General features: G+C 29.2%; 64 protein-coding genes (2 of these 64 cut by a window edge). 42 read left to right on the forward strand and 22 right to left on the reverse strand.

Annotation, left to right across the window (positions count from 1 at the left end):
- The 6 genes from ACTTA0_RS03845 to ACTTA0_RS03870 form a co-directional block, all read left to right on the forward strand.
- Positions 1-693 carry the end of an ABC transporter permease gene (locus ACTTA0_RS03845; RefSeq protein WP_440676156.1) on the forward strand. Its footprint begins 903 nt before the window's first position, so only the last 693 of its 1,596 coding nucleotides appear in the window; its start codon lies beyond the left edge, outside the window; its stop codon occupies positions 691-693.
- On the forward strand, positions 693-1,472 hold the full coding sequence (locus tag ACTTA0_RS03850) for an ATP-binding cassette domain-containing protein (RefSeq protein ID WP_440676157.1): 780 nt from the start codon (positions 693-695) through the stop codon (positions 1,470-1,472). Before ACTTA0_RS03845 ends, ACTTA0_RS03850 begins: the two co-directional genes overlap by 1 nt.
- A gap of 42 nt (positions 1,473-1,514) precedes the next feature.
- Entirely contained in the window at positions 1,515-2,363 is an 849-nt protein-coding gene (locus ACTTA0_RS03855) for a phytanoyl-CoA dioxygenase family protein (RefSeq protein WP_440676158.1), read from the forward strand.
- A gap of 129 nt (positions 2,364-2,492) precedes the next feature.
- Positions 2,493-3,254, forward strand: a complete 762-nt coding sequence (locus ACTTA0_RS03860; RefSeq protein ID WP_262589446.1) for an SDR family NAD(P)-dependent oxidoreductase — start codon at positions 2,493-2,495, stop codon at positions 3,252-3,254.
- A gap of 8 nt (positions 3,255-3,262) precedes the next feature.
- A complete protein-coding gene (locus ACTTA0_RS03865) occupies positions 3,263-4,246 on the forward strand; it encodes an aldose epimerase family protein (protein ID WP_440676159.1) in 984 nt (327 codons plus the stop codon).
- Position 4,247: 1 nt separating this feature from the next.
- A complete protein-coding gene (locus tag ACTTA0_RS03870) occupies positions 4,248-5,285 on the forward strand; it encodes a Gfo/Idh/MocA family protein (RefSeq protein ID WP_440676160.1) in 1,038 nt (345 codons plus the stop codon).
- Here the strand turns inward: ACTTA0_RS03870 and ACTTA0_RS03875 are convergent.
- From ACTTA0_RS03875 to ACTTA0_RS03885, 3 genes are read right to left on the reverse strand one after another with little or no spacing between them, the layout of a single operon-like run.
- Complete coding sequence (locus tag ACTTA0_RS03875) at positions 5,282-6,346, reverse strand: tartrate dehydrogenase (protein ID WP_440676161.1); 1,065 nt, start codon at positions 6,344-6,346, stop codon at positions 5,282-5,284. The genes ACTTA0_RS03870 and ACTTA0_RS03875 overlap by 4 nt on opposite strands.
- A gap of 10 nt (positions 6,347-6,356) precedes the next feature.
- Positions 6,357-7,280 carry an alpha-E domain-containing protein gene (locus ACTTA0_RS03880; protein ID WP_440676162.1) on the reverse strand — a complete coding sequence of 308 codons (924 nt, stop codon included), beginning with the start codon at positions 7,278-7,280 and terminating at the stop codon, positions 6,357-6,359.
- Between the two features lie 3 nt (positions 7,281-7,283).
- On the reverse strand, positions 7,284-8,723 hold the full coding sequence (locus ACTTA0_RS03885; protein WP_440676163.1) for a circularly permuted type 2 ATP-grasp protein: 1,440 nt from the start codon (positions 8,721-8,723) through the stop codon (positions 7,284-7,286).
- A gap of 103 nt (positions 8,724-8,826) precedes the next feature.
- Here ACTTA0_RS03885 and ACTTA0_RS03890 point away from each other — a divergent pair, with 103 nt between their 5' ends.
- The 3 genes from ACTTA0_RS03890 (at position 8,827) to ACTTA0_RS03900 (ending at position 10,435) form a co-directional block, all read left to right on the forward strand.
- Positions 8,827-9,555 (forward strand): 20S proteasome subunit A/B, encoded by a 729-nt coding sequence (locus ACTTA0_RS03890; protein ID WP_440676164.1) that lies wholly within the window; start codon positions 8,827-8,829, stop codon positions 9,553-9,555.
- Between the two features lie 70 nt (positions 9,556-9,625).
- On the forward strand, positions 9,626-10,138 hold the full coding sequence (locus tag ACTTA0_RS03895; protein WP_440656460.1) for a pentapeptide repeat-containing protein: 513 nt from the start codon (positions 9,626-9,628) through the stop codon (positions 10,136-10,138).
- Between the two features lie 3 nt (positions 10,139-10,141).
- On the forward strand, positions 10,142-10,435 hold the full coding sequence (locus ACTTA0_RS03900; RefSeq protein WP_262589440.1) for a hypothetical protein: 294 nt from the start codon (positions 10,142-10,144) through the stop codon (positions 10,433-10,435).
- A gap of 85 nt (positions 10,436-10,520) precedes the next feature.
- On the opposite strand, the gene mgrA is transcribed toward ACTTA0_RS03900, so the two are convergent.
- On the reverse strand, positions 10,521-11,549 hold the full coding sequence (gene mgrA / locus ACTTA0_RS03905; RefSeq protein WP_440676165.1) for an L-glyceraldehyde 3-phosphate reductase: 1,029 nt from the start codon (positions 11,547-11,549) through the stop codon (positions 10,521-10,523).
- A 128-nt stretch (positions 11,550-11,677) separates the two neighbouring features.
- Here mgrA and ACTTA0_RS03910 point away from each other — a divergent pair, with 128 nt between their 5' ends.
- Positions 11,678-13,117, forward strand: coding sequence for a sodium:solute symporter family transporter (locus ACTTA0_RS03910; protein WP_440676166.1), 1,440 nt, complete (start codon positions 11,678-11,680; stop codon positions 13,115-13,117).
- A gap of 1 nt (position 13,118) precedes the next feature.
- On the opposite strand, the gene ACTTA0_RS03915 is transcribed toward ACTTA0_RS03910, so the two are convergent.
- On the reverse strand, positions 13,119-13,487 hold the full coding sequence (locus tag ACTTA0_RS03915; RefSeq protein ID WP_440676167.1) for a thioredoxin family protein: 369 nt from the start codon (positions 13,485-13,487) through the stop codon (positions 13,119-13,121).
- Positions 13,488-13,556: 69 nt separating this feature from the next.
- Here ACTTA0_RS03915 and ACTTA0_RS03920 point away from each other — a divergent pair, with 69 nt between their 5' ends.
- Positions 13,557-14,489: an ABC transporter ATP-binding protein gene (locus ACTTA0_RS03920; protein WP_440676168.1), complete on the forward strand. Its 933-nt coding sequence runs from the start codon at positions 13,557-13,559 to the stop codon at positions 14,487-14,489.
- A complete protein-coding gene (locus tag ACTTA0_RS03925; RefSeq protein ID WP_440676169.1) occupies positions 14,479-15,246 on the forward strand; it encodes an ABC transporter permease in 768 nt (255 codons plus the stop codon). Before ACTTA0_RS03920 ends, ACTTA0_RS03925 begins: the two co-directional genes overlap by 11 nt.
- On the opposite strand, the gene ACTTA0_RS03930 is transcribed toward ACTTA0_RS03925, so the two are convergent.
- From ACTTA0_RS03930 to ACTTA0_RS03940, 3 genes are all read right to left on the reverse strand, one after another.
- Positions 15,243-16,382: a glycine cleavage T C-terminal barrel domain-containing protein gene (locus tag ACTTA0_RS03930; protein WP_440676170.1), complete on the reverse strand. Its 1,140-nt coding sequence runs from the start codon at positions 16,380-16,382 to the stop codon at positions 15,243-15,245. The genes ACTTA0_RS03925 and ACTTA0_RS03930 overlap by 4 nt on opposite strands.
- Before the next feature lie 101 nt (positions 16,383-16,483).
- Positions 16,484-17,758, reverse strand: coding sequence for an isocitrate lyase (gene aceA, locus ACTTA0_RS03935; RefSeq protein ID WP_440676171.1), 1,275 nt, complete (start codon positions 17,756-17,758; stop codon positions 16,484-16,486).
- Between the two features lie 41 nt (positions 17,759-17,799).
- The gene (locus tag ACTTA0_RS03940) at positions 17,800-17,961 is read right to left on the reverse strand and encodes a hypothetical protein (protein WP_262589431.1); all 162 of its coding nucleotides are present in this window, start codon (positions 17,959-17,961) and stop codon (positions 17,800-17,802) included.
- Between the two features lie 111 nt (positions 17,962-18,072).
- Between ACTTA0_RS03940 and ACTTA0_RS03945 the strand changes: the two genes are divergently transcribed.
- The 6 genes from ACTTA0_RS03945 (at position 18,073) to ACTTA0_RS03970 (ending at position 22,219) form a co-directional block, all read left to right on the forward strand.
- On the forward strand, positions 18,073-19,506 hold the full coding sequence (locus ACTTA0_RS03945; protein WP_440676172.1) for a helix-turn-helix domain-containing protein: 1,434 nt from the start codon (positions 18,073-18,075) through the stop codon (positions 19,504-19,506).
- A 173-nt stretch (positions 19,507-19,679) separates the two neighbouring features.
- A complete protein-coding gene (locus tag ACTTA0_RS03950; RefSeq protein WP_440618585.1) occupies positions 19,680-19,949 on the forward strand; it encodes a GNAT family N-acetyltransferase in 270 nt (89 codons plus the stop codon).
- On the forward strand, positions 19,940-20,686 hold the full coding sequence (locus ACTTA0_RS03955) for a sulfite exporter TauE/SafE family protein (RefSeq protein ID WP_440618584.1): 747 nt from the start codon (positions 19,940-19,942) through the stop codon (positions 20,684-20,686). Before ACTTA0_RS03950 ends, ACTTA0_RS03955 begins: the two co-directional genes overlap by 10 nt.
- Complete coding sequence (locus tag ACTTA0_RS03960; protein ID WP_440676173.1) at positions 20,683-21,237, forward strand: hypothetical protein; 555 nt, start codon at positions 20,683-20,685, stop codon at positions 21,235-21,237. Before ACTTA0_RS03955 ends, ACTTA0_RS03960 begins: the two co-directional genes overlap by 4 nt.
- A gap of 68 nt (positions 21,238-21,305) precedes the next feature.
- On the forward strand, positions 21,306-21,809 hold the full coding sequence (locus ACTTA0_RS03965) for an SOUL family heme-binding protein (protein ID WP_440676174.1): 504 nt from the start codon (positions 21,306-21,308) through the stop codon (positions 21,807-21,809).
- Positions 21,806-22,219, forward strand: a complete 414-nt coding sequence (locus ACTTA0_RS03970) for a carbonic anhydrase (protein WP_440614538.1) — start codon at positions 21,806-21,808, stop codon at positions 22,217-22,219. Before ACTTA0_RS03965 ends, ACTTA0_RS03970 begins: the two co-directional genes overlap by 4 nt.
- Here ACTTA0_RS03970 and ACTTA0_RS03975 read toward each other — a convergent pair whose 3' ends face one another.
- Positions 22,220-24,754: an ABC transporter permease gene (locus tag ACTTA0_RS03975; RefSeq protein ID WP_440676175.1), complete on the reverse strand. Its 2,535-nt coding sequence runs from the start codon at positions 24,752-24,754 to the stop codon at positions 22,220-22,222.
- Positions 24,738-25,403 (reverse strand): ABC transporter ATP-binding protein, encoded by a 666-nt coding sequence (locus tag ACTTA0_RS03980; protein ID WP_440618580.1) that lies wholly within the window; start codon positions 25,401-25,403, stop codon positions 24,738-24,740. The genes ACTTA0_RS03975 and ACTTA0_RS03980 overlap by 17 nt, the downstream gene beginning before the upstream one ends.
- On the opposite strand from ACTTA0_RS03980, the gene ACTTA0_RS03985 reads away from it, so the two are divergent.
- From ACTTA0_RS03985 to ACTTA0_RS03995, 3 genes are read left to right on the forward strand one after another with little or no spacing between them, the layout of a single operon-like run.
- Positions 25,402-26,013: an arylesterase gene (locus ACTTA0_RS03985; RefSeq protein ID WP_440676176.1), complete on the forward strand. Its 612-nt coding sequence runs from the start codon at positions 25,402-25,404 to the stop codon at positions 26,011-26,013. The two genes, ACTTA0_RS03980 and ACTTA0_RS03985, sit on opposite strands and share 2 nt — an antisense overlap.
- Complete coding sequence (locus ACTTA0_RS03990; RefSeq protein WP_440651219.1) at positions 26,014-26,703, forward strand: ion transporter; 690 nt, start codon at positions 26,014-26,016, stop codon at positions 26,701-26,703. It abuts the gene before it with no gap.
- A 9-nt stretch (positions 26,704-26,712) separates the two neighbouring features.
- Complete coding sequence (locus ACTTA0_RS03995; protein WP_440676177.1) at positions 26,713-27,171, forward strand: hypothetical protein; 459 nt, start codon at positions 26,713-26,715, stop codon at positions 27,169-27,171.
- Positions 27,172-27,176: 5 nt separating this feature from the next.
- On the opposite strand, the gene ACTTA0_RS04000 is transcribed toward ACTTA0_RS03995, so the two are convergent.
- Positions 27,177-27,572 (reverse strand): hypothetical protein, encoded by a 396-nt coding sequence (locus ACTTA0_RS04000; protein ID WP_440618578.1) that lies wholly within the window; start codon positions 27,570-27,572, stop codon positions 27,177-27,179.
- A 130-nt stretch (positions 27,573-27,702) separates the two neighbouring features.
- Between ACTTA0_RS04000 and ACTTA0_RS04005 the strand changes: the two genes are divergently transcribed.
- The 3 genes from ACTTA0_RS04005 to ACTTA0_RS04015 all read left to right on the forward strand — a co-directional run bounded on the left by ACTTA0_RS04005 (position 27,703) and on the right by ACTTA0_RS04015 (position 29,238).
- Positions 27,703-27,960, forward strand: a complete 258-nt coding sequence (locus ACTTA0_RS04005) for a hypothetical protein (protein ID WP_262589412.1) — start codon at positions 27,703-27,705, stop codon at positions 27,958-27,960.
- A 107-nt stretch (positions 27,961-28,067) separates the two neighbouring features.
- Complete coding sequence (locus ACTTA0_RS04010) at positions 28,068-28,616, forward strand: tetratricopeptide repeat protein (protein ID WP_440647658.1); 549 nt, start codon at positions 28,068-28,070, stop codon at positions 28,614-28,616.
- Position 28,617: 1 nt separating this feature from the next.
- Entirely contained in the window at positions 28,618-29,238 is a 621-nt protein-coding gene (locus ACTTA0_RS04015; protein ID WP_440676178.1) for an SOS response-associated peptidase, read from the forward strand.
- A gap of 2 nt (positions 29,239-29,240) precedes the next feature.
- On the opposite strand, the gene ACTTA0_RS04020 is transcribed toward ACTTA0_RS04015, so the two are convergent.
- Complete coding sequence (locus ACTTA0_RS04020) at positions 29,241-30,536, reverse strand: DEAD/DEAH box helicase (RefSeq protein WP_440676179.1); 1,296 nt, start codon at positions 30,534-30,536, stop codon at positions 29,241-29,243.
- 84 nt (positions 30,537-30,620) lie between these two features.
- A complete protein-coding gene (locus tag ACTTA0_RS04025; RefSeq protein WP_262589405.1) occupies positions 30,621-31,106 on the reverse strand; it encodes a YajQ family cyclic di-GMP-binding protein in 486 nt (161 codons plus the stop codon).
- A gap of 61 nt (positions 31,107-31,167) precedes the next feature.
- Between ACTTA0_RS04025 and ACTTA0_RS04030 the strand changes: the two genes are divergently transcribed.
- Positions 31,168-32,187 carry a D-2-hydroxyacid dehydrogenase gene (locus tag ACTTA0_RS04030; RefSeq protein ID WP_440676180.1) on the forward strand — a complete coding sequence of 340 codons (1,020 nt, stop codon included), beginning with the start codon at positions 31,168-31,170 and terminating at the stop codon, positions 32,185-32,187.
- 18 nt (positions 32,188-32,205) lie between these two features.
- Here the strand turns inward: ACTTA0_RS04030 and ACTTA0_RS04035 are convergent, their stop codons facing one another.
- From ACTTA0_RS04035 to ACTTA0_RS04050, 4 genes are read right to left on the reverse strand one after another with little or no spacing between them, the layout of a single operon-like run.
- The gene (locus tag ACTTA0_RS04035; protein ID WP_440676181.1) at positions 32,206-33,156 is read right to left on the reverse strand and encodes an oligopeptide/dipeptide ABC transporter ATP-binding protein; all 951 of its coding nucleotides are present in this window, start codon (positions 33,154-33,156) and stop codon (positions 32,206-32,208) included.
- A 4-nt stretch (positions 33,157-33,160) separates the two neighbouring features.
- Positions 33,161-35,023: a dipeptide/oligopeptide/nickel ABC transporter permease/ATP-binding protein gene (locus ACTTA0_RS04040; protein ID WP_440676182.1), complete on the reverse strand. Its 1,863-nt coding sequence runs from the start codon at positions 35,021-35,023 to the stop codon at positions 33,161-33,163.
- Positions 35,020-35,961 (reverse strand): ABC transporter permease, encoded by a 942-nt coding sequence (locus ACTTA0_RS04045; RefSeq protein ID WP_440614524.1) that lies wholly within the window; start codon positions 35,959-35,961, stop codon positions 35,020-35,022. The genes ACTTA0_RS04040 and ACTTA0_RS04045 overlap by 4 nt, the downstream gene beginning before the upstream one ends.
- Positions 35,962-36,017: 56 nt before the next feature.
- Entirely contained in the window at positions 36,018-37,574 is a 1,557-nt protein-coding gene (locus ACTTA0_RS04050) for an ABC transporter substrate-binding protein (RefSeq protein ID WP_440676183.1), read from the reverse strand.
- A 142-nt stretch (positions 37,575-37,716) separates the two neighbouring features.
- Between ACTTA0_RS04050 and ACTTA0_RS04055 the strand changes: the two genes are divergently transcribed.
- From ACTTA0_RS04055 to ACTTA0_RS04085, 7 genes are all read left to right on the forward strand, one after another.
- Entirely contained in the window at positions 37,717-38,352 is a 636-nt protein-coding gene (locus tag ACTTA0_RS04055) for a DUF1028 domain-containing protein (protein ID WP_440676184.1), read from the forward strand.
- Positions 38,352-39,557, forward strand: coding sequence for a M20 family metallo-hydrolase (locus tag ACTTA0_RS04060; protein ID WP_440676185.1), 1,206 nt, complete (start codon positions 38,352-38,354; stop codon positions 39,555-39,557). Before ACTTA0_RS04055 ends, ACTTA0_RS04060 begins: the two co-directional genes overlap by 1 nt.
- A 17-nt stretch (positions 39,558-39,574) precedes the next feature.
- Positions 39,575-40,024, forward strand: a complete 450-nt coding sequence (locus ACTTA0_RS04065) for a YtoQ family protein (protein ID WP_440634015.1) — start codon at positions 39,575-39,577, stop codon at positions 40,022-40,024.
- A gap of 16 nt (positions 40,025-40,040) precedes the next feature.
- On the forward strand, positions 40,041-41,156 hold the full coding sequence (locus tag ACTTA0_RS04070) for a dienelactone hydrolase family protein (RefSeq protein ID WP_440676186.1): 1,116 nt from the start codon (positions 40,041-40,043) through the stop codon (positions 41,154-41,156).
- Between the two features lie 90 nt (positions 41,157-41,246).
- A complete protein-coding gene (locus ACTTA0_RS04075; protein WP_440676187.1) occupies positions 41,247-42,452 on the forward strand; it encodes a hypothetical protein in 1,206 nt (401 codons plus the stop codon).
- Entirely contained in the window at positions 42,452-43,030 is a 579-nt protein-coding gene (locus tag ACTTA0_RS04080) for a hypothetical protein (RefSeq protein WP_440676188.1), read from the forward strand. Before ACTTA0_RS04075 ends, ACTTA0_RS04080 begins: the two co-directional genes overlap by 1 nt.
- A 97-nt stretch (positions 43,031-43,127) precedes the next feature.
- A complete protein-coding gene (locus tag ACTTA0_RS04085; RefSeq protein WP_440676189.1) occupies positions 43,128-43,517 on the forward strand; it encodes a DUF2306 domain-containing protein in 390 nt (129 codons plus the stop codon).
- A 23-nt stretch (positions 43,518-43,540) separates the two neighbouring features.
- On the opposite strand, the gene ACTTA0_RS04090 is transcribed toward ACTTA0_RS04085, so the two are convergent.
- Positions 43,541-44,515, reverse strand: coding sequence for a dihydrodipicolinate synthase family protein (locus ACTTA0_RS04090; RefSeq protein ID WP_440676190.1), 975 nt, complete (start codon positions 44,513-44,515; stop codon positions 43,541-43,543).
- A 117-nt stretch (positions 44,516-44,632) separates the two neighbouring features.
- Here ACTTA0_RS04090 and ACTTA0_RS04095 point away from each other — a divergent pair, with 117 nt between their 5' ends.
- The 9 genes from ACTTA0_RS04095 (at position 44,633) to ACTTA0_RS04135 (ending at position 53,052) form a co-directional block, all read left to right on the forward strand.
- Positions 44,633-45,085 carry an Lrp/AsnC family transcriptional regulator gene (locus tag ACTTA0_RS04095; RefSeq protein ID WP_428080313.1) on the forward strand — a complete coding sequence of 151 codons (453 nt, stop codon included), beginning with the start codon at positions 44,633-44,635 and terminating at the stop codon, positions 45,083-45,085.
- A 241-nt stretch (positions 45,086-45,326) separates the two neighbouring features.
- Positions 45,327-45,884, forward strand: a complete 558-nt coding sequence (locus ACTTA0_RS04100; RefSeq protein WP_440676191.1) for a hypothetical protein — start codon at positions 45,327-45,329, stop codon at positions 45,882-45,884.
- 25 nt (positions 45,885-45,909) lie between these two features.
- Entirely contained in the window at positions 45,910-46,509 is a 600-nt protein-coding gene (locus ACTTA0_RS04105) for a LysE family translocator (RefSeq protein WP_440676192.1), read from the forward strand.
- 11 nt (positions 46,510-46,520) lie between these two features.
- Positions 46,521-46,940 (forward strand): hypothetical protein, encoded by a 420-nt coding sequence (locus tag ACTTA0_RS04110; RefSeq protein ID WP_440676193.1) that lies wholly within the window; start codon positions 46,521-46,523, stop codon positions 46,938-46,940.
- Positions 46,941-46,986: 46 nt separating this feature from the next.
- Positions 46,987-48,333 carry an NAD(P)/FAD-dependent oxidoreductase gene (locus tag ACTTA0_RS04115; protein WP_440676194.1) on the forward strand — a complete coding sequence of 449 codons (1,347 nt, stop codon included), beginning with the start codon at positions 46,987-46,989 and terminating at the stop codon, positions 48,331-48,333.
- Positions 48,334-48,536: 203 nt separating this feature from the next.
- A complete protein-coding gene (gene rseP, locus ACTTA0_RS04120; protein ID WP_440676195.1) occupies positions 48,537-49,649 on the forward strand; it encodes an RIP metalloprotease RseP in 1,113 nt (370 codons plus the stop codon).
- 157 nt (positions 49,650-49,806) lie between these two features.
- A complete protein-coding gene (locus ACTTA0_RS04125; RefSeq protein ID WP_075506581.1) occupies positions 49,807-50,082 on the forward strand; it encodes an HU family DNA-binding protein in 276 nt (91 codons plus the stop codon).
- Positions 50,083-50,230: 148 nt separating this feature from the next.
- Positions 50,231-51,532: an ammonium transporter gene (locus tag ACTTA0_RS04130; protein ID WP_440676196.1), complete on the forward strand. Its 1,302-nt coding sequence runs from the start codon at positions 50,231-50,233 to the stop codon at positions 51,530-51,532.
- A gap of 227 nt (positions 51,533-51,759) precedes the next feature.
- Positions 51,760-53,052 carry an ammonium transporter gene (locus tag ACTTA0_RS04135; protein ID WP_034390405.1) on the forward strand — a complete coding sequence of 431 codons (1,293 nt, stop codon included), beginning with the start codon at positions 51,760-51,762 and terminating at the stop codon, positions 53,050-53,052.
- Positions 53,053-53,107: 55 nt separating this feature from the next.
- On the opposite strand, the gene bcp is transcribed toward ACTTA0_RS04135, so the two are convergent.
- Both bcp and ACTTA0_RS04145 read right to left on the reverse strand, forming a co-directional pair.
- On the reverse strand, positions 53,108-53,578 hold the full coding sequence (gene bcp / locus ACTTA0_RS04140; protein WP_440676197.1) for a thioredoxin-dependent thiol peroxidase: 471 nt from the start codon (positions 53,576-53,578) through the stop codon (positions 53,108-53,110).
- Positions 53,575-54,588, reverse strand: a complete 1,014-nt coding sequence (locus ACTTA0_RS04145; protein WP_440676198.1) for a rhamnosyl transferase — start codon at positions 54,586-54,588, stop codon at positions 53,575-53,577. Before ACTTA0_RS04145 ends, bcp begins: the two co-directional genes overlap by 4 nt.
- 86 nt (positions 54,589-54,674) lie before the next feature.
- On the opposite strand from ACTTA0_RS04145, the gene ACTTA0_RS04150 reads away from it, so the two are divergent.
- Positions 54,675-55,019 (forward strand): rhodanese-like domain-containing protein, encoded by a 345-nt coding sequence (locus ACTTA0_RS04150; protein WP_440676199.1) that lies wholly within the window; start codon positions 54,675-54,677, stop codon positions 55,017-55,019.
- Here ACTTA0_RS04150 and ACTTA0_RS04155 read toward each other — a convergent pair.
- Together ACTTA0_RS04155 and ACTTA0_RS04160 are read right to left on the reverse strand one after the other, a co-directional pair.
- Positions 55,016-55,594: a 2-hydroxychromene-2-carboxylate isomerase gene (locus ACTTA0_RS04155; RefSeq protein ID WP_440676200.1), complete on the reverse strand. Its 579-nt coding sequence runs from the start codon at positions 55,592-55,594 to the stop codon at positions 55,016-55,018. The genes ACTTA0_RS04150 and ACTTA0_RS04155 overlap by 4 nt on opposite strands.
- Positions 55,587-55,968, reverse strand: the 3' portion of a protein-coding gene (locus tag ACTTA0_RS04160; protein ID WP_440676201.1) for an ABA4-like family protein. It continues 92 nt past the right edge of the window; the window shows 382 of its 474 coding nt (coding positions 93-474); the start codon falls outside the window, past its right edge; its stop codon occupies positions 55,587-55,589. The genes ACTTA0_RS04155 and ACTTA0_RS04160 overlap by 8 nt, the downstream gene beginning before the upstream one ends.

Consider the following 55,968-nt stretch of genomic DNA (forward strand, 5'->3'; position numbering starts at 1 on the left):
TTAACAAAGAAAATAGAAGCTGGAGTTAATGTTCCTGATGTTGCGGCAAAAGCAGTTACTGATATTGATATAGCAAAAGCTTACATCGACACCATAGTTACAGCAAGACCGGTTGCTAATTTCTTTGGTGGAGATATTATGGAGCCTGTATTTAACTGGCTATATTATACAGTAGATTGGAACGTAAATAACTTCGGAAATATTTTTGCTAAAGGAATGTATTCTTGTTTAATGATCTGGGGACTGATTGCGTTTATTTGCTATTTAATTTTAAGTAAAACTCAAGCAGGGAACTGGATTTATTCAACTGGTGGAAATCTTAGTGCTGCAAAAGCTAACGGTGTGCCAACGAATAAAGTTAAGATTTCATTATTTATGTTCACAGCATTTTGCGCAACTATGTTTGCAGCATGTCAGGTATTTGAAGTTAATACTGCAGATACAGCTAAAGGTAATTTAAAAGAGTTAGAAGCAATTGCTGCAGCAGTTATTGGTGGTGTTGTGTTAACTGGAGGATTTGGAACTATAGGTGGAATAATCCTAGGTACAATTATCTTTGGAATTGCAAAAGAAGCATTCTTCTATATTCCTGGAATTGATGGGTCATTCTACAGAGTATTCCTTGGAGCAGTTCTTGTTACTGCTGCCTTAACAAATGAGAATATTAGAAAACGAATTATGGGAAATATCTAATGGATAAAAAACCATTAATTGAGATAAAGAATTTAGTAAAAAAATTTGGAACATTTACTGCTTTAAATGGTGTTTCCTTAGATGTTTATCCTGGTGAAGTTCACGCATTGTTAGGTGACAATGGTGCTGGAAAGTCAACTTTGATCAAAGTGCTATCTGGTGTTCATCCAATGACAAGTGGAGAAATAAAAGTAGATGGAGAAACTGTTAACTTCACTACACCACGTCAAGCATCTGATGCAGGTATTGGAACAGTTTATCAAGATTTAGCACTCAACGCTCTAACATCAGTAACAAGAAATTTTTTTCTCGGACGTGAATTAATAAAAGGACCAAGCGGATTTGGTTTAATGCAAATGGATGAGATGGACAGAATAACAACAGAAGAAATGTCTAAAATTGGAATTAATATTGCAAACCCTAATCAGCCAGTTGGAACAATGTCAGGTGGACAAAGACAAACATTAGCTATTGCAAGGGCAATTTACTTTGGTGCAAAGATATTAATATTAGACGAACCTACGTCAGCGTTAGGTCAAAAGCAGCAAATGGAAGTTTTAAAGACAATTAAAAAAGTTCAAAATTTAGGAAATATTGCAATTATACTTATTACACACAATGAAATTCATGCTCGTCTTATAGCCGATCGATTTACTTTTTTAAGTTTAGGAGAAGTAATTGGTTCAGGACTTTCTTCAGAACTAGGTAATGAAGATGTGAAAAGATTGATGGCAGGTGGTGCTAAAATTGGCGATCTAGCTAAAGAATTAGAGTTATAATTTTTTATTTTTTTTTAATTTTTTTTCACTTAAAATTTATCTATGCGTAAATTCTCTAGAGATAGTTTTGATACTAAGGAAGCGATAAATGAATTAATGCATGAGTCTGGAGTTATCGCGATTGAAAATGCATATAATTTAAACGATATCAAAGAAGCAAGAGAGATTGTTAATCATTTTGCTGACACACAAGAGCAAAAAGAAACCCACTTTAATGCGGAAGCTGAAGCATCTGATAAAATTAAACTTCAACAAAGGATATGGAACTTATTTGGTAAAGGGGAGGTTTTCAGCAAATTAATAACAAATGACATTATTTTTAGCTTAATGTCTAAACTTTTAGGCTCAGAGTTTTTTTGTGGATCATACTGTGCAAGTAGATTGTTACCAGGATCTATAGGTCAAGAATTACATATCGATTATCCGTATTGGGATTTTTATAATAGTGAGACATTTCCCATGGGTCTAAACAGTTCATTTGCACAAAACTGCCAGGCTACTATACCTCTAGATATCTGTTCAGAGCAATCAGGAGCAACTGCATACATACCAGGATCACAAAAGAAACTACACTATCCAAATGAAAATGATGACTTTTCAAATAAACAACAAATGATTGCTAATCCCGGAGATTTAGTTTTTTTTAATGGTAACTGCTGGCATGGAGCATCACCAAATAAATCAGATCACCAAAGAGCTGCATTATTGATAGAGTTTCTTCCAAAGTATATAAAACCAGTTGAAGATTTAGTTACTTATTTATCGGAAGACTTCAAAAATAATTCAAATCCAAAAGTACGACAGCTTTTAGGATTAAATTATGAATATCCAAAAATTATGGATGCAAGTAAAAAAATAAATAATATCGGTTTAGGTTATAAAGCTAAATAAAATATATATTTTTAATTTAAATACTCTATAAATAGTAAAAATAATAAAAACAGCATTAAGAAAATTAATCAAATAAAAATTATAAATAATGTTGATAGAGATTTTTGTAACTAGTGGAGGATTAAGAAAATGAAAGTAAAATATTATGATTTAGAAAATAAAAGAGTATTTGTTACAGGGGGTGGATCAGGAATTGGAGCTTCAATTGTTGAACATTTTTGTGAACAAGGTTCAGAAGTTTATTTTATAGATATTAATGTATCAGAATCCGAAAAATTAATTGAAAGTATAAAAAATAAAAAATATTCAATACCAACTTTTATTGAATGTGATTTGTTAAATATAAAACAACTTCAAAAAACTATTGCAGATATTATTGATCAGAAAGGTCCAATTGATATTTTAATTAATAATGCTGCTAATGATACGAGACATAAAATAGACGATGTCACAGAGGAATATTGGAATGAGAGAATAAACGTAAATTTAAGACATTATTTTTTCACAGTTCAATCAGTTAAAAAATCAATGATTGAAAACAAAGGTGGTGTAATTGTTAATATGGGATCCGCTTCTTGGATGGTCGGACAAGGTGGTATGGCAGCTTATACAGCTGCAAAATCTGGAGTAGTTGGTTTGACAAGATCCTTTGCTAGAGATTTAGGGGAATTTAACATTAGGGTTAACTCAGTAGTACCTGGGTGGGTCTTAACACAAAGACAAATTGATATGTGGTTAAACGAAGAGTCTGAAAAAGATTTGATGAAAAACCAATGTTTAAAAGAGAAATTAATGCCTCATGAACTTGCTCAAACTGTATTGTTTTTTTCATCAGAACAGTCTTCTGGTTGTACAAATCAATCTTACATCGTTGATAAAGGTTGGCTATAAGAGACTTTGTGAAAGTACAAAGTTCAACGATAGAAAACAAATATTTAAGAGTTAAATCAATTAATATTGGTGCTTGCTTATATGAGGTTTATGACAAGCAAAAGAAAATAAATCTAATCTTAAATCTTGGTCCTACAAAAAATTATGGCAGTAAAAATTTTTATGTAGGGGCTACTTGTGGACGGTACGCAGGTAGAATTTCAAATTCAAGATTTAAGATTAAAAATAAGATTTATAAACTTGAAGGCAACGAAGGAAGAAATACATTGCATGGAGGAAAAATAGGATTTGATAGATTAGAATGGAAAATAAAACATCATTCAAAAAATAAAATTATCTATCAATTGTTATCTAAAAATTTAGACCAAGGTTTTCCAGGAGATCTAAATTCAGAGTGTATTTTTGAAATCAAAAATAAAAGCTTGTTTATAAAATATCAATATAAATCAAGCGAATTAACTCATGTGAGTTTAACCAATCATAGTTATTGGAACTTGAATAAGAGTAAAAAAGAGACAATTTTCAATCATGATTTAAAAATTAACTCTGAAAAATATCTTGAAGTAACTAATAAATTAATCCCAACTGGTAAAATTAAAAAAGTTAAAAATACTATTAATGATTTTAATAAGTTTCAAAATATTGGAAAAAAAATAGACATTATTAAAAACAAAAAAATAAAGAGAGTATCTAATACAATCAATCAATTGGGATTTGATTTAACATATTGTATTAAAAAAAATTCTAAAAATTATTTAGCCTCTCTAAAAAATAAAAAAACTAATATTCAATTAGACTTTTATTCAAATCTTCCTGGTGTACAGCTCTATACCAGTCAAGGTTTGAGGTATAAAAATAAACTTGCTCCTTACCAGGGGGTTTGTTTAGAAACACAACACTACCCAGATGCACCAAACAATAAAAATTTCCCAAGTTCTTTAATTAAACCTAATAAACTTTATAAGTACTTTACAAAAATAAATATTTCATAAAATGAATAAAAAAATCAACATATCCATTGTTGGAACTGGCTTAATGGGATTGCAACACATAAAGGCAATTTCAAAATCTAAAAAAGCCAATCTTCATTCAATAGTTGATATTAGTAACAATGCAAAAAATTTATCAAAAAAATATAAAATCCCATTGTATTCAAATGTAGACGAACTTTTAAACTCAAAAAATTTAGATGCTGTAATTGTAGCTACTCCAAATCAACTTCATGAAAAGCATACAGTTAGTTTTTTAAAGAAAAAAATTCCAGTATTATTAGAAAAACCTATTTCAGATAATATTAATTCAGCTAAAAAAATTATTAGTAGTGCTAACAAAAATAAAACACCGTTATTGATCGGTTATCACAGAAGACACAACTCAATAGTATCAAAGGTAAAAGAGTTAATTGATAAAGGAAAATTAGGAAATATTGTTTCAGCAAATGTCTTATGTTGGCTTTATAAACACAAAGCTTATTACAAAGAAAAATGGAGAATTAGTAAAGGAGGCGGACCTTTAGGAATTAATTTAGTTCATGATATCGATATGATTTGCTACTTACTTGGATCTATTAAATACGTTCAAGCATTTACAACCAACAAAACTAGGAAATTTGCAGTCGAAGATACAGCAACTATTAGCTTAATTTTTAATTCAGGTGCGCTATGTACATTAAATTTGTCAGATACTATTGTTGCTCCATGGAGTTATGAGTTAACTGCAGGAGAAAATCCAGCTTATCCTATAACTAATCAATCTGCATATATAATCGGTGGAACTAAGGGTTCATTGCAATTTCCTAATTTAAAATATTGGTTCTATAAAAATGAACGTAGTTGGTGGAATAAGATTTTTGTTAATGAAGATAAAAACAAAAAAGACGATAGTACTTTAGTAAACCAAATTGATCATTTTGCAGATGTAGTATCAAAAAAAGTTAAGCCAAAAGTAAATGGTAATGATGGTTTGATCTCTCTTAAGATTTTTGCTGCAATAACAAAAAGTGCAAAAACTGGTAAGAAGGTTAAGATTTAAAGATTAGCCAATATTGAATTAGAACATTTTAAGGTATCAGCATCTCCACCTAAGTCTTTAGTTCTATTTTCTTTTTCACTTAAAGATTTTTCAATAGCTTCAACTATTGAATTGGAAGCTTCTTTTTCTCCTAAATAATCTAACATCATTGCACCAGACCAAATTTGTCCTACAGGATTAGCAATACCTTTTCCTGCAATATCAGGCGCTGAACCATGAACTGGTTCAAATAAAGATGGAAATTTATTTTCAGGATTAATATTTCCAGATGGAGCAATTCCAATAGTTCCAGTGCAAGCTGGTCCTAAATCTGAAAGGATGTCTCCAAATAAATTAGATGCAACAACAACATCAAACCATTCAGGATTAAGTACAAATCTAGCAACCAAAATATCTATATGATATTGATCGGTTTCAATATCTGGATAATTTTTTTTCATTTCATTAAAACGCTCATCCCAAAACGGCATTGTAATTGAAATACCATTTGATTTTGTTGCATTGGTTAATTTTTTTCTTTTTCTTTGTTTTGCTAATTCAAAAGCAAATTTTTGAACTCTATCTACTCCATGCGCAGACATGATAGTTTCCTGAATAGCTATTTCTCTATCAGTATTTTTAAACATCCTTCCACCAACAGAAGAGTATTCACCTTCAGTATTTTCTCTAACAATCAGCATATCAATGTCACCTGGTTTTTTATTTGCTAAAGGAGGATTTATTCCAGGAAATAATTTTACTGGTCTAAGATTGATATATTGATCAAATTCTCTTCTAAACTGAAGTAAGGATCCCCATAAAGATATATGATCTGGAACTTGATCTGGCATTCCAACTGCACCAAAGAATATCGCATCATGTTTTCCTAATTTTTCTTTCCAATCATCTGGAAGCATTTTTCCATGTTTTTCATAATAATCACATGAAGCAAAATCATATTCTGTAAAATTTATTTTGAATTGATGTTTTTCAGCAGCGTCTTTTAATACTTTTAAGCCTTCAGGAACTACTTCTTTTCCTATTCCATCTCCTGCTATTGATGCAATGTTATATTCTTTCATTTTTTTATTTTTAATTTAAAGAAAAATATTTTTTTTCTACGTTATAGCTTAGCTCACTGATTTCTTTTAGTATTTTTTCTAAAAATAAAAGCAAACTGTCTATATCATCATTCTTTATATTGAATTTTTCTACTTTTTTATTCAAATATTTGATTTTTTTAATCAAATCATTTTTTTTTGATATTCTATATAAGGCTCTTTCAATTTGATTTAAATTCCAGCTAATTGATCTTGGAAAAATATCTGCTTTAAGAAAAAAATTAATGATATCAGAAACTGTTATATCTTGTTTTGAATATTGTCTGTAGGCTTGTAAAGCAGAAATAGATTTTAGAATATTTATCCATTCTAATGTTAAATATTCATATCCTTTTTTATGTTGTTTAGATCTTAAAGATTGTGATTGAAGTATCCTTATCATCATGTCAGTTCTTTCGATAAATCTTCCAAGACGTAAAAATTGATATTCAATGTTTCTTTGCATTTCCATATCAGTAGAGTACATGAAGCTTTGCGAACCTTGGATTACTTCATTGAGTAGTTTGATATAGTTTTTTTTATTTTTTCTAGTTTTTATATTTTTATTAAATTTTAATATTAAATCATTTAATTTAATTATTGATTGCTCGGGCAGTATATCTCTTATCACCAAAGAATTTTGTTGAGATAAATTTAATGAATTAAAAATAGAGGATAGATTTGATTTATTTAAAATAAAATATTCTATTGTTTTTTTTTCAGAATATTTTTTATTTAATTTGAGATAGTCTTTGTTTAAATTTGTTACAGTTAATAAGGGTTTCCAAGAAATTTCATCTTCCAATGATAAATCTAATTGTAATTCACTAGTAGTAATTAATAATCTTGATGTAAAATTTGATCTTTCAAGATATCTAGACATCCAATACAATAATTTTGCTCTTCTACTTAACATAATCTAATTATCCAATATCCAGGTATCTTTACTTCCCCCGCCTTGAGATGAGTTGACAATTAAACTACCTTTTTTTAACGCCACTCTAGTAAGACCACCTTGCGTTACATACTGATTGAAGCCAGATATTATAAATGGTCTTAAATCTACATGTCTTGGATCAAGTTCATTATTAATTAGAGTTGGAGATGTTGAAAGTGAGACTACTTTTTGCCCAATATAATTTCGTGGATTTTTCTTAATTTTTTTAACACATTCATCTAATTCTTTTTTGGATGCTCTAGGACCAATTAAAATCCCGTATCCGCCTGACTCGTTTGCAGGCTTAACTACTAATTTAGCTATATTTTGTATTACATAATCCATTTGTTTTTTTTCATGACACAAATATGTTTCTACTTGGTTAATTATCGGCTCTTCGTTAAGGTAAAATTTAATCATTTTAGGAACATAACTGTAGACAACTTTGTCATCAGCAACACCTGATCCTGGAGCATTAAGAATACTTATATTTCCTTTTTTCCAAGCATTAAAAATTCCAGGAACACCTATTAAGGAAGATTTATTAAATACTTTTGGATCTAAAAATAAATCATCAATTCTTCTATAAAGTGTATGTAGTTGTTCTTTTCCATAAACTGTTTTCATAAATACTTTATTGTCTTCAACAAATAAATCTGAGCCTTCAACTAATTCTACACCCATTTGCTGTGCTAAAAAAACATGCTCAAAATAAGCAGAATTAAAAACACCAGGAGTAAGTATAGCTAGTTTTGGATTAGATTTGTTTTTTAATAGTGATCTCATACATGAGTATAATTTTGAACAATATTCATCTACTGGACTGATTTTATGTTTTTCAAATATTTCTGGAAAAACACTTTTCATGACTGTTCTATTTTCAAGCATGTAAGATACACCTGATGGAACTCTTAAATTATCTTCCAGTACTAAAAATTCACCATTAATGTCTCTCACTAAATCTGAGCCGCAAATGTTAGCCCAAACATTAAATGGAGGCTTGATACCAATACACTCTTTTCTAAAATTTCCTGAATTTAAAATTATATTTTTTGGTATTATTTTATCTTTAAAAATTTTTTGATCATTATAAACATCGTGAATAAAAAAATTTAAAGCTCTTACTCTTTGAGCTAATCCTTTAGAAATTTTATTCCAATCTTTTTTTTTTATAATTCTAGGAATAATATCAAGTGGCCAATAATGATCTGTAATTTTATCATTTGAATAAACTCTAAAAGTAACTCCTCTTTGACTAATTGCATTTTCAGAATTTTTAATAGTAGTTAGAAGTTTTTTTCTTGAATATTTAGAAATAAAATTCGAAATAATTTTAGTTTCAGGCCTTAGTTTTTGATTTTCTCCCACATATTCATCAAATACTTTTTTTGCCTCATATTTTTCCCAGGAAATTTTAGGCATCTGTCATTAAAGCATAAAAAGTTTAAAAAAACATGAAAAATAAATTGTTTATGACGATAAATTAAGCTTTTTAAATCCAAACTTATATATTAGATAATGTGCCATGACTTATTGTATTGGAATCAATGTTAATGAAGGAATGATTTTTGCATCCGATTCTAGAACAAATGCAGGATTAAACGACGTCAACACATATTCTAAAATGTTCAATTATGCTGTTGGTGATAGAAATTTAGTAATTGTTACCTCAGGAAACTTGGCAACATCACAAGCAGTATTTAGTTCTATTAAAAAAGATTTAGAATCTAACTCACCAGAAAGAAGCCTAAATACTTGTAATACAATTGAAGAAGTTGCTAATTACGTTGGATCTTTAACAGTTAAACATTCTTCTCCTCATGGAATTAATGAAGAAGCATTGCAACTTGGTTCTTCATATATTGTAGGAGGACAAATTAAAGATCAAAAATCAGAGATTTTACTAGTATATCCTCAAGGAAATTATATTCGACCATCGGATACCAAACCATATTTGATTATTGGTGAGATTAATTATGGAAAACCAATTTTAGATAGAGTTTTAAAACCAGAAATATCATTAGGTGATGCTGCCCGATGTGCATTAATTTCAATGGACTCAACTATCAAAAGTGATTTACGAGTTGGACCACCAATTGATTTTGTAGTTTATAAAAAAGGTTTAATTAATCCTATATATCAGAATAAATTTGAATTAGAGGACCAAGTTTATTCCTCAATAACAAAAAGTTGGTCTGAAAGTATTATTAGAGCTTTTGAATCGTTTCCTCGATTTGATTGGGAAAATAAATAACTTATATTTTATCAAATTTTTAATCATAATCTTTCATTGTTTTGACATATTTTGTTTGTTAGTTTTGCTTATGAAAAAAATACTGCTTTTAATATTCTTTAGTCTCTTTTTTGTTTCAAATTCAAATGCTGCATGTGATGATCCATTAACAGATGGGGTAGATTATTCCAAATGCAGATTTTCAGATGCGCAGGATCTACAAGGTAGTTATTTGCCAAATTCAAATTTATCTTTTGCAAGTTTTGTACAAGTAAATTTAGATAAAAGCATTATGATGAATTCAAATTTATCCTTTGGAACTTTTCCAGAGTCTACATTTGTTAGAGCCAATCTTTACGAGACAGTCAGTATTGGTGCAAATTTTGAAAAAACAAATTTCACAAATTCGAACTTAACAAGAGTTGATTTCATGGGGGCAACTTTAATAGAAGCTAATTTTCAAAATGCTAATTTAATGGAAGCAAATTTTACATCTGCAAACATTACTAATGCAAATTTTGAAAACGCAAATCTGATTGGTGCTACTTGGACTAATGGTAAGACATGTGGTCCAGACTCAATTGGAACCTGCATCGAGCAATAAGATATGAACACTTCAGTTAATACTGATGATGTAATTTTTAATTTTTTCAAACAAATCTGCGATGAAAAAGATGATCAAAAATGTGTTGAGCTTGGAAAAGAGTGGATAAAAGCAATGGAAACCAACCTTTCTTCTATGGAAGCAAATCTAAATGGGGCTGATTATCTAAAACATAAAGACGATATTCAAAGTAACCGAGATCATTTAAATAGCCTCAAAAACAAGAATTCTACAGAGTGGAGAGAGTATGCTACTCAGTGTATGATTGAAATAATGAATCATAAAGGTCAACAATAATGAGTAATCAAGAAAGAGTGTTTCTAATTATTTGTGCTTCTTTAATTATTTTTACTCTTCATTATTTAATTGAAAAACACTTCTTTTAATAAGAACTAGATCTTGCCCACTTATTAATATTTCCATCTTTAGCTTTTTTATTTATTTCTTTAAGCTCAGATTTAGAAAAATTTAAATTATTTAAGCTTTCAATATTTTCTTTAATTTGTTTTACACTACTTGCACCAATTAAAGCTGTAGTAACCGCTTTATTATTTAATACCCAAGCCAAAGCCATTTGCGATAATGTTTGACCTCTTTTTTTAGCAATTTGATTTAAATCTGAAATTATCTTTATGTTTCTTTTAGTTATGAAACTTTTATCTAAGGCAGATTTTGGATCACTTGCTCTTGATGCTTTTGGTATACCTTTTAAATATTTATCTGACAGCATTCCTTGTGCTAATGGAGAAAAAGCAATAGTTCCAATTCCTAATTTAATTAAATTTTTATCTAAATCTTTTTCGAACCATCTATTTATTAATGAATAAGAAGGTTGGTGAATAAATATTTTAATGTTTCTTTTTTTTAAAATATTAAACATCTCAATTGTTTTCTTTGAAGAATAGGAAGAAATACCAATATAAAGAGCTTTACCAGATCTATAAATAAGTTCTAAAGCATCTGCTGTTTCTTCTAATGGTGTTTTTGGATCAAATCTATGTGAATAAAATATATCCACATAATCTAATCCCATTCTCTTTAAACTTTGATCACAGCTTGCAATGATATATTTTTTTGAACCCCATTCACCGTAAGGTCCTTCCCACATATCATAACCTGCTTTAGATGAGATAATTAGCTCATCTCTATATCTTTTAAATTCTTTACTTAAAATTTTTCCAAAATTAGCCTCAGCACTTCCTGCTGGTGGACCGTAATTATTTGCTAAATCAAAATGAGTAATCCCTGAGTCAAAAGAATAAAACAACATTTTCTTTGCTTCAGATGTAAGTTGTTTACCACCAAAATTATGCCAAAGACCAAGGCTTATTAAGGGTAGATCAACACCACTTTTTCCACATCTCCTATATTTCATGTTGGAATATCTTTTTGGTGATGCTTTGTAACTCATAACTATTAATATAACTTAATATTTTAGTTTAAAAACATAAATTTAAATATATATTTAAAACAAAGGGGTGTCTTAACAGACTGAGATTAAACCCTACGAACCTGTCCGGTAATTCAGAAAGGGATAAAATGGATAACACATACTTTTTAAGTCAATCATCATCATTAACATTAGTAATTATTATTAGTTTGGTATTTGCTGCATTAGGAATTTATCATTCTAAAAAATTCCAAGGAATAAGTAATTATTTAACAGCCAATAGAAATATAGAATTATTTTCATTAACGACCAGTCTTGTTGCGTCTGCTTTAGGAGCATGGATTTTATTTGGCCCTGTTGCTGCTGCCACATGGGGAGGAATAGGGGCCGTTATTGGTTATGCACTTGGTACAGCTTTTCCAATGATTTTCTTAATTTATTTTGGAAGAAAAATTAGATCTGAGTTTCCAAAAGGCTCATCTCTAATTGAGTTTATGAGAAAAAAATTTGGAAAAAGTTTGTTTAAACTGATTTTGTTAATGACAATCTTTTACATGTTTATTTTTCTTTGTGCAGAGGTGACAGCTGTTGCAGTTTTGATAAATTATTTATCGGGTACAGATCTTTGGATCACTGCATTAATAGTCCTTTTAGCGACTTTAACGTACACTCTTTATGGCGGATTAAGAGCTTCTATATTTACTGATAATATTCAAATGATTGTTATTGGCTTTCTTTTATTAATTCTAATTTTAATTATCAGTTCATCAACAGGAGATAATTTTTCTTTTGCATTAATTAAAGAAAAAAATCCGCAATTATTAAGTTCATCTTATATTCCAAGTTATACTGCTGGATTAACTTTTTTTATAGCTGTTGCAGCTACCAATTTATTTCACCAAGGAAATTGGCAACGAGTTTATGCTGCTAAAGATTATAATACTTTAAAATCAGCATTGATAATTTCTTTTTTTGTAATTGTACCGATAGTTTTTTTAATGGGCTTTATTGGAATGGTGTCATTTTCTATTGATCCATCAGCTAGAGCTGATTTGGGATTTTTTACTTTATTGTTAAAAGAACAAACTGAAACACTATCTTTAATTATTATTGTTCTTGGTTTAGCTTTAACAATTTCAACAGTTGATACATTGGTTAATGCAATATCAAGTTTGTTTGTTGTTGATGGTAAAGCAACTTTTAATTTAGATAAAAAAACAGATTATTTAAAAATTTCTAAATATTTTATCGTATTTTTATCATTGATAGCATTTGGTGTTGCATCAAAAGGATTTGATATTTTATATTTATTTTTGCTTGCAGATTTATTTTGTTGTGCGTTTGTGTTCACAGTCTTTTACAGTTTTTATAACAAGGTAAATGAAAAAACTGCCTATGTTTCAATTATAATTGGTTTAATTGGTGGATTTTTGATGTTTCCTTATCCAGATTTTTCTAAAAGTTTATTGGTCGGGGGATTGATGTCTAAAGATCTATTTTCACCTTTTGTTGCACAATCTTTATTATTTTTATCATTTGTTGTTGCAACTTTTTTGCCAGCAGTAATTTTGAAATTGAAAAGTAATTAATTTAGATCACTGATTTTAAAGCATCATAAATAAGTTCTTTGGTTGTCTCACCAATGCTTCTGTAAACTTCTTTATTATCTTTAAAAATTAAAAGTGTTGTTTGAAATTGAACATTAAAAAATTTAGCAATTTCTTTATTAGTTACATCAAATTTAAAGTATTCGATATTATCAAAATCATTTTTTGCTTTATCAAGGACCTTCATTTGGCTGGCACAAGATGTACAATATTTAATCCATGAGCTAACCACCACAACTTTTCCATCCGCTAAAGCCTTATCAAACAACTCTTTAGTGTAGGTTGTTTCTTTAGCCATCACATTAGCAGTGAATGCAAAGATAAAACAGGTAAATACAAAAATTTTTCTCATTAATCGTGGGTTGTAAACAAATTTTAAAATATTGTAATACAATAAATTGTCTCTATATATGCCTAGTTCATGTTAGATCAAATAAGCATAAATAATCTATCAAAAGTCTACGATAATGGCTTTGAAGCCTTAAAGAAAATAAACCTAAACATCAAAAAAGGTGAAATTTTTGCAATGCTTGGACCAAATGGTGCAGGTAAAACTACTCTTATAAGTATCATTTGTGGAATTGTTAGACCATCTTCAGGAAAAGTTACTGTAGATGATTTTGATATCATTGATGATTACAGAGAAACAAGATCTAGAATTGGATTAGTTCCACAAGAATTAACCTTAGAACAATTTGAAACAGTTTTTAACAATGTCTCTTATTCAAGAGGTTTATATGGAAAAAAACCAGATCCAAAACATATTGAAAAAATTTTAAAAGACCTAAGTTTATGGGATAAAAAGGATCAGAGATTAAGACAGTTATCTGGAGGAATGAAGAGACGTGTGTTGATTGCAAAAGCATTGTCTCATGAGCCAACTATATTATTTTTAGATGAACCAACTGCTGGTGTTGATGTTGAATTACGTCAAGATATGTGGAAGGTAGTTGAAACTCTAAGAAAAACTGGTGTTACTATTATTCTTACCACTCATTATATTGAAGAAGCAGAAGCGATCGCAGATAGAGTGGGAGTGATTAATCAAGGTGAAATTATTGTTGTTGATGAAACAAAAGAATTATTAAAAAAAATGGGACATAAAAAACTTACTGTAGATCTTCAAGAAGAAATTACTGAAATTCCAAGCAGTTTAGATAAGTATAATCTAGAAATCGGAGAAGACAAAAAATCAATTAATTATACATATAATGTTAGAGCTAAAAGCACTGGAATAACTAACTTGTTACAAGATTTAAAAGATGCAAATTTAAAATTACAAGATTTAAAAACTGAACAAACTACTTTAGAGAAAATATTTGTGACATTAGTAAAGGAGAACAATGAAGTTTAATTATTACGCATTTAGAGCAATGTACTTACATGAAATGGATCGATTTAAGAGAACATTGATGCAATCATTATTTTCACCAGTTCTATCAACCTCTCTTTATTTTATTGTTTTTGGATCTGTAATTGGTGGATATGTAGAAAAGATTGATGGAATTAGTTATGGATCTTTTATTGTTCCTGGTCTTTTAATGTTAACGTTGTTAACTCAGTCAATCAGTAACACTTCATTTGGGATATTTTTTCCAAAATTTAATGGAACTATTTATGAAATTTTAGCTGCACCAATTTCAACTTTTGAAATTGTTTTAGCTTTTGTGGGTGCTGGTGCTACTAAAACTCTTATAGTCGGATTAGTTATATTTTTAACATCAACGTTTTTTGTTGAGGTTCAAGTAATGTATCCATTGTTAATGATATTTTTGTTAGTATTAGTAGCATTTACATTTGCTTTATTTGGTTTTTTAATTGGTTTAATGAGCTCTAATTTTGAGCAAATGTCTATCATCCCAACTTTAGTTATTACGCCAATGGTATTTTTAGGTGGTAGTTTATATTCTTTAGATATGTTGCCTGAGTTTTGGCAAACAGTTACTTATTTTAACCCAGTTGTTTATTTAATTAATGGTTTAAGATTTGCCTTTTATGGTGTTTCAGATTTCAATATTTGGGTGAGTGTTATTTCAATGGTAGTATTTTTGATGTCATGTGTAACTATTGTTACAGTTCTATTGAAAAAAGGATACAATATTAAATCTTAGCTACTAGCTATTTTCTTTTTTGGGTCGTAAAAAGGTTTTTCTACTATTGTAGCAGAACATTTTCCTTCGTGAGTTTCTATGTCTAATTTATTGCCTAACTCTGAATGATTAACTTCAATCATTGCAAGTGCAATATTCTTTTTCAATCTAGGTGAATATACAGCTGAAGTTACCTTACCAATTGTCTTGCCATCTTTTTCAATCTGCCAAAAAGTTGTGTTTGGTCCTGATAATGGATCACAATCAATGATAAGACCAACTTGTTTTCTTTTAATTCCTTCTTGCTTGATTTTTTTAAGTGCTTCTTTACCTATAAAATTTATATCAGCATCTAAATTAACTAATCGATCAAATCCTAATTCGAATGGATTTGTATGAATATCTGCATCTGCGTGATAAGAAAGCATACCACCTTCTATTCTTCTAATAGAGGATGTATGACCAGGTTGAATACCATGTTCTTTACCAGCTTCCATTATTTTTTCATAAAGTTCATTACCTCTTGAACCATCTCTTAAATAAATTTCAAAACCAAGTTCACTTGACCAGCCAGTTCTTGATACAATTAAGGGAATTCCATCAAGTTGATATTCTCTTAACCAATAATATTTAAGATTTCTGATATTTTCACCAAATAGTTTGACCATTATTTCTTGTGAGGTAGGGCCTTGTAACTGTAGAGGGGATACATCTGGTTCAGATATTTTAACATCTAAACCTGAGTTAACTGCAACACCTTGTGCCCATAACAAAACATCACTATCAGCCAAAGATAACCAAAAATGATTTTCAGCAAGTCTTAATAAAACTGGATCATTTAAGATACCGCCATCATTGTTTACGATTAAAACATATTTACATTGTCCAACTGATAACTTTGAAAGATCTCTAGGAGTTAAAAGCTGAGTAAATTTATATGCATCAGGACCTGTGATCTCGACCTGTCTTTCGACTGCAACATCACATAAAATTGATTTTTCAATAAGGTTCCAAAAGTTTTGCTCAGGACTTCCAAAATCCCTTGGAATATACATATGATTATAGACAGAAAAACCTGTTGCCCCCCATTTTACAGTAGCATCGAAATAAGGAGATTTTCTAATCTGTGTTCCAAAACCAAAATTTTTATTAGACATTTGAGAGCCTTAACAGTTCGAGTATTAATTACAAATAAAAAAAATAGCCCTGGTTATATTAAGGGCTATCAAAAAAAAATGGAGAGGGAAGTTATTTTTTTTTAAAACTGTTCAGATTCAGTAGAACCAGCCATTGCTGTTGTCGAGCTTTGGCCGCTACTAATAGTATTTGAGACTGCATCAAAATAAGACGTACCAACTTCTCGTTGGTGTTTAACGCTAGTATAGCCATCTTTCTCTCTAGCAAATTCTTGTTGTTGAATTCTAGAATATGCAGCCATACCTTCTTTTCTATATTTCTCAGCAAGTTCAAAAATTGCAATGTTTTGAGTATGAAACCCAGCAAGAGTAATGAACTGGAATTTGTAACCCATTTTAGCAATTTCTTGTTGGAATGAAGCAATCTCGTCATCACTTAAATGTTTTTTCCAATTGAATGATGGAGAACAATTGTAAGCTAACAGTTTTCCAGGAAACTTTTCATGAATTGCATCTGCAAATTTTTTAGCCTCAGCTAAATTAGGAGTAGCTGTTTCACACCAAATTAAATCAGCATACGGTGCATAAGCCAAACCTCTAGAGATAGCTTGTTCAATTCCATCTTTAACATAATGAAATCCTTCTGGAGATCTATCACCAGTTAAAAATGGTTTATCATTTTCATCAAAATCATTTGTAATAAGTTTTGCTGCATTAGCATCAGTTCTTGCTAATATAATTAATGGAACTTCTGCAATATCAGAAGCTAATCTTGCAGCTTTTAAATTTTTGACCATAGTACCAGTTGGAACAAGAACTTTTCCACCCATATGACCACATTTTTTTTCACTAGCTAATTGGTCTTCAAAGTGAACACCTGCAGCACCAGCTCTTATAAATTTTTTAGTTAATTCAAATACATTTAATGGTCCACCAAAACCTGCTTCACCATCAGCAATAATTGGAAGCATATAATCAACTTTTTCTTCAGGTTTCATATCACCATCTTGCATTTCCATATGTTGAATTTGATCAGCTCTAATTAAAGAATTGTTCATAGACTCAACTAATTTAGGAGCACTATCATAAGGATATAAAGATTGATCTGGATACATTTCTCCAGCAGTATTAGCATCTGCTGCAACTTGCCAACCACTAAGATAAATTGCTTTTAAACCTGCTTTTGCATGCTGTACAGCTTGGTTACCCGACAAAGAACCGAGGGTATTAACATAAGCTTCAGTATTTAATAATTGCCAAAGTTTTTCTGATTGATTTTTGCAAAGTGAGTACTCAATTTTAATTGAACCTCTTAATCTCTCCACTTCTTCATCAGTGTAGTCTCGTTTGATACCAGCATATCTTTTTAACTCATAAGAGATTTTCTCTGCACTCATTATTTTTTAATCCTTTGTTGAAGAAAATTGAAAAAGTAGAATTAGTTACTATCGTTTAAAGCGTCGATTAGTTCACTCATCCCACTTGAACCCCAATCACAGTGATCATCTCTCATGTAAATTCCTTTATTATGATGGTGATCTAAATCCTCTTTTTTGATGATTTGAGCTTCATTTTCTGTGTTTTTTAAGTTTTTATCCATATGAGTCATATATTTTACAAAATTTACAAAATCTATAAAAAACGTTAAAAAGCTTTGTAAATAGGGAAAAAATATTGTAAAAATAAATTTACAAAATTTACAAATAGTAAAATGAGTCAAATAGATCTTAAAATAGGGCCAAAAATAAGAGCTTTTAGAAGACAACTTGGACTGCAAGCTAACAAATTAGCTGAAGATTTAAGTATTTCTCCTAGTTATTTAAACTTAATTGAAAGCGGTAAAAGAAAAATAGATGGCGATTTACTCTTAAATGTTTGTGAAAAACTAAATATCCAATTATCAGATCTTACATCAAAGACAGATATCAATCTTCAAAATACAATTTCAGAAATTTTAGATGACACTTTATTTGAAGACTTAGATATTTTAGGTCCGGAAGTAAAAGATCTAGTAAGTACCAATCCAAAGATTGGAAAAGCTATCGTTAGATTAGGAGATATTCTTAAAAAAAAAGATCATGAATTAATAAGTAAGATTGAAAAAATTTCAGGTAAAATTGTAGATAATAGAAAAAATTCTTTTCCCGGAGAAGTAGTAGTTGATTTTTTTCAAGAGAATAAAAATTATTTTCCAAAGTTAGAAGAGTTTGCAAATAAAGTTTTTAATAAAATTCAAAAAAATAATCGAACAAGATATTTATCTTTGTGCGATTATTTACAGTCAGAATATTCAATTACTGTTAAAGATGTTATTCCTGATGAGAACAAACCATTTTCAAAAATTTATAACAAAAGTAAAAAAGAGTTATTACTAAGTGATTATAGTTCTTTAGAAACAAAAAAATTACATGCTGCCTCTCAAATTGCACAACTGGGTGCAATTAAAGATGTTGAATATTATTTAACTAAGTTTAGTTTTCCATCAGAAGAATCGAAAAAACTTACTAAAGTTGCTTTGTTAAATTATTGTGGTGCTGCAATTTTAATGCCATACAAATTATTTCATTCTGAATGTAAAAAATTAAAATATGATTTAGAACTATTGCAAAATACATTTGCAACTTCATTTGAACAAGTAGCTCATAGAGTTACATGTTTGCAAGATCCAAAACTACCAGGTATTCCATTTCATTTTTTAAGAGTTGATATGGCTGGAAATATTTCAAAGAGATTTTCTTTATCTGGAATTGATATACCAAGATATGGTGGAGCTTGTCCTAGATGGAATGTTTATACTGCATTCACTACTCCAGGAGTTTTACATACAGCAGTTAGTAAAATGAATAATGGTGAAAAATATGTTTGTATTGCAAAAACTGTAGAAAAAGGAATTGGAAGATTTGGTCAATCTAAAAATGTATTATCTATAGGTTTAGGTTGCGAAGCAAAATATGCAAAAGATTTCATTTATACTGAAAATATGAACATTAATGATAAATCAACAGAAATTCCTATTGGTGTTTCTTGTAGAACCTGTGACAGATTGGATTGTTCACAAAGAGCATTTCCACCACTACATAAAAAATTCGACGTTGACTTAAATAGTCGTGGGGTTTCTGTTTATGTTAGTGACGATAAATCTTAAACTATGATTAAATATATTTTACCTGCCATAATAATTTTTCTGATCGTATTATTTTGGGAAAAAATAACTGATTTTGTTGAGAAAAAATTCAACATAAAACTTAATTATATCGTTGTTAGTTCTATAGTTGCTGCAATAGCAATTATCCTTTTACTCCTTAATTACTAGGATTTATGAACAGCATTGACTTATCAACTTATAAATTAGATGAAGCTGACGGTGTTTTTACTTATAAAAATGAAAATACAACATTAGGGTTTGTTAGATTTAACGAAAAGGGAGAAGTGGAGTACATTTTTGTTAATCCAATTTTTAGAAAAAAAGGAATAGCAACAAAATTATTACAGTTGGTTAAACAAAAAACAGGAAAAGAAATAATCCTTCAAGAACCGATTAGTCCTTTAGGCTCAAAACTGTTAGATTCATTGAATAAATGGAAATAAACTTATTATTTTTCTTCACAGTTGTACCAGCAATAATTTTGTACGGTATTGCAAAATCAGGGTTGGGTGGATCGATGACTTTAATATCTATTCCATTAATGACCATTGTAATGCCTTTGAACCAAGCATTAGGAATAATTTTGCCAATTTTAATATTTTCAGATTTTATTGCAGTTTATAAATATAGAAAAGAATATGACTTAGGTACTTTAAAGTTAATGGTTCCATTTGCTGCTGTTGGAATAATAATTGCTTCTTTCACGTTCACATATTTTTCTGAAGAATTATTAAAATTTATGATTGGTTTAATGGGATTTATTTTTGCAGGTCATTATTTCTTTTTTAAAAAAGATAAAGAAGCCAAATCTCAAAAAAATTCTATCAAAGGGAGTATTTGTTCTGTCATAGCTGGCTTTACAAGTTTTTGTGTCCATGCAGGAGGAACACCGGTGAGTGTTTATATGCTTCCTTTAAGGATGCAGAAAGAAATTTATGTAGGAACAAGAATTATATTTTTTACTTTTGTAAATCTAATAAAGCTTCCTTTATATATTAATCTTTCAATGACCAATTTAGTGACATTTAAACAATCTGTATATTTATTTCCTCTTGCTTTTATAGGAATACTAATTGGATATAAATTAATTAAAATTATAAATGAAAAATTATTTTATAATATTTTATATATTTTAATTTTTATAAGTAGTTCAAAACTTTTATATGATTATTTAATATGAAAAAAAAATTTAATCCTAGAATAAAAGCAAGAATAAGAAAAAATAAACAAGTTCTTAATAAAAAGATTGATAATTTTTTTGGTTGGGTAAAAGGTGCTAAACTTGTTGAACTTAAAGAATGCAATGTAGAGGAAGATCCAGTTCGACCAGAATTAGATAATGAATTTAGAACAGGATTTGGAAGAAAAATTTATGGTGTTGAGTATCAAGGAGAAAATCACGCAGTAATGTGTTTTGCATATACAAATGAAATTCCCAAAAGTGTCGAAGAACTTGAAAAATTAAGTACTGATGCTTTTCTACAAAGTGCAATGAGAGATCAAAAAGGTGGACAAATTGCAATTGCTTATACTGTATGGTCAAAGAAAAAGGGTGGAGGAAAGTTAATTGTAAAAGAAGTGTTTAAAAAGATAAAAAAATCAAATCATTTAAATAGATTAGTCACTCTTTCACCTTTAACAGAGATGGCAACGAATTTTCATGAAAGAAATGGAGCAAAATTAGTTCAAATTAATGAAACAACACAAAATTTTGAATATAAAATCATTTAACCATGAGGATAAAAAAACAATTAATTCTTCTATTTTGTACTTTCTTTCTTTTACCGTATTCTATTGTCATGGCTAATGAAGAAGCAAAGTATGAAGTAGTTGATAAAAATGATATTTATGAGATCAGAAAATATTCTGATCGTTTAGCAGTTGAAACCTCTAGAGCTGGAATAGATAGTAATTTTAGAAAATTATTTAATTACATTTCCGGAAGAAATGACACACAGGAAAAAATAGCAATGACTACTCCTGTCACTCAAGTAGAAAAAAATGGAAATATGACTATGCAGTTTTATTTACCTTCAAAGTTTAATTCAGATAACGTACCCAACCCAAGTAGAGATGATGTAAGGATAGTAAATATTGAAGGAGGATATTATGCTGTACTTAGATATTCTGGCAGAGCTTCTGATGGAAATTTCATAAAACATAAAGAAATCCTAGAAAAAGAGTTAAATAAAAATAATATTTCAATTATAAGTCCACCTATTAGAGCTACATATGATAGTCCTTTTACCCTTCCAATGAATAGAAGGAATGAGGCAATGTATAAAGTGGAGTTTAATTCATGAAGTCAAAGTTTAAAGCAATGGTGTTATCTTGTATGGACCCAAGATTTCAACATTTAGTTCATAATCATTTAAAGAAAAAAAAATTAACTGGTAAGTACAGTGCTTTTACAATTGCTGGTGCTGCAGTAGGGGTCACACACAATAAATTTAAAAAATGGCATAATACTTTTTATGATAATCTTGGAACTTCAATACAGCTTCATAAAATAGAAAAGCTTATTGTTATAAATCACAAAGATTGTGGTGCTGCAAAAATTGCTAATGGAAAAAAAGAATTTACACCAGCAAATGAAAAAAAAATACACCAAGACTCATTTAATAAACTTAAAAAAGAAATTAAAAAAAGATTTCCAAAACTTAAAGTAGAATTAAATGTAATTGCTTTAGATAGTAAAATTACAAAATTTTAATTATTGATTTCTAATCAAAGGGTAAACTTTTGGATTTAGATATTTTAAGTTTGTTAACATAATCAATATCAATGTTACAAAACCAATTGAAAAACCTAAATAGATTAAAACTTTAAAATCAAACATCCACACAAGTTCAAAGATATTTTCCATAATAAATTTTGAACCAATTACAGCAAAGAATATTGCAATCAGTATGACTGATTTAAAGATAATAATGAATTCTATTAATGATGAGAGGATTATTTCTTTTTTTGAAAAGCCTAGAATTTTAAACACTAAGTTTTGATATTCTTTAACTTTACCTTGAACCATAATTGCACTCGAAATAACAATTAAACCAATTACAATAGTTACTGCTGATATTAAAGTAACTGCAATGAATACTTTATTTAAAACAGCTGTTACTTTTGTCAGATAATCTGCAATTTTAATCATGGATAAGCTAGGCATAACTTCTAGCATTTCAGTTTCATCAAATTTATCAGAATTAAATTTTGCTGTTGCCAAATATTCATGAGGGATGTTTTGAGCAAATTGAGGATTAAATAGCATTGCAAAGTTTATACTTAAATCTCGATAATCAACTTCTCTAAAATTAATCACTTCACCATCTATTTCTCTTCCATATATATTTAGAGTAAAAATATCTCCTAATTGAATATTAAAATCTCTTGCAACTTTAGCATCTAAAGATATCTGAAGTTGATTAGGTTTATTTAAATCCCACCATTTGCCAGCAATTAATGGATTATCTTCAGGAATATCTTCAGCCCAAGAAGATCTTCTCTCACTTCCAATTACCCAATAACTATCATTATCAGGTTTAATGTAAGTATTTGGATTAATGCCATTAATTTTTGCAATACCAGATGAAACCATAGGAACAACTTCAATGTCCGCATCAGGATCCATTTTTAATATTCCTTGTTCAAATTTTTCACGCTCTCCTTTTTGAATGCCTACAAAGAAATAATCAGGTGCAATATCAGGAATTGATTTAGCAATTTCTCTTTGAAAATTTGTTCCAACTAATGCCAATGTTAAAAGTAAAGTAACTCCCAACCCTAAAGACATAATAGTAATTGGTGTGATACTTTTAGTTTGAGTGATATTTTTAATTGATACCTTTAATGAGATATTGGAGCTTGATTTAAATTTTTTAAGAAAAAATATAATTATTCTTGAAAGAAAGAAAAATACAATCAAACACACAAAAAATGCAGCAAAGTACCCAAGACTGTAAGTTGGTTGCTCTGAACCAACTGTAAATAACAAAACCAAAATAGAGAGCAAAATAAAACTTAAAACAACAGATTTTTTTGAATAATAAAATTGTAAGTTTTGAAAAACATTTCTAAATAAATTAGAGGCTTTTACTTGGTCAATTGAACTTATTGTTGGGATAGAAAATATTACAAGTACCAATAAACCTACTAAAAATATTTTAATAAAATTAACTATAGAAAATACTGGATAAACATTTAATCCAAGTCCATCTGATAAGTATTTGTCGGCAATAGGGACTATTAAAAAACTAGATCCATAGGAAACAACTGTGATTACAAACAACAAAATTAATAATTGAAGATAATAAAGTGTCTTTATATTTCCTGAGTAAAATCCAACTGCTTTTCTAACAGCAATTGACATATTGTTTTGGTTAATAAAAGAGAGAAGGGTGTTTGCAATACCAATTCCAGCAATCAACATCGCACTTATTGAAACAAGTGATAAAAATTGTGAAAAATTGTTGATTATTCTCTTTATTCCACTTGCTGAATTTTCGGGATAACGAAGTTTTACTTTTTGATCATCTTTAAAAATATTCTCAATTCTTTGTTCTAATTCTTCAGAGTTATCTCCTTCATTAAATTTTACTTTAAATTCGTAGTTTAAAAAGCTTCCAATCCCGTTTAGTTTTAATATCTCTAATGTTTGCTTTCCTGCGAGTGCCCAATCACCAAAAGCAACAAATCCACTTACATCTGGTACTGATTTTATTATTCCTATAACTGTAAAGTTTTGGTCTTGAACTTTAACTTGTTCATTAAGTTTTATATTTAGTGTTTTTGACAAACTTTCATTAATTAAAATAGTATTTGGTTCTTTTTGCATTCGCTCATAAGCACCTTCGGGTTCAAATACTACTTCGCCGTATAACGGGTATTTTTCATCAACTGTTTTAATTCTAGTAAATAACGATTTATTTTTTTCTCTTCCAGTTGTTGAAAGCATCGTACTGAACTCAATCATTTGAGATACAGTTGCAAATTCTTTTACCTGATTAACTAGTTTTAGATTTCCTTGGTTACGATTGTAATCAATTTCTAAATCACCACCTAATAAGGCTTTTGCATTATCGTTCAGTTCTTTTTTAAGACTATCTTCAATAGTAAAAATAGCACTTAATATAAAGAGACTGATAAATAGAGTAACAATAATACTTGAGATTTTGTGATAGTTTCTGCTTAAATCCTTTAAAGCATATTTAAAAATCAAACTAAATTCAGATCGATTATTTAATTTTTCCATCTTTTATTTTGATTTTTCTTTTTGCTTTGTTTGCAAGTTTTGGATCGTGCGTTACCATGATTAAGGAAGACCCTTCCTCTTTTACATATTTAAATAGAATATCTGAAATCATTAATGAGTTTTCAGTATCCAAGTTTCCAGTAGGTTCATCAGCTAGGATTAATTCAGGCTTCATTGCTATAGCTCTTGCAATTGCAACTCTTTGCTGTTCACCACCAGATAACTGACTAGGTAAATTATTAAATCGGTGCTTTAAACCAAATCTATCTAACAAATTTTTTGCCTCACTCTCAGGATTTTTAAAATTATTTAATTCTAATGTTAAAGCAACGTTTTCAACTGCTGTGTAGTTTGGAATTAAATAGAAAGATTGAAATATAATTCCAATATTCTTCTTTCTAATCTCTGAAACTTCATCTTCATTTAAACCTGTTATTTCTTGATCTTGAAAAACAATTTTACCTGAAGTTGGTTTTTCTAGTCCTCCAACCAACATTATTAAACTAGTTTTACCAGATCCACTTTCACCTACGACAGAAACTGTCTCTTTTTTCTTAATGGTTAGATCAATATTCTTTAAAACACTGATACTTTCTTTACCAGTTTGGTATTTGAGATTTATTTTTTTTAATTTAAGAAGATCATTCATGAATAAAAGTTTATTTATAAAAATTTTGATGATCTTTCTAGTGCACATAAACGCTTTCGCAATAGAAAAGGTTGTCTTATTTGGCGATAGTTTGATGGCTGGATATGGTTTACCTAAAGAACATCATTTATCTGTAGTATTAGAAGATAATTTTAAAAAAGATGGTTTAAATATAAAGATAATTAATGGCAGTGTTTCTGGAAGCACATCTTCAGGAGGATTAAATATTGCTGAATGGAGTTTATCTGAACCCGGTATTGACTTAATCATTTTAGGTTTAGGCGCCAATGATATGTTGAGAGGAATAAAACCAGAGGAAACTGAGAAGAATTTAGAAGAAATTATAAAGATAGCTAATAATAAAAAAATCAAAATAGTAATTGCAGGCATGGTTGCTCCAACAACACATGGTGCTGAATACAAAAAAAGGTTTGATGCAATCTATCCAAAACTATCAAAAAAATATAATTTACCACTTATCCCATTTTTACTTGAAGGAGTGGCACTCGATCCAAGTTTAAATCAACAAGATGGAATTCACCCAAACAAAGAAGGAACAATTAAAGTAAGTGAAACTATTAAAAAAAGTATTATTAATATTTTAAATTAAATGAATAAATTTTTATATAATCTTAAAGAAAGCAGAATTTTTCAGTTTGTTGTTATTTCAATTATCATATTAAATGCAATTACAATTGGGGTTAACACTTATGAATTAAGCGATCTCACCAGACAAGCAATTAATTATTTAGATTATTCAATTACTATATTTTTTGTAATTGAAATTATAATTAGATTTGTAGGAGAACCTAAAAAACTAAAGTTTTTTAAAAGTGGATGGAATGTATTTGATACTTTAATTGTTTTAATTTCATTAATTCCAATTCCTAATAATTCTAGTTTCTTACTTTTAAGATTATTAAGAGTATTTAGAGTATTGAGAATTATTTCAGTTGTTCCAGAATTAAAAAAAATCATTGAAGCGCTGCTTACTTCCGTCAAAAGAGTGTTTTATGTTGGATTATTATTGTTTATCATTCTTTATATATACGCAACTATAGGCTCAATTTTATTTAGCACAGATATTCCTGAAAGATGGAGCGACGTTGGAGTTGCTATGATCACATTGTTCCAAGTTTTAACATTATCAAGTTGGGAACAAGTAATGCTACCATTACAAGATGTTTACTGGTGGGCTTGGATTTATTTTTTCAGTTTTATAATTATATGCGGAATTACAATGCTTAATTTGTTGATTGCGATATTAGTGGACGTAGTAATCAATCAGAAAAAGTTATAAGACTTTTTAATGAAAAGATTTGTTGTAGTTTTAAGTTTTATTTGTTTTGGTTATGCCAATGCACAGAATACAAATATTACCATAGATAGAAATTTAAATCTTTCATGTGCATTTGAAAAAGTAATTTTAAAAAATCCAGATCATAACTTTGAAACATTCACAAAAGATCAAATTAAGAGGGATGATATTAATAAATTAGTAATAGAGTCTAAATCACCAAATCTATTAAACATTAAAAATTTATCTAATTTTATTGATAAAATTGAACTAGACGTAAAAATTTCTAATAAAGATATCGTTTTAATTCAAGCTTTTGATGAAAATAAAAATTATTCAGAATCAGCTGTTTTAACTTTTAAAACAGGAGAACTTATTCACGAAATAACAAAAAATATTAATCAAAAAGAAAAAGAAAAGGAAAAAGAAATTTTATTTTACAACTGCAAGAATAAAAATCAAAATACTTGATGATTTTAACCAAATAATTCTAGGAATATTATCAATTTATATAAATAATAAACTACAGAAAGTGCTATAGAAACTTTTACAACTCTTGGCCAAAACCAATTTTTATTATTACTTGCACTTCTCCACATCGCAACAGTAATTATTAATGTATAAATCAACAGTATTGCTAACTCTATTACGAGTATTGTTGCGTAAAAATTATTAATATTAGAAAAAATTTGTTTAATAATTAACTCAGGATTTTGATTATAATTTATAAGAGATTTATCAATTGAATCTAAAGCAAAAAAAAATGTTATAAAAATTATTAAGCTAAATATTAACTGGTATAGGGTTCCATAAACCCAGAATGTTTTACCAAGTCCGTAGTCACCTTTAATCAAATTTTTTAAAAAATTCATTGATCTTCTATAGTCCTAAAAATCACTAAAAAATAAACAAAATATTTAAATCTATTAAGCAATAAACAGATTTTTTGATAAATAAATATTTTTTTTTCCATATAATAATTTAAAGTGAAATAATCATTTCATGAAAAAAGTACTAATTACATTATTTTGTTTAAATTTTATTTTTTCTTCAGCTATTGCTGACTCTCTTGGAAATCTTAGAACAGTAAATCATTATCTATCAAATGGATATAATTTAGAGAGTACAATTTTAATAAATGATCAAAAAATATTGTATAATCTTAAAAATAATGGTTCGTCAAAAATGCAATTTGAACCTAAGTTAATTACTTGTATTTATAATATAAAAAAAGAAACAACAAATTGTTACAAACCTTAAGAATTTTCATCTTAATAAATTTATAAATTCATTTTGAAGTTGTAAAAATATGATCAAATTGTTTTAAGAATAAAGACTCTATTATTCATATTTGTTAATATTTAATTATGAAAAAGTCATTTATAGTAATTTTAATTTTATTACTTTCACAATTGCAATCTTTTGCAAATGATCGAGACATAAGGCTAAATCAATTATTTAATGAGCTCAAAGTTAATAAAGCAAAAGTAGCATCTATTGTTGAACAGGAAATTTGGTCTTTATGGAGTACTCATCCAACTGATGAAAAGCTGACTGCTCGTTTAGAAGAAGGTTCAATGTTTGTTAGAAACCAACAGCCAAAAAGAGCAAGAGAAATATTTACTGAAGTAATAAATCTTGATGAAAATTGGGCTGAAGCTTGGAATAAGAGAGCAACTGTTCTTTATATGTTAGGAGAATATCAAAAATCACAAGATGATATTGATAAAGTCTTAGAATTAGAGCCAAGACATTTTGGTGCTTTAGCAGGACAAGGTTTAGTGAACATTCAATTAAAAAATTTTGAAAAAGCAATTAGAAGTTACAAACAAGCACAAGAGATTTATCCGTCCATGCGATCTCCAGAAATCATGATAAAACAAATCGAAGATTTGATGAAAGAACAAACAATTTAAAATGTGTGGAAGATACGTTGTTAAAAATCCAGTTACTAAAACTAGTTCTCTAGTTAAATCTGCAATTCAGGTTGAAGATAGTGAAAACTATAATGCTCATCCTTATCAAAAACTTCCAGTTATAAAAAAATATAAAAATGGAAATACCTTAGAATCTTTGAAATGGGGTTTGGTTCCAAGCTGGGCTAAAGATAAAGATTTTAAAGCTCTGATTAATGCACGACTTGAGACCATAGATGAAAAGGTTTCATTTAAAAAATTGATAAAAAATAATCGATGTGTTGCAGTTGCGGATGGATTTTATGAATGGAAGAGGGAAGAGAAAGAAAAAACTCCTCATTATTTTACCCGTAAAGACACCAATACCATCTATTTTGCTGGAATATTTGAAGATGATCAGTTTTGTTTAATTACAGAAGAAGCAAAAGAAAATATTAAGGAAATTCATCACCGACAACCAGTTATTCTTAATCAAGCGGATGTTAATAGATATTTAAATTTAGAATTACAAGGATCAGCGTTTCTAAATGAACGTAAATCACCAGATCTTATATTTCATGAAGTTTCAAAAGATGTAAATAAGCCTACTAATAACAGCGCTTCTTTAATACAAAAAATATAAATCTATTTTCTTTTATTTTTTTTAAATTTAAAGTTTTTAGGTCTTTTTCTATTTTTAAATTTTCTTTTATTATTTTTGTTTTCAAATTTTTTGAATTTCTTCTTTTTACTTAATTTATTGTTAGAAAATTTATTCTTAAATTTCTTTTTAAATTTATTTTTTTTATTAAATTTCTTACTCTTTTGATTGTTTGGTCTTGCTTCTTCTTTAACTTTAAAATCAGGATCTATTAATTTTTGTATAGATCTCCACATACTTCTGTCGTTGTTTGTTAAAAAAGTTAAAGCAGAACCATCTTTTCCAGCACGACCAGTTCTACCTATTCTGTGAATATAATCTTCTGGAACTTGTGGAAGATCGTAATTGATTACGTGTTTTATAACTGGAATATCTAATCCTCTTGCTGCAACATCTGTTGCAATTAAAATCCTACTATTACCATTTCTAAATCCTCTAATAACTCTATCTCTTTTACTTTGTCTAAGATTTCCATGAATGGCATCAGCTTTATGGCCATCATACTTTAATCTTTTTACAATTTTATCAGCACCATGTTTAGTTTTAACAAAAACTAAAATGGATCCACTTCTTTCAACTAATTGATTAATCAACTCATGATATTTCTTGTCTGCTGTGATTTGAAAAGTTTCTTGTTTAATTTTTTCAATTGGAGTTGATAAAGATCCAACAGACACTCTTTCAGGATTGTTAAGATACTTTTGAGAAATTTTTAAAATGTTTTCAGGTAAAGTTGCAGAAAACAATAATGTTTGATGATTTTTTTGAATAAATTTTAAAATTACTTCTATTTGAGGAGTAAATCCCATATCTAACATTCGATCTGTCTCATCTAGAACTAAGTAATTTACTCTAGATAAGTTCAAACTTTTTCGTTCTATGTGATCGTTAATTCTTCCAGGGGTTCCAACTATAATTCTTGCTCCTTTTTTTAATTGTCTTAGTTGTTTTTGCATACTCTCACCACCAATTAAAAGAGCATTACCAATTCCTATTTCTCTAATATTAAGTTTTAAAACAGTTTCCATTACCTGTGTTGCAAGTTCTCTTGTTGGACAAATTATTAATGCCATTGCTTGCTTATCTTTTAAAAGCTTATTTAACATTGGAATTGTAAATGCTAGTGTTTTACCGGTACCTGTTTGAGCAGTTCCTAAAACATCTTTTCCCTCTAAGCTAATTGGTATTGATTGACTTTGAATAGGGGTTGGAGTTTTAAATTCAGCTAATTCAATTGATCTTTTTAATTTATTTTCAATATTTAGATCAGAGAAGTTCATTATGCTGGGATTGATATAAATTTTAAGTAATTGAGTGTCTGCTTATATCTTTTTGTACCAAATACAATAAATAGTTTGGGAGGATTAATCTCTAAAGTTTACAAAGTCTATTGGAAGCCCAATATCAATAGCTTTAATAGCTGCTATAGCTTCTTGAAGATCATCTCTTTTTTTACCATCAACTCTTAATTCATCTCCTTGAATTTTAACCTGAATTTTAAGTTTAAGTTTTTTAATGTCTGCTATAACTTTTTTTGCATTTTCTTGGCTAATACCTTCTTTAAGTTCACTTACTTGTCTTATTGCTCCACCTGAAGCACCTTCGGAACTTTTAACTTCTAAAACTCTTGGATCTACTTTTCTTCTTACTAAATGTGTTTGTAGCAATTCATTGACTTGTTTTAATTTTAATTCATCAGGAGCATTAGTAGTAACAGATTTATCTTTTCGCTCTATAGTAATGTGAAGTCCTTTAAAGTCATATCGATTGCTAATTTCTCTTAAGCAATTTGCTAAAGCATTATCAAATTCTTGATAATTAATTTTACTAATTACATCAAATGAAGGCATAGATATTTATACAATAATCTATTTTTTATTAAACGAAATTAAAGATAATATTAATTTAAATATGAAAAAAATTAAAATTCACATCAGAAATAATCATTGGAAAGAGGGATTTTTGCCTTGTGATGCTGAAGGTGAGAAAAACAATACAATCACCAAGGAAGAAATTGAAAAGGGTTTTGATCAATATCCTGAGTTAAGGGACAAAGTTGAATATGTAATTGATTGGGATGACGATAATTTTATCTCATCAATGCAATCAGCTGACATTTTACTCGGCTGGCAGTTTCCAACAAAAGATTTAAAACAAATTGCACCTAACCTTAAATGGATCCATGTGATTTCAGCTGGTGTTAATCATTTATCTCCATTTGATTGGATGACAGAAGATTTAGTTTTAACAAATAGTAGTGGTGTTCATGCTAAAAAAGCAGGGGAATTTGGTTTGATGAGTATATTAATGCTCCAAAATCACATGACTAGAATTGTAACAAATCAAAAAAATAAAGAATTCGTATCTTTACTTGGAAAACCAATCGAGGGAAGGAAAGTAGTTGTTGTTGGAACTGGTTCATTAGGTGGTTCAATGATTAAACATATCAGTAAGCTTGGAGCTGAAGTTATTGGTGTAAATAGAAAAGGAAAAAATGTTGAGGGGTGCTCTAAAATTATTACGTTTGATAAAATTGATGAAGTGTTACCTTTAGCTGATTTTTTATATCTAGCAGTTCCAGAAACAGAAGAGACCAAAGGATTAATTAATAAATCTAGATTAGATAAATTAAAATCTACGTGTGGGATTGTTAATATTGGAAGGCAATCTGTTTTAGATTATGAGGCTTTAAGAATTAAACTTCAAAACAATGAAATTGTTGGAGCAATTTTAGATGTCTTTTCACAAGAACCTATTCCAAAAACATCAAACCTTTGGGATACCCCAAATTTAATTATCACCCCTCATATTTCATCCGATAGTGAGGGCAATTATATTGAGATGGTTCTTAAAATTTTCTTTAAAAATTTAAAATTATTCACAGAAAATAAAGAATTAATTAATCAAATAGATAGAAAGTTAGGTTATTAGATCTAGCTTAAACAAGTATTAAATGTTTGGAAAAAAACATTTATATTTTCTATTTTCTTTATCAGTTTCTGAAGGGTTAATATCTTTACATTTTTCAGTTTTATTTTCACATCTTGAATAAAACGAACATCCTTTAGGTGGATTAATAGGATCAGGTAGCTCTGTCTCAACCAAACTTTGAATTTCAATTTTTTGATTAGTTTTAGGTACACTATTTAAGAGTAAATTTGTGTATGGATGATAAGGTTTTTGAAATAATTCTTTAGCATCAGATTTTTCAACTATATCACCAAAATACATAACCATTACTCTGTCACATATAGCTTCTATCACAGCAAGGTCATGACTAATTACAATATAAGACAATTCAAACTTTTTCTGCAAATCGTTTAATAAATTTAATATTTGTGATTGAACTGAAACATCTAGAGCAGAAACTGGCTCGTCTAGGATTATAATCTTCGCTTTAGATAGTAATACTCTTGCAATACCAATTCTTTGAGCTTGGCCTCCTGAAAATTCGTGTGGGAAACGATTTAAAAATTCTTCTTTTAAATTAACCTCTTTAATTATGCTTTTAATCTCTTTTTCAATTTCTTTTTCATCAAGATTTCTAAGATATTTTAAAGGTGCTGCTAAAGATTGATAGATTGTTTTTCTTGGATTGAGACTACTGATTGGGTCCTGGAACATATATTGAATATGATTTGGTAGTTCATGCTTTTCATAATTATTTATATCTTTGTCTTGTATCTTTATTTCACCAGAGGAAGGTGAAATTAATCCTGCTAACATTTTTGCCAATGTTGATTTACCACAACCAGACTCGCCAACTATTCCAAGTGACTCTTTTGCTTTTAAATTAATATTAATATTGTTTACGGCTCTTAGATTTATTGATTGCTTGTTAAATAAACCTTTATTTTTTGAATAAAACTTTGAAAGATTATTTGCAGATAAAATGTCCATCGTATTATTCATGAGGATATAAACACCTAACCTCACTATCTCCTTTCTGAACTATTTTGATATCTTCATTTAAGCAGTTGTCTTTTTTAATTAAGCACCGACTAGCAAATAAACATCCAATTTCTTTCTTATGTGTAATTGATGGAGGACTACCTAATATCGTTGGAAGTTTTCTTTTACCAAATCCAATATGAGGAACACACTCCATTAACTGACTAGTGTATGGATGTCTTGGTTTACTCATTATTTTTTCTGTTTTACCTTCCTCAACAATTTGGCCTCCATACATTACAATTACACGATCGCAAATTTGCGAAACAACTCCAAAGTCATGTGAAATAAATAAAACGGATAATCCTCTCTCTTTTCTTAAAGTATCTAGTAATGATAATATTTGAGCTTGAACTGTAACATCTAATGCAGTTGTTGGTTCGTCCGCAATAATTAATTCTGGATCATTAGTTAATGCCATTGCAATAGAAACTCTTTGTCTCATTCCACCAGAAAGTTCATGAGGATATGAATTCCATACATTTTCAATATTAGGAATTTGAACTAACTTTAATAACTCCTTACCTTTCAATGTAGCTTCGTTACTTTTTTGATGATTGTGTTCAATAAATGCTTCTTCAAGCTGTTTTCCAATTTTAATCAGTGGGTGTAGGGTAGAAAGAGGGTCTTGAAAAATATATGAAATTTTATTTCCTCTTAACTCTCTAATTTGTTCATAATTCATTTTTAAAATATCATCACCCTGAAATTTTACTGATCCATCAACAATTACTCCTGGAGGAGAGGCAACAAGACAAGTAATTGATAAAGCTGTTACTGATTTTCCTGAACCACTTTCACCAATTAATCCTAAACATTCACCTTTTTTTATATCAAACGAAACATCCTTGGATGCTATGTGTAATTTGTTATCAAATTCAAAAGCTGTAGTTAAATTCTGTACTGATAAAAAAGAATTACTGTTATTTTCAATATTTCTATTTAATTTAATTTGAGTGACAGGCTGAGGTTTAACCAATTCTCCTTTGCTTAACCTTGGATCTAATGCATCTCTAATACCATCACCAAATAAATTAACTCCAATAACAATTAAGAAAATCATAGCCCCAGGTACGTATGATGTATGAGGATTTACAATTAGTGAACTTCGTCCTTCCCCAAGCATTGAACCTAAATCAGCTTGCGGAGGTTGTGAACCTAAACCTAAAAATGATAATCCAGCTGTCTCTAATATCATCCAGCCAACGGTCGTTGAAATTGTAACAACTATTACCGGAAGAATATTTGGAAAAATTTCATAAATAATAATTTTAAAATTACTCATTCCAGATAATCTTGCAGCATCAATGAATTCTTTGTTAGCAATCGTAACTGTGACACCTCTGATATTTCTTGCAAAAAAAGGAATGTTGACTAAAGCAACTGCAATCATAGCATTAAAAAGACCAGGGCCTAAAACTGCAACTATTGCAAGTGCTAGTAAAATATAAGGAAATGCCATCAAGACATCTATGATACGCATAATAACGTTGTCAGTTTTATTTCCATAAAACCCAGCAATAGTTCCAAGTATTGATCCAATGGTTGCTGAAATTAAAGCTGCTGATATTCCAACCAATAAACTTAATCTAGTTCCCCATAATAATCTTGATAACAAATCTCTACCTAAGTGATCTGTACCCAGTAAGTATCCTTCTGAAAAAGGTAAAAGAAATCTGTCGCTGGTTTTAATGACATCAGGATCTTTTAAAGGCAACAAAGGGCTTAAAAATGAAACTACAAAAATTATAATTAATAAAATTCCACCAAATAATGCAAGTTTGTTTCTTGAAATTAATTTTAAAAAATTAATCATTTAATCCTTGGATCTAAATATCTTTGTAATAAATCAACTGCGATATTGAATAATACATAACAAGCAGCAACAAACATGACACCACCTTGAACAAGTAAAATATCTCTTTTTAAAATTGCATCGACCAACATTCTTCCAACACCTGGCCATTGAAAAACAATTTCAATAAAAACAGATCCAGATAAAACAAATCCAGCCTGCAAACCTAAAATTGGAAGAATAGTGACAATTGCAATTCTTAAAACATGTTTGAAAAGTACATTTCCTTCTCTAACTCCTTTAGCTCTTGCTGTTCTAATGTAGTCTTGTCTAAGTATTTCTAAAACAGAGTTTCTTGTTATTCTTGCAACTACTCCAGTTGCAACTAATGCCAGTGCTATTGCAGGCATAATCAAATGATGAATTAGATCTAAAAAATCACCCCCACCATAAATTGCATACATTCCTGATACTGGGAGCCACTGAAGATTAACTGCAAATAATAAAATCATCATCATTCCTAAAAAAAATGATGGCAATGAAATTCCAGTTAAAACAGTAAAAGTGATTATCTTATCTGTAATAGTGTATTGTTTAAATGCAGAGATTGTTCCAATTAAAACACCAACAACAGAACATAAAATGAAAGCAGTTCCTGATAAAATTAATGTAGCATTAAATCTTTCTAAAATTTCATCCAATACCGGACGATTTAAAGCAAACGATCTTCCAAGATCACCTTGAACTAAATTGCCAAGCCAAATGAAGTATCTTTGAACTAATCCCTTATCTAATCCTAGCTGTTCATTTAGTAATTTTACATTCTCAGGTGTTGCATAAGAACCAAGTATTGCTGTTGCTGGATCCCCTGGAATTAGTGAAATAATAAAAAAAACTATAATTGTAATACCTAAAAGAACAGGGATTGCTGATAGTAATCTTTGAAGGAGATAATTCATAATAATACCCTAGGCTTTTTTAAGCCTAGGGCAACTATTATAATTCTTAACTTTTTTTAGTTTTTCTTAACGTCTTTTAATAAAAGTAAGAATGAAGGTTGAAGTGAAAAGTTACTCACTTTGTTGCTAGTAACTGCATTTTGTTTCCAGTTAGCAACAAATACCCATGGAGCATCTTCTTGAACAATTTCTTGCATCTCTTGATACAGTTTTGCTCTTTCTGCTTGGTCAGTAGATGATCTTGCTTTATTTAAAAGATCGTCAACTTTAGGGTTTGAGTAATATCCAGAGTTAAATCCTCCTTTGTCAGGCCAAGATTCTGTTCTTAGCGCTAAGAAAGGAAGTGTATCAGGATCGTTTGTCATCCATGCCATTTCTGCCATGTCTGCTTTTCCTTCTAAACCTGGGTTTACTTCACCTAGGAATGAGTTCCATTCAAAAGTTTTGATTTCAACATCAAAACCTACAGCTTTAAGATCTGCTTGTATTGCAGTTCCCATTGCAACAGGATCTAACATTCCAGAACCACCTTCAGTAACATAGAAAGTAAGTTTTGCACCTTCAACACCTGCTTCTTTAATTAAAGCTTTAGCTTTAGCAGGGTCATAAGGATATGGTTGTAAACTATTGTTATACGCCCAAGCAAATGCAGGAGGTGTTGGTCCAGCAGCTATCGCAGCTGTTCCTTCTAACACGTCATTTACAATTGCTTGTTTGTTAATTGCATAGTTAGCAGCTTGTCTTACTTTCTTATTAGCAAAAGGACCTTCTTTTGCATTTAAGATCAAGAACCAAACGTGAGGTCCTGCTTGTTCAACTACGCTAAATTTACTTCCACCAAATTTACTTAATGATGCAGGAGGAACTTCAACCATCATGTCAATTCCACCTGAAAGCATTTCAGCAACTCTAGTATTAGCATCAGTTATAGGTCTAAAAACAACTGCATCTGTTCCAGCTTTCCCATCCCAGTAACCAGAGTTTTTATCTACAACAACTCTTTCATTTGATTTCCATTCATTAAATTTGAATGCACCAGTACCAGAAGGATTTCTTCCAAAATCTTTTCCGTGTTTTTTAACACCTGCTGGCGAAACAATTAAACCTGTTGGATACGCTAAGTTAGATAAGAAAGGAGCGTAAGGCTCATTCAATGTAAACTTAACAGTATTAGTATTTACTACATCAACTGATTTGATTGCTGAAAAAAAGAAAGATAGCGGGAAAGGTCCTGTATTGTGATAAGGATGATCTTTGTTTAACATTCTATCAAAGTTAAACTTCACGGCATCAGCGTTAAAGTCTGATCCATCATGAAATTTAATTCCTGATCTTAAATTGAATGTATAAACTGTTCCGTCGCTACTAATGTCCCAACTTTTTGCTAAAGCTGGTTCAACTTCTAATTTTCCGTCTGTATATCTTACAAGTCCATCATAGATATTCATTACAATTCTAAAGTCATTTACAGCCGTAACTGTACTTGGATCTAAAGATTTTGGCTCAGCTATTTGACCTACCACCAATACTTTGGCGTTAGATGCAACTGTAAAACCAGTTATGAAAACTAATGATAAAAGACTAATAAAAAACGTTCTTAACTTTTTTAACATTTTATCTCCATCGTTATATTTATTATAAATAAAGCCTAACAATTGATAATTTTGAATTCAACCCGATCATTTGTTTATTTCAGTTTTTCCTGAGCAAAAAAAATAGTAAAATAAAACAATTTTGTAGTAGGGTACCCATTTTATGACATTTTCAATTTTAGCTAGAAATCCAAAAACGGGCGAAATAGGTGGAGCTGCTGCAACAGGAAATCTTTGTGTAGGAGGATGGGTTTTAAGAGGAGATATAAAAAAAGGTGTTACAGCATCACAAGGTTTTTATCCAAGCACTATTTGGGGTGAAAATATTTTAAATAATTTAGGTAAATATTCACCAACAACAGCAACTAATAAAGTTATCAAAAATGATAAGCAAAAGCATTACCGGCAAGTCTCTTGTTTAAACTTATCAGGCAAAGGTTTTTCATTTACAGGAAATAAAAATACAAAATACTTTAATCATATTGTTGTGCCAAATTTGGTTGTAAGTGGAAATATGCTGTCCAACGATAAAGTGATCAATAAAATTGTGGATAATTTTAAGTTTAAAAATGAACCATTAGCAAAGACATTGCTAGAAGCTCTTAAAATAGGCAAAAAGTTTGGAAGCGACAAAAGAGGATTGATGTCTGCTGCATTACTGGTCTTTAAAAAAAACAATCCAACACTAAATATAAGAGTGGATCATGATACAAATCCATTGGTAAAACTAGAAAAAATTCTAAAAATGACTAATAAAACTAAATATAAAGAGTGGTTAAAAAAACTTCCAACTAAATAATGATTATACAAAATTATATTGAAAAAATTGCAAAATGTTCAAAACCTGCAGAAGGGGTTACGAGGTTACCTTTTACAAAAGAACATAAATCTGCAAACAATCTTTTAAAACAATGGATGAGTGATGCTGGATTAAAAATTAGTTTAGATGCAGCTGGAACTTTAATTGGTAAATATTTCAGTCCTAAAAAAAATGTTAAAACATTATTGATTGGTTCACACCAAGATAGCGGTTATAATTCTGGAAGATATGATGGTATCATGGGAGTGATACTTCCAATTTTAGCTTTAAAAGAATTAAAGAAAAAAAAAATTATTTTACCTTACAATGTAGAAATTTTAGCTTTCGCAGATGAAGAAGGTGTTAGGTTTCCAACAGCATTAATGGGACCAAGATCATTAGCAGGAACATTTAATAAAAAAGATTTAAAACTTAAAGACAAAAATAATATTTCCATTGAACAAGCTTTAAAAAGTTTTGGATGTAATCCATCAAAGATTAATTCTTTAAAAAGAAACAAAAAAGATCTACTAGGTTTCTTTGAAGTTCATATTGAACAAGGACCAGTTCTAGAAAGTAAAAACTTAGCAGTTGGCATAGTGAATGGTATTTCTGGAATATCTAGATTTAAACTTGAAATCGAAGGTTATGCTTCTCATGCAGGAACTACTCCAATGCATCTTAGAAAAGATTCATTAGCTGCAACTGCAGAAGTTATTAATGCTGTTGAAAATTTGGCTAAAAAAAATAAAAACTTTTTAGCAACAATGGCATCGATTGAGAATAGACCAAATAGTGTAAATGCTATTCCTGCAAAATCTTTATCGTTTGTAGAATGTAGAAGTGTCGATGATAAAAAAAGAAAAAAAGTAGAAAAAGAGATTTCTAAAAAAATAGGGCTAATTTGTAAGAAAAGAGGTCTTAAATTTAATTTAAACAAAACTTACGATCAAAGTGCTGTTAGTTGTGATAAGAAAATTATGAGTACACTTAAAAAATCATTTCAGAATTTAAAATTAAATCCATTTGTATTGATGTCGGGAGCAACACACGATGCATCAGCAATGTCTGATTTATGTCCTATTTCAATGCTTTTTGTAAGAAGTCAAAAAGGTTTAAGTCATAATCCAAAAGAATTTACTATCGAAAAGGATATGCAAATAGCAGTCAAAGTTATTGAAAAATTTTTAATTAATTTTAATTGATTTAATAAGAGGTATTGATGTTGAAAGTATATTTAGCAGGAGAAATTCACACAAATTGGCGAGATGAAATTATTGATGAATGTAAAAAACAAAATTTAGATATTCAGTTTTCATCACCAGTTACTGATCATGCTTCTTCAGATGATTGTGGTGTTGAAATTTTAGGTCCTGAAGAGAAAAATTTTTGGAAAGATCGAAAAGGGGCTAATATCAATTCAATTAGAACTAAAAAATCGATTAAAGATTGTGATGTAATCATTGTTAAATTTGGTGAAAAATACAAACAATGGAATGCAGCCTTTGATGCGGGGTACGCAGCTGCTTTAAATAAATCAATAATTATTATTCATAATGAAGAGCATCAACATGCTTTAAAAGAGGTAGATGCTGCTGCAGCTGCTGTTGCTTCAGATCAAAAACAAGCAGTTCGTATCTTAAAATATGTTCTTCAAGGAACTCTTAAATAGTTATATAAATAACATTATGAGTATTATAAAAAAATTTATTGTAATTCTTTTTTTATTTATTTTTTCAAATACTGTTGTTAATGCTGAAACAATTAAACCAAAAAAAACACCATTAAAGAAATTATCTAAACAGTTGGGAAATGGTAAATTGGTTAAGATTAATTCTTATCAAACTTCTGACTATAAAGGTATAAAAGAGGGTTGGTATAAAGAAAGCCCAATAATAGTAGACGCTTTAATTTCTTATCCCGAAGGTGATGGACCATTTCCTCTTTTGTTAATCGTTCATAGCAGTGGTGGTGCTGATGAATTTACTGCAGATTGGTTAGAATTTATGAGAGATCAACAAAAGCCATTACTAGATATGGGTATAGCTACAATGTATTTAGATAATTTTTCTGCTAGAGGTGCAAAACACACTTACCGTGATCAATCAAAAGCTTCTTTATGGTCTACTTATATAGATGCGTTTATGGCATTAGAGTATCTAAGCAAGGATCCAAAAATAAATATTAAAAAAATAGGTATCTCTGGTTATTCAAGAGGTGGAAACCTTTCAATTATGGCAGCGGAAAAAAGATTAAGAGATATTTTAGTTGATAAAGATCTTTATTTTGCAGCATCTCAACCAAGATCTGCTGAATGTGGAATATCTGGAATGTTTAGAAATCCAACTCCAGTTAAAGAAACTAAAATTTGGTATGTACATGGTTTAGCTGAAGATTATACATTACCTGGTCCATGTGTGGAACTTATGGAAAAAATGCAAGCTAAAGGTGCTGATATTGAAATCGATTTAAGAGAAGGATGGTATCATTTATTTACAGGAAATTATGAGCCAGAATTTGCAAAAAGAACTCAATATTTTTGGAAGTGTCCTAATTTTTATACCGAAGATGATGGTAATATAAATAAAGAGTTCGTTGATTTAATTTTAAAAAATACAAAAATCAAAAGTTTGGATGAATATAATGAGTTATCACGTAAAAACCCAAGAAAAGCTTTTAAAACAATGTTCAAAGGTCTTGTAAAAGAAAAATGTATTGGAAAAGGTGTTACTGAAGGTGGTAACCACGGAAAAACTTTTATGCCAGAATATTTAGCTTTTTGGAAGGAAACTTTATTAAATTAATATTACAATCTTCAAAAATCTTACAAAACAAATTACAAATATATAAACAAAATAATAGGCACAAAATCAAAACAGAATATTTTATTAATAATGAAAAAAATTTTAGGTATCTTGTTATTGGGTTTTCTATTTAGTGGTAAAGCTAATGCTGGAATTAATGAACCAGGAATAAGTTTGTTGTCACCTCAATGCAAACTAAACTTTAAGATAGAACACGATAAAATTAAAAAATCGTTAAAAAAAAATCAAACAGCTGTTCTCTATGGTAGTTGTAATAATGGAAGATGGAGTTATGCTTCCGATAAAGGAAAGAATTTAAAAAGACTACATAAAAAAACATTTAAAGAATGTATGAAATATGCCGATGAATTCACTGGCACAGAATGTTTTTTATATGCTGTTAATGAAGAAGTTGTGTGGAAACACGATAAGGTTAAAGAGGCAGCAATATTAGAGGAAAGACAAGCGCAATTAAATAAAAGACCAGGGAATTTTTTTATTTACAATATTGATGACAGTTTGCCAAAAAAGTGGGTAGCAGAATTTGAAAACATAATGAATGTTTTACAAGATGTTATACCTATTCCAAATAATATGAACGAATATCTTAAAAATCCAGGAATGGATATTTATGCTTGGAAAAGCTCAAAAAAAAATCCATTTCCTAAAGTTAAGAATAACATGAAAGGAGCATGTATTTGCGGTAATGGTTCTGACAGATGGATGCAATTAGAAATAAATTCAAATGAATTTAAAAATAAAGAAATACACCGATATTCTGTAATTCCTCATGAATATTTTCATGTTTACCAAATTGCACTTTCTAAAAATAAACTATCAGATAGAGATTCTCCAAAATGGCTAACTGAGGGACAAGCAAAAGTTTTTGAAGAAATGTATGTAAAACAATATTATGAAAAAGACAATTTAAAGAATGATCTTAGTAGAACTAAAAAATGGAGTAAAAAAGTTTTTAAAGAACCAGAGCTTTACGAAAAACATAAAACATCAAATAAAAAAGGAATGGATGGCAATTACGCAGGTTCTGCCTTTATGGTGCTAGCATTAATAAACGAACTTGAGCAAAATAATATTTCTGAACGAAAAGCTTTTCAATTAGTTTTTAGAGATTTTTGGATTGAGAGAGCAAACAATAGAAAATGGGAAAAAGCATTTGAGCAAACATTTAAAATAAGTGCTGAAGAATTTTATGAAAGATTAAGTAAGTATAAAAGAAAAGACTATAAAACAATACTACCAAGCGATACTATAAAAATACAAGAAATTTTTAGTTAATGAAAAAATTTTTAGTAATTCTAGTTATTTTTTTATACCCTTACTTATCACAAGCAAACGAGAGATTTATCCCTTTGGAATTATTTACCGGTGGAGACATAAGAGATGATAAAGAGATTAAATTTACTAATGCTAATTTAGTATTTGGTGAAAAGAAAAGAAAAAAAATTGTAGGACCTGAGGAGTGGAAAAACCCACAAACTGGAGAAACTATAAAAGTCTATAAAAGAACAAGAAAAGGTCAAAGTGGATTAAAAACACAGTTATTTACAGTTACTAATGATGGACAGTGCATAGGAAGAGTTTGGGATAGTAGAAGAGGAGGAAGAGTAATAAAAAATGGATGTAAATTTCCTCTAGGAGTTTGGAAAGAAGGCGAGACTAGATTGTTTGAAGGTTCTTCTGGCGGTAAACCACGAAAAATAGAATTAACAATTTTAAAATTAGGAAAAAAGCAGAAAGACAAAGTAAAATTTAATTGGAAACTTTATGATGGAAGTGGAAAATTAATGGATGACAATGATTATACTTTCTCTCCTGGAAAAGCTATGACCAAACTGAATGATAAAAAGCTATAATTTAAATCATTTTACTCAATTGTATAACTTAAATGATGATGAGTTTAACAAACAACAAGAACAAGGTGTTTCAAAAAGGTTAGGAAATTAAGAAGACATGACTTTGTTGTTCGATCAAACACATCCCATACCACTTCACGCTATTATGGCAATGATTGCTATAATTTTAGGTGGTATTCAACTTTCTATGAAAAAAGGTGGAGCAATTCATAAATTGTTAGGTCGTATTTGGGTAGGCTTAATGCTGATTGTAGCGATAACCTCTTTTTTCATACACGAAACAAAAATGTGGGGAGATTATAGTCCTATACATTTATTGAGTTTGTGGACAATTTTCTCTCTTGGTCTTGGAATTTACTTTGTAAGAGTTGGTAATATTAAACGTCACAAACAAGTAATGATCGCAACTTATTTTTTTGCTTTAATTCTTACAGGCTTTTTTACGCTTTATCCAGGACGTATCATGCATCAAATTTTGATAGGCTGAAAATACTAAAATTAAGATCTAATTTATACGTTTAAAGATTTTGTTAAATTGTATTTAGCTAATAATAAAAACATATCATTTAGAAACTCACCAGGTATATTTCTATCAAAACAAGTTTTGCAGCTAAGATTATCTTTATTAATCAAGACATGAGCAAAAGCTTTATTTACATTAGAAAAAGGGTTTCCAAAATCTAGTTTTTGACCTTCTGAGAATGAAATTCTAATTATATCACTTAGCTCTTGAGACATCTTTTCTGCATCTCTAAAATTACCCTGTTCAACATTATTACAAATTTCTCTTAAAATTTTCCCAAAACAATTTGCTGAGCTTAATAAAAATCCATCATATTTTCCGTGTGGTTGTAAATGATCAAAATAATTTTCCTCTGCTCCTCTTAAAAATATTAAATCATTAAAATTAATTCCAGAATTAACAACATCATCCTCACCACTAGTGTCCTTAAATAATTGAATTCTATCTTGAAAATTGTCTTTTAAAATTTTTAATGTTTCAGGTTCAATATTGCATTTTACTACTTGAGGCAGTTGATAGATAGAAATTGGTAAATATGTATTTTCAATAATACGTTTAAAATGTGAAATAATTTCTTCTTGCTTGATGTTTTCGTCAACGGGAGCACATAAAGTTAATCCAAAAAATCCTGCAGAGGTTCCATTTTTAATTATATATCTTTCAATTATATCTGTCCGTTTTAGAACATCTTCTGTTGTTTTTCCAAATGCTCCAAATAATATTTTGATATCTTTTTTAATTAAAGAATTATCATTTAATATATCTAACCAATTGATTATTAATTCATCAGTTAAATCCCACCCATCCCCTGTAGTCCCGCATACCAAGAATTGTTTTACATATGGGTCTAACCAATTGATATGTTTTTGAATAAGCTTTTCATCTAGCTCTAAATTTTTTGTGTTTTGATAATGAGAAATAATTGGGACCCAAAGTGGATCAAATGATTTAGATTTATTCATGTAGTAATTAATTACATGAAATAAAAAATAAATTTTCTCTATTATTACTAATTTATAGTTGAATATTAGTAAATTTTATAAGATATTTAATAAATATTAATAAAATTTATTAAAAATATGGATGAAGTTGATAAAAAGATTGTAAAAATACTTAAAAATAACAGCAAAACCACCCTTCAAAATATAAGTGAGAAAATAAATTTAAGTATTGCTCCTACTGCAAGAAGAATAAATCAATTAGAAGAAAACAATATAATTAAAAATTATTCAGTAAATATTGATGAAACCTCACTTGGTTACAAATTTCCTGCATTTATATTTATTAGCTTAGAAAAACAGCAATCAAAAAATTTTGATAAATTTGAGAAAAAAATTTTAAATTTTCCTGAAGTTGTTGAGTGTTGGTTAATGACTGGAGCTAAAGATTATTTAATACGAATTGCAGTTAAAGACGTTGAGGAATTTGAAGATTTTTTAACTAAAAAACTAACTGTAATAGAGGGTGTTTCTTCTGTTGAAACCTCTATACCTTTGAGAAGAGTAAAGTCGGAATACTCCCGTGTGGAATAAATTTTTCAGATATCAAATTTTTCTAATAAGAAATTGATTAATAAATTGTAAATGAATGCAAAACTGAAAATATAAAAAAGAAAAATTGCTGCTTTAGAATTAAATATGTATCCAGTGGAAGTTAAAAGAACCAAGAAAAAGCTTATCGATAAAGCAAGTTTAGATAGCGCTTTTTTCTTAAAATGAGATTTAATTTCTTTTTCCTTCATATATCCTATTAACTAAAATACTTAATATACCAATGAATTTTAAAAAATATATATGGAAATGTAGGTTGTTAGTTTTGAATACTCCAAACTACACTAATCAAGAGTATAAAAATTCAAAAGATATTTACCAAAAACATATTAAAGAATTTCACAAACGATTTATTAAATTAGTTACAAAATTAGATAAAGCTAAAAACTTTAGTGCGAGTTTAATTGGCTTTGATGGAACTGAAAAAGCTAAGCTAGATACAATAAATCTTAAAAAGATATTTACCTTAGTTGATAAAATGCCAATGAATAAGATGATTAAAGACAAAAGTTTTAAACCTTTAAATCTTTCATTATTTTCTGATTATAAACCTGAGACAACTTTACATGGTTTAGGTTTTAAGAATAAAGAAAAGGCTCTTTATACAGTTAAAGCTATCAAAAAAAGATCAATCAAGTATCAAGTAAATGTTATTGCAACTATGCTTGGAAGAGCAAAAAATCATCCTAACAAAACAAAAGATATGGATGATGCAATTTTGATCTTTGAAAAGTGGATGACAATGTATAAAAAAAATAAAAAGGCCCAAATTAAAGAATAGTATAAATTTAATCACTTATTAAAATATGACTCTAATTGAAATAGTAGCTTTAATAATTTTTTTATTTCCTCTGGCTTTTAGCCCAGGACCTGGAAACATGTTCTTTGCAGCTAATGGAGCTAGATTTGGTTTTGTTAAAACTTTATCAGCAAATTTTGGTTATCATCTTGCAACGATTATAGTTACTTTTCTTATAGGTTTTGGTTTTAATATATTTTTTTCATTTATTAATGATCAATATCAATACATTCAGATAATTGGATCATTATATGTAATCTATCTTGCCTATAAATTCTTCAAGGCAAGCACATATGAAAACAACAATCAAAATTTAAAATGTACTTTTGTTGATGGAGTTATACTTTTAGTATTTAACCCAAAAGCTTATGTGATAATTTCTTTAATGTTCACAATCTTTTTAGATGGTTCTCAAAGTTTAATCAGAATAATTTTAATCAGTACAATTTTTACAGTTAATAACTGCGTGTCTTTTACTCTGTGGACATTATGTGGTGACTTACTTGGTGCAAAATTTAGAAATGAAAAATATTCAAAAATATTAAACAAATTCTTCTCATTGTCTTTATTTTTGGTTGGTATATGGATGCTTTCAATTAAAATTTAGAAAATAAAAAAATGAAAAAACTTATATCTGCGATAATTCTTAGCATCTTAAGCACAAGTGCTAATGCTGATGATCAACAAACTTTTGTGTTTAATAACTTACAAGGAGATTTCACAACTTGTTATAGTTATTATTTATTGTCTGAAGAAGGCTTTAAAAAAAGTGGAAGTGCCAATGATGAAACTATAGCAGGACTTAATAAATCAGCAGATTTATCATTAGAATCTGTTTTTATGATTGGTCAGCAATTAGGTATGAACACAGATACAATGAGAAATAGAGTTAAAATTTCCTTTGAAAGTATGAAAAGTGAGATGGGCGAGGATTTTAAAAACTTTTCAAAAGTTTTAGATAAATACGGAATATTCTGTAAGGACTTAATAGAAAAAACAGACGACAGAGTTGTATTCTGGGAAGATAAATTTAAGTAAATTATTATTTAGATAATTAAGGGTTATGTTAACCTAGCATTAACTAATGAGTAATATTTATCATTCAGATATTTATCAGTTCAATAAACCTGTTCCTAGTTACTGGGAAGCAACCTCAAGTGAGAATTTAAATTTAGAAAAACTTCAAAAAGATATTAGTTCAGAAATAGTGGTTATAGGCGGAGGTTATACTGGATTACTTTGTGCAATTAACTTAATTGAAAATTATAATTTAGATGTAGTTTTGGTTGAGGCTGGAAAAGTAGGTTGGGGTGCTTCTTCTCGTAATGCAGGATTTTGCTGTCTTCCTCCAAGCAAAATGTCCCTTAAAAAAATGCAATCTGTTTATGGAACAGAGGAGACTAAGAAATTTTTTAAAAATTCAGTTGAAGGAGCTAATTATACTAAAGAATTAATTGATAATTATAATATTGATTGTGATGTAACAGGTGAAAATAATTTTGTTGTAGCTCATCACAGAAATAAATTTGATCAAATTAAAGAACAAGCTGAAGTTTATAAATCTGAGTTTGGAATAGAGACTAAAGTATATTCAAAAGAGGAATTTGATGAAGTAGGTCATGGTGGAACTGAGCAATTTGGTGCATTTTCATATAAACCTGGATTTGCAATCAATCCTTTAAAATTTGTAAACGGCCTTGCAAAACATGCTTTATCAAAAAAGTTAAAAATTTACGAACACACAAAAGTAGATAAAATTGAAAAAGAAAATGGCTCTTATCTTTTAATAACAAGTGAAGGATCAATAAAAACAAAAAAAATAGTTGTTGCAACTAATGGATTTTATCAAGAAGGTTTAATTCCTGAAATGGATGGAAGGGTATTGCCAGTTATTTCAAATATCATTGTAACACGACCACTTACAAATGAAGAGCTTAGTTTACATAACTTTAAAACTTATGCGCCAATAGCTAATTCTAAAAACCTTTTATATTATTATAGAAAGTTACCTGATAATCGAATTTTGTTTGGGACAAGAGGAGATTTTGAAGGCAGTGATCAATCTAATCAAAATAGAGCAAATGACATGGAACATTTTTTAAAAAATATTTTTTCTAAATGGAGCAATGTTACAATTGATTATAATTGGAGAGGTTTGATTGCTTTATCTCAAAAGCTTACTCCTTCAATTGGTAAAATAGATAATGAAGAAATTTATTATGGATTTGGTTACAGTGGAGTAGGAGTTAGTGCTGCTCCTTGGACTGGAAAACAATTATCTAAGTTAGTTTTTTCATCAAATAGTAAAGAACTTGATATTTCAACAATTTATAAAGGTTTACCTAAGAAATTTATTTTTCCAAAATTAAGAGTATTTTATTTTAAATTAGCAGTGTGGTTTTATAGAATTAAGGATAAGTTAAATATTTAATGATTGAATTTATAGATATATTTTTTAATCAATACTTAAGGATATTTGTTGGAATTGTCCTTGTAGGTCTTATTTTGTTTTCTTTGTATTATAATTTTAAAAATAAAAAATAGTATTTTTTTAAAACTCACGACAAAAAGCGTCAGTATTGCTAATTAATGTTAGGTTGTTAATGATTATATATTCATCTAAAATATAAATATATGCTTAGTTACATAATTCCATTTTTAATTCTTATTTTAGTAGTTGTATTTATTCATGAATATGGACACTATTATTTTGCTAGAAGATATGGTGTAGGGGTTACTGATTTTTCTATTGGGTTTGGTAAAGAATTATTTGGTTGGAATGATAAACATGGAACTAGATGGAAAGTATGTGCAATACCATTAGGTGGATATGTTAAGTTTTTTGGAGATCGTAATGTTTATTCACAAGCTGATCATGAAGAAATTTTAGAAAAATATAATGAAGAAGAGAGAGATAAATTATTTATTTTAAAACCTTTGTATCAGAGAGTTTTAATTGTGTTTGGTGGTCCTTTAGCAAACTTTCTATTAGCTTTAGCAATCTTCTTTTGTATTTATACTTTTGTTGGAAAAGATTTTACTCCAGCAGTTATCAGTGAAGTTCAAAAAGATAGCCCTGCAATGGTTGGAGGCTTAAAAAACCAAGATATTATTTTAGAAATTGATGGCAATGAAGTTAAAAGCATTATGGAAGTCTCAAAATATATTACAATGTCCACAAGTGACTTTATAGATTTCAAAGTTAAGCGTTCATACGAAGAATTAATTTTAAAAGTAAAACCAAACATTGTTGAAGGAGAAGATGGTTTAGGAAACAAAATAAATAAAAGAATGGTTGGTATAAAACTAAGTGCTTACAATGATAAAATTAATCATGTGAAATTAGGACCAGCACAAGCATTGTATCATGCGGCAAATGAAGTTTATTTTGTGAGTGTTTCTTCATTAAAATACATAGGTGGAATGATCATGGGAAAGGCGGATACTTCTCAATTAGGTGGCCCCATAAGGATTGCAAAGATATCAGGGCAAGTTGCAACCTTTGGAGTGTTAGCTTTTATTAGTATGATGGCTTATATTTCAATAAGTTTAGGCTTAATTAACTTGTTTCCGATACCAATGTTAGATGGTGGACACTTAATGTTTTATGCATTTGAAAAAGTTTTAGGGAGGCCTTTGTCCCAAAAAACACAAGAAGGTTTTTTTCGAATCGGATTGTTTTTGTTGCTATCATTGATGTTTTTCACCACATTTAATGACCTTAAAGACCTAGGTTTATTTAGATAATTTAAATTTCTAAATTGTTAAAAAGATCAATAAAATCAATGTTTATTTAATTTTTAACAAGATATTGTGTGTCTAATTAATAAAGACACTAAAAAAAAGCTTGATTTATCAACGTTTATGACAAGTATCAATATTAACCAACAAAACCGGAGCTAAAATGAACAAAAAACAACTAGTAGCAAAGCTTTCTGGCTCATTAAACTTGAGCAAAGCAGACGCTGAGCGAACTTTTGATACAATTACCAACACTATTTTAGATGCACTAAAAGGTGATGATTCAGTAAAAATCGCTGGATTTGGTACGTACAAAGTAGCTAAAAGAAAAGCTAGAGTTGGAAGAAACCCAAGAACTGGTGAGCAGATTCAAATCGCTGCTTCTCAGAAAGTAAAATTCTTACCTGCAAAAGCTTTAAAAGAAGTATTTAATAGATAATATTTTTTTTTTAACAGCCCTAACGTAATGTCAAAACACGTTTAGGGCTGTTACTATATGCAAAAACTGCATACCCAATTTTCCTAATCAGCGTTAGTTTTTAAATTTTTTAAATTTATAAACCACCACTTTAACAAGTGGAGGTCTTATGACTAAAATAATAAAGAGAATATCTGCACCAATACTAAGCTTGGTATTTTTACTAAACATGAGTAGTGCAGGTATGGCAGAGACAACTGTTTCTGCTGAAGTGGGGTTTATATTTAACACTCTACTATTTTTAATTTGTGGTTTCCTTGTCATGTTCATGGCAGCAGGTTTTGCAATGTTAGAATCTGGAATGGTAACTTCAAGAAGTGTTTCAGTAATTTGTGCAAAGAATATTGGTTTGTATGCAATTGCTGGAATTATGTTTTGGCTAGTTGGTTACAACTTAGCTTATGGTATTCCAGAAGGCGGATACATTGGATCATTTACACCATGGTCAGATGCAAGTGCAATTGACACTGGTTATTCAGATGGTTCAGACTGGTTCTTCCAAATGGTATTCTGTGCAACAACAGTTTCAATTTGCTCAGGTGCTATGGCTGAAAGAATCAAGTTATGGCCATTCTTCTTATTTGCAGCTTTATTAGCTGGAGTTATTTATCCAATCGTAATGGGTTGGCAGTGGGGTGGAGGCTGGTTAGCAGAACTAGGCTTCTCTGATTTCGCTGGTTCAACTTTAGTACACTCAACTGGTGGTGCAGCTGCTTTAGCTGGTATCATGTTGTTAGGTGCTAGAAGTGGAAGATTTGACAGTAAAGGTCAACCAAAAGCGTTACAGCCTTTTGCTGCATCTTCAATCCCATTAGTAACAATAGGTGTATTCATCCTATGGTTAGGTTGGTTTGGATTTAACGGTGGTTCACAATTAGCATTAGGTACTTTTGATGATGCAGTTGCGATCTCATCAATCTTTATCAATACAAATCTTGCAGCTTGTGGTGGAGTAATGGCCGCTGGTATCATTACAAGATTAATGTACGGTAAAACAGATGTAATTCAAATGTTAAACGGAGCAATTGGTGGTCTAGTAGCAATCACTGCAGAACCATTAGCACCATCTCCATTTGCAGCAATTTTAATTGGAGCTGTTGGTGGATTAATCGTAGTGTTTGGAACTAAATTATTATTTAGCTTTAAACTTGATGATGTTGTAGGTGCAATCCCAGCTCACTTATTTGCTGGAATTTGGGGAACATTAGCAGTGCCATTAACAAACGCTGATGCATCGTTCAGTGCACAATTAATTGGTGTACTTTCAATTAACATTTTTGTGTTTGCTGTGTCTTACATCGTATGGTCAATAATGAAAGGTACGTTTGGAATCAGATTAAGTAAAGAAGCTGAAACTAAAGGTACAGACGTTACTGAAACAGGTGTAATTGCTTACGCAATACGTGACTAATTGCATGCAATATAGAGGCTCTTCGATCTCCATGTCGTTATCTCATTGAAGAGCCTCTAAACAAAGAATTAACTTATATCTCTCTCTAGTTAGTTAATAACCAAAGGCCCCAGAAATGGGGCCTTTTTTTTACACATATGCTTATTTCTCATAACTCTTTTGACCTATCAGCAGTACTTAAAATTTTAATGTTTATTAAAACGACAAGATTAAAAAAAGGAGAGATAATGATTAATCATTTAAAAAAAATATCATTAAGCTTATTAATATTTTTAAGCTTTACTAATTTAGCTTCAGCAGAAACAACAATGTCGGCTGAAGGACAATATATTTTCAATTCATTAGGATTTTATCTTGGTGGTGTTTTAGTTGCATTCATGGCAGCAGGTTTTTGTATGCTTGAGAGTGGATTAGTTACAACTAAAAGTGTTTCCACAATTGCAGCAAAGAATATTGGTAAGTTTGCAATTTGTTCGTTAATATTTTTTTTCTGTGGTTACAATTTAGCTTATGGAATTCCTGAAGGAGGATTTATTGGATCATTCTCAATGTGGAGTGATGCTTCAGAACTTTCAACAGGTTATTCAGATTATTCTGATTGGTTTTTTCAAACAATGTTTGTTTGTGCAACTGCATCAATTGTATCTGGTGCTGTAGCAGAAAGAATTAAAATTTGGCCATTTTTTATTTTTGCAGCGATCATGGCTGGTATCATTTATCCTATTTCAATGGGATGGCAGTGGGGTGGAGGTTGGTTAGCAACTTCAGGTTTTTCTGATTTTGCTGGTTCAACTTTAGTTCATGCTTGTGGTGGCGCAGCTGCTCTAGCAGGTGTAATATTATTGGGTGCAAGAGAAGGAAGATTTAATAAAAAAGGTGAAACAAAATCTTTAGTACCTTTTGCGGCATCTTCAATACCACTTGTCACATTAGGAACTTTCCTATTATGGTTTGGTTGGTTTGGATTTAATGGTTTCAGTCAACTTGCAATGGGAACCTTTGATGATGTAAATGCAATTAGTAAAATTGCGGTTAACACTCACTTAGCGGGAGCTGCTGGTACTGTTACTGCTGCAGTCGTTACAAGATTATTAGGTGGTAAAACTGATATCGTAATGATGTTAAATGGAGCATTAGCAGGTTTGGTTGCAATTACAGCAGAACCTTTAACTCCAAGTCCAGTACTTGCAATTGCTATTGGAGCCGTTGGATCAATCATCATGTACTTTGGTACAAAGTTTTTAGAAAGCAAAAAAATTGATGATGTTGTTGGTGCAATTCCTGTCCATTTATTTGCTGGTATCTTTGGAACTTTAGTTGTGCCTTTAAGTAATCCAGATACAAACTTTGGAACTCAGTTAACAGGTGTAATAGCAGTATGTGCATTTAGTTTCATACTTTCTTACATCACATTTAAAGCTCTAAAAGAAACAATTGGTCTTAGAATTAGTTCTCAAGCTGAAAAACTTGGAACTGATGTTGCTGAAGTTGGTGTTAAAGCTTACGCAATAAGAGACTAAAATATCTCTCAATATATAACAATTAAAGGCTCCTTAGAAATAAGGAGCCTTTTTTTTATTTTGAAATATCTTTTAATGTTTCTAGGACTTCTTTGGCGTGATCTTTTACTTTAACGTTCTCCCAGATTTTTAGGATTTTACCTTTTTTATCAATTAAAAAAGTTGTTCTATTTATTCCCATAAATTCACGTCCCATAAATTTTTTCTTACCCCAGACTTTGTATTTTTTTAATACTTTAATTTCTTCATCTGCAAGTAAATCAAATTTGATTTTGTATTTATCTCTGAATTTATCGTGACTTTTTAAACTATCTTTTGATATTCCATATACTTCACAATCTAGCTTTTTAAATTTAGCTAATAATTTATTAAAATCATTAGTTTCAATTGTGCATCCAGGCGTGTCATCTTTTGGATAAAAATACAGAGCCACATATTTACCAAGTGAGTCTTTTAAAGAATATTTATCTTTCGAAGTTGATGGTATTACAAATGCTGGAGCTTTTGAGTTAATTTTTAATGTCATATTTTATTTTTATCCCACATTCTAATCCAATCTTTTACTGGTGACAAACCATATATTGAATTTGTATTTGTAACATGAAGACCTAGGGAAGGCATTGGTGTAAAACATTTTATTTTTTCATACAAATGATGAAGAGGTTTTTCATAGGGATCATAATTGTTTAAAAACATATCTTCATAATAATTCCAATATTTTTTTAATGTTTTTTTAGAGATTAAATAAGTGCACAAAGATTGATTAACTTGTCTCCAATGTTTTTTAAAACCAATCAAATTTAGTGTATAATCAATATTAATATAAAGGTAAGGATAATCAACAGGACACATTATTATCTCTTCATTTAATTGAGTTGATATTTTTTCATAACTATAAATCATTTCTGTTAGTGCATCATGATCATGAATATAGTCATCTTCCACAAAGTACAATAAGTCATAGTCAGAATTAATTGCAACATTTTTAGACTCAAAAATGTGTGAATTATGAGCAAGCATTCTTGGATTATTTTTAAATTTCATTTTATGAAAATATTTTTCTTTATTTAAATTTGTAACCTCAAAATCAATTTTATTGTTAGAACAAATTTGGTTTATTTGTTTTTTTACTTCTGAGGTAGAATTATCATCAATAATTTTTAGAAAAATTTTAAAATTAATAAATTCATTTTTAAGATTTATGATATTTTTGCAGATTGAGTTTAAAGATCTAAATGTGTACTCTTTTTTTTCCTTTTCAAATAGTCTTTTTTTATTTTGACTTAGAAGCTTATCCTCATTAGTAAAAGACCTAAAAATTATTAATAAACTATTAACTTTTCTTTTAATCTTCACTTCACCCAGTGGTAGAGATATGCTTTTTTTATTTAAGATATTTAAATTATCATTAATTTGTTTATCATTTGTTGGAAGAATTAGCTTGTTTTGATCAATTAGCTCATATCCTAATTTTCTGTTTAATTTTATAAGTAATTTTTTGAAGAAATTTAATTTTTTTAAGTTTATTTTTTTCATATAACAAAAAGTATTTTTTTTCTTGTTTACATGATAATTATAACAATTGTTATAAAATTAAAAATTACAATAATTAATTTAATATTATGAGTGATATAAAAACTATAAATGCTGATGAAGCTTATCAATTGGTTCAAGAAAACAAATGCAATCTAATTGATATTAGAGAATTAAATGAATTAGAACTCACTGGAAGAGTTGAAGGAGCCAAGCATGTACCTATGGGAAATTTAGAAACTCTTCTTGATCCTAATAGTGATGTTTTTAAAAATGGTCAAATTGATATAGATAAAGAAGTAGTTTTGTTTTGTGCTGGAGGAGTTAGATCTGAAATGTCAGTAAAGTCTTTAACTGAAAAAGGCTTTAAAAATATCTCTCACATTGAAGGTGGTTTTGGGTCTATTAGCAATAGTAGTTTCAAAATAGTTTAAATATTTTTAATTTCATCTAAAGCATATTCTAGACGGTCTTGTCCCCAGAATATTTTATTGTTAACTATAAAAGTCGGAGCTCCAAATACTTCTTTTTTAAATGCTTCTTGAGTTAATTCTTTTAATTTATCTTTAATGTCTTGTTTATTAATAGAGTTAAAAAATTCATTTTCTTCAATTTTTAATTTTTTTAATATTATTTTGATATTTGCTTCATTAGATAAATCTTGATCTTCTTTCCAATAAGCCTCAAAAAAACTATTTAAGTACTCTTCTTTTTTATCATACTTAACACAAAGATAACCTCTCATTATACTTAAAGAGTTAATTGGAAATCTAGAATTCCATTTGAAACTTATGCTATTTTTTTTTGCAACTAGCTCACAATCATTTTGCATATTTTTCATTTTAAATTTGTTAAATGCAGGAGCAGTAATACCTGCTAAGTTGTGAAGACCACCTAACAATATTGGCTTTAATTTAAAATCAACATTGTTAATTTTTAAAATTTTTTTATATGCGATGTAAGCGTAAGGACTAATGATATCAAAATAAAAATCTATATGATCACTCATATAGATTTAATTTTTTGGCGTAAAAAATTCTAATTATCCAATAAATAAACAAACCAATAGGACCAATTAAGTATGTAATTATTAAAGGAACTGACATTAAAACTTTATTTACATAGTATTTTTGAGAGTCTTTAACCATCCACCCACCAACAAATAAGTTTATAGCTACAAAATGAGTCCAGAAAAGAGCTAGGTATAGATTATCTTCAAACAGTCGGGATAATTCGACCAAACCAAGATACAAACTAAAATTAGCATCGAAGTCATAACCAACGATGAAAGATCTGTATAAAATGTAAATATAAACCCCACTTAATAATAGAAATGGAAATATAGTGGTTACTACATATCTGCTCAAGTGAGACTGGGGAAAT

The organism is Candidatus Pelagibacter sp. HIMB1593 (genome assembly GCF_052047755.1).
In the GTDB taxonomy this organism is placed as follows: domain Bacteria; phylum Pseudomonadota; class Alphaproteobacteria; order Pelagibacterales; family Pelagibacteraceae; genus Pelagibacter.

Coding starts and splice junctions, on each gene's coding strand:
- ACTTA0_RS03850 (WP_440676157.1), top strand. CDS start 693: ATGGATAAAAAACCATTAATTGAGATAAAGAATTTAGTAAAAAAATTT.
- ACTTA0_RS03855 (WP_440676158.1), top strand. CDS start 1,515: ATGCGTAAATTCTCTAGAGATAGTTTTGATACTAAGGAAGCGATAAAT.
- ACTTA0_RS03860 (WP_262589446.1), top strand. CDS start 2,493: ATGAAAGTAAAATATTATGATTTAGAAAATAAAAGAGTATTTGTTACA.
- ACTTA0_RS03870 (WP_440676160.1), top strand. CDS start 4,248: ATGAATAAAAAAATCAACATATCCATTGTTGGAACTGGCTTAATGGGA.
- ACTTA0_RS03875 (WP_440676161.1), bottom strand. CDS start 6,346: ATGAAAGAATATAACATTGCATCAATAGCAGGAGATGGAATAGGAAAA.
- ACTTA0_RS03880 (WP_440676162.1), bottom strand. CDS start 7,280: ATGTTAAGTAGAAGAGCAAAATTATTGTATTGGATGTCTAGATATCTT.
- ACTTA0_RS03885 (WP_440676163.1), bottom strand. CDS start 8,723: ATGCCTAAAATTTCCTGGGAAAAATATGAGGCAAAAAAAGTATTTGAT.
- ACTTA0_RS03890 (WP_440676164.1), top strand. CDS start 8,827: ATGACTTATTGTATTGGAATCAATGTTAATGAAGGAATGATTTTTGCA.
- ACTTA0_RS03895 (WP_440656460.1), top strand. CDS start 9,626: ATGAAAAAAATACTGCTTTTAATATTCTTTAGTCTCTTTTTTGTTTCA.
- ACTTA0_RS03900 (WP_262589440.1), top strand. CDS start 10,142: ATGAACACTTCAGTTAATACTGATGATGTAATTTTTAATTTTTTCAAA.
- mgrA (WP_440676165.1), bottom strand. CDS start 11,549: ATGAGTTACAAAGCATCACCAAAAAGATATTCCAACATGAAATATAGG.
- ACTTA0_RS03910 (WP_440676166.1), top strand. CDS start 11,678: ATGGATAACACATACTTTTTAAGTCAATCATCATCATTAACATTAGTA.
- ACTTA0_RS03915 (WP_440676167.1), bottom strand. CDS start 13,487: ATGAGAAAAATTTTTGTATTTACCTGTTTTATCTTTGCATTCACTGCT.
- ACTTA0_RS03920 (WP_440676168.1), top strand. CDS start 13,557: ATGTTAGATCAAATAAGCATAAATAATCTATCAAAAGTCTACGATAAT.
- ACTTA0_RS03925 (WP_440676169.1), top strand. CDS start 14,479: ATGAAGTTTAATTATTACGCATTTAGAGCAATGTACTTACATGAAATG.
- ACTTA0_RS03930 (WP_440676170.1), bottom strand. CDS start 16,382: ATGTCTAATAAAAATTTTGGTTTTGGAACACAGATTAGAAAATCTCCT.
- aceA (WP_440676171.1), bottom strand. CDS start 17,758: ATGAGTGCAGAGAAAATCTCTTATGAGTTAAAAAGATATGCTGGTATC.
- ACTTA0_RS03940 (WP_262589431.1), bottom strand. CDS start 17,961: ATGGATAAAAACTTAAAAAACACAGAAAATGAAGCTCAAATCATCAAA.
- ACTTA0_RS03945 (WP_440676172.1), top strand. CDS start 18,073: ATGAGTCAAATAGATCTTAAAATAGGGCCAAAAATAAGAGCTTTTAGA.
- ACTTA0_RS03950 (WP_440618585.1), top strand. CDS start 19,680: ATGAACAGCATTGACTTATCAACTTATAAATTAGATGAAGCTGACGGT.
- ACTTA0_RS03955 (WP_440618584.1), top strand. CDS start 19,940: ATGGAAATAAACTTATTATTTTTCTTCACAGTTGTACCAGCAATAATT.
- ACTTA0_RS03960 (WP_440676173.1), top strand. CDS start 20,683: ATGAAAAAAAAATTTAATCCTAGAATAAAAGCAAGAATAAGAAAAAAT.
- ACTTA0_RS03965 (WP_440676174.1), top strand. CDS start 21,306: ATGGCTAATGAAGAAGCAAAGTATGAAGTAGTTGATAAAAATGATATT.
- ACTTA0_RS03970 (WP_440614538.1), top strand. CDS start 21,806: ATGAAGTCAAAGTTTAAAGCAATGGTGTTATCTTGTATGGACCCAAGA.
- ACTTA0_RS03975 (WP_440676175.1), bottom strand. CDS start 24,754: ATGGAAAAATTAAATAATCGATCTGAATTTAGTTTGATTTTTAAATAT.
- ACTTA0_RS03985 (WP_440676176.1), top strand. CDS start 25,402: ATGAATAAAAGTTTATTTATAAAAATTTTGATGATCTTTCTAGTGCAC.
- ACTTA0_RS03980 (WP_440618580.1), bottom strand. CDS start 25,403: ATGAATGATCTTCTTAAATTAAAAAAAATAAATCTCAAATACCAAACT.
- ACTTA0_RS03990 (WP_440651219.1), top strand. CDS start 26,014: ATGAATAAATTTTTATATAATCTTAAAGAAAGCAGAATTTTTCAGTTT.
- ACTTA0_RS03995 (WP_440676177.1), top strand. CDS start 26,713: ATGAAAAGATTTGTTGTAGTTTTAAGTTTTATTTGTTTTGGTTATGCC.
- ACTTA0_RS04000 (WP_440618578.1), bottom strand. CDS start 27,572: ATGAATTTTTTAAAAAATTTGATTAAAGGTGACTACGGACTTGGTAAA.
- ACTTA0_RS04005 (WP_262589412.1), top strand. CDS start 27,703: ATGAAAAAAGTACTAATTACATTATTTTGTTTAAATTTTATTTTTTCT.
- ACTTA0_RS04010 (WP_440647658.1), top strand. CDS start 28,068: ATGAAAAAGTCATTTATAGTAATTTTAATTTTATTACTTTCACAATTG.
- ACTTA0_RS04015 (WP_440676178.1), top strand. CDS start 28,618: ATGTGTGGAAGATACGTTGTTAAAAATCCAGTTACTAAAACTAGTTCT.
- ACTTA0_RS04020 (WP_440676179.1), bottom strand. CDS start 30,536: ATGAACTTCTCTGATCTAAATATTGAAAATAAATTAAAAAGATCAATT.
- ACTTA0_RS04025 (WP_262589405.1), bottom strand. CDS start 31,106: ATGCCTTCATTTGATGTAATTAGTAAAATTAATTATCAAGAATTTGAT.
- ACTTA0_RS04030 (WP_440676180.1), top strand. CDS start 31,168: ATGAAAAAAATTAAAATTCACATCAGAAATAATCATTGGAAAGAGGGA.
- ACTTA0_RS04035 (WP_440676181.1), bottom strand. CDS start 33,156: ATGGACATTTTATCTGCAAATAATCTTTCAAAGTTTTATTCAAAAAAT.
- ACTTA0_RS04040 (WP_440676182.1), bottom strand. CDS start 35,023: ATGATTAATTTTTTAAAATTAATTTCAAGAAACAAACTTGCATTATTT.
- ACTTA0_RS04045 (WP_440614524.1), bottom strand. CDS start 35,961: ATGAATTATCTCCTTCAAAGATTACTATCAGCAATCCCTGTTCTTTTA.
- ACTTA0_RS04050 (WP_440676183.1), bottom strand. CDS start 37,574: ATGTTAAAAAAGTTAAGAACGTTTTTTATTAGTCTTTTATCATTAGTT.
- ACTTA0_RS04055 (WP_440676184.1), top strand. CDS start 37,717: ATGACATTTTCAATTTTAGCTAGAAATCCAAAAACGGGCGAAATAGGT.
- ACTTA0_RS04060 (WP_440676185.1), top strand. CDS start 38,352: ATGATTATACAAAATTATATTGAAAAAATTGCAAAATGTTCAAAACCT.
- ACTTA0_RS04065 (WP_440634015.1), top strand. CDS start 39,575: ATGTTGAAAGTATATTTAGCAGGAGAAATTCACACAAATTGGCGAGAT.
- ACTTA0_RS04070 (WP_440676186.1), top strand. CDS start 40,041: ATGAGTATTATAAAAAAATTTATTGTAATTCTTTTTTTATTTATTTTT.
- ACTTA0_RS04075 (WP_440676187.1), top strand. CDS start 41,247: ATGAAAAAAATTTTAGGTATCTTGTTATTGGGTTTTCTATTTAGTGGT.
- ACTTA0_RS04080 (WP_440676188.1), top strand. CDS start 42,452: ATGAAAAAATTTTTAGTAATTCTAGTTATTTTTTTATACCCTTACTTA.
- ACTTA0_RS04085 (WP_440676189.1), top strand. CDS start 43,128: ATGACTTTGTTGTTCGATCAAACACATCCCATACCACTTCACGCTATT.
- ACTTA0_RS04090 (WP_440676190.1), bottom strand. CDS start 44,515: ATGAATAAATCTAAATCATTTGATCCACTTTGGGTCCCAATTATTTCT.
- ACTTA0_RS04095 (WP_428080313.1), top strand. CDS start 44,633: ATGGATGAAGTTGATAAAAAGATTGTAAAAATACTTAAAAATAACAGC.
- ACTTA0_RS04100 (WP_440676191.1), top strand. CDS start 45,327: ATGAATTTTAAAAAATATATATGGAAATGTAGGTTGTTAGTTTTGAAT.
- ACTTA0_RS04105 (WP_440676192.1), top strand. CDS start 45,910: ATGACTCTAATTGAAATAGTAGCTTTAATAATTTTTTTATTTCCTCTG.
- ACTTA0_RS04110 (WP_440676193.1), top strand. CDS start 46,521: ATGAAAAAACTTATATCTGCGATAATTCTTAGCATCTTAAGCACAAGT.
- ACTTA0_RS04115 (WP_440676194.1), top strand. CDS start 46,987: ATGAGTAATATTTATCATTCAGATATTTATCAGTTCAATAAACCTGTT.
- rseP (WP_440676195.1), top strand. CDS start 48,537: ATGCTTAGTTACATAATTCCATTTTTAATTCTTATTTTAGTAGTTGTA.
- ACTTA0_RS04125 (WP_075506581.1), top strand. CDS start 49,807: ATGAACAAAAAACAACTAGTAGCAAAGCTTTCTGGCTCATTAAACTTG.
- ACTTA0_RS04130 (WP_440676196.1), top strand. CDS start 50,231: ATGACTAAAATAATAAAGAGAATATCTGCACCAATACTAAGCTTGGTA.
- ACTTA0_RS04135 (WP_034390405.1), top strand. CDS start 51,760: ATGATTAATCATTTAAAAAAAATATCATTAAGCTTATTAATATTTTTA.
- bcp (WP_440676197.1), bottom strand. CDS start 53,578: ATGACATTAAAAATTAACTCAAAAGCTCCAGCATTTGTAATACCATCA.
- ACTTA0_RS04145 (WP_440676198.1), bottom strand. CDS start 54,588: ATGAAAAAAATAAACTTAAAAAAATTAAATTTCTTCAAAAAATTACTT.
- ACTTA0_RS04150 (WP_440676199.1), top strand. CDS start 54,675: ATGAGTGATATAAAAACTATAAATGCTGATGAAGCTTATCAATTGGTT.
- ACTTA0_RS04155 (WP_440676200.1), bottom strand. CDS start 55,594: ATGAGTGATCATATAGATTTTTATTTTGATATCATTAGTCCTTACGCT.